Here is a 57,290-nt window from a genome sequence, read left to right as displayed (position 1 = left end):
ATATGTGTTTTTCTTCTGGCGGAATTTCTTCCATTTTTTCCTTGTACACGTCAAGATATGTGCAGCCTACGCTTACAATATCCTTGTGCTTTAGCCCTCTGGCGTCTTCAAGATAGCGGATGTCTTTTTCCTTGTATGAGCCTGTGACAAGCACTGAATCAAAATAATCGATTCCAAAAAGCCTGTACATGGTCGAGTCTCCTGTGGAATGTTCCAAGTGCGCGTAGTGCTTTACATTCTTGCTCCGCTTCATCTGATAGACATCAAGCCCCGGCGTGGTCATCAGAACAATGTCAGCGGAAAGAAGATTCAGCTTGGCAAAGGCTGTGTTCCCTGTGCCTATGTATTCGGGCTTTACAAATTTATATCCTGCGGAAAAAACATTGTCCTCTTTGTATGAGGTGAAATACGTTATTTCCGTGCCGTGTTTTTCAAAGGCATCAAGAACTGGCTTGAATACATTCCAGTACCGCTTGTCCTCATTGTATATCACATACTTGTGGGTTGAAGTGTCCGCCGCACCTTTCTTTCCTGTGAAAAGAAATTTAAGCTTTAGGATGGCCGCCCTCGCAAGAAAGTACAATGTGGCTGTGGCTCCTATAAGAATGGAAAAGAGCATGCTGCCTGTTCCGGGATCTATGTATAGAAGTGATGCTGTCATTTTTCAAATTCCTCCATTTTTGTCTGCTGCCAGTTTTGAGATTCAAATATGTTTCCGCTGACTAAATACCAGTCGTTTGGATCTACTGTAAAAATATTCTTGCTTGAAGAATGATGCGGCATAAAAAGATTGCTTGTTGAAACCAGCGCGCCGTTTTCCTTCATCTTTGAATTTACAGCCTTTCCTGTAAAAGGATTCACAGGGTTTTCGATGATTCCCTCGGTGAGAAGTGCAGGCGTGTCTGCGTTTGTCATGAATTCTTCGCTTGTCTTCAGTTCGCCTGTCTGGTTGAAATCCTTGAACATAAAAATCGGATGATATTTTCCAGGCGATATTGCGCTGAATTTTTCGTCCCAGACAAATGCGTTTTCCCTTGAGGTGCAGCTGTGATCGGACACTATAAGAATTCTTGAATTGTTGTATGCATCATTCTGCTTTAAGTAGTCAAGCCATTCTCCGAGCCTGTGCATTACACCAGCCATTGATGAGTAGGAGCTGTCATTGGCATATTCACTGGTTCCCTTGTTTGTAATATTCATTGAAGGAACATAGTCCGGAGCCTGGAGTTTGAATGATGTGTGGCACGCGTTGTTTGTAAAGCTGAAATATACGTTTTCTGTCTCCGCGGAAAAATCAGTGAGATCCTTCAGGTATTCCATTACAGCATAGTTCGAAATATACTTGTTCATGTCATCGTACTGTGAATTTGTAGACCAGTATCTTCCGTCTTCATAGATAACATGTCTTAGAATCAGCGGCGATGTTTTGAAAAACGAATACCATAAAATATTCCGCTTGAGTGTGTCGCTCGCTATGGTTAAATTTCCTATGTCCTGATGATCCTTGTACCACTGCGCAAGATAGGCGTTTTCAGTTAGAAATGCCTTTATGTTTGGGTAGGGCGAAAATATTGAAATGTCAGGAATCCAGCTGTAGTTTGCCCACGAGGCATCGCTTGAAATTGCAGAAAATCCGGTTCCTTGCTCTGTGAAAATTCTAGGCAGCATAAGAAGCGATTCGTTATGCTTTTCAACCAGTGTTTTTTCAGGGCGATTGTTGATTTCCGCCGGTGTGTATTCATAGCCGCCGTGGACTGGCGGTACTCCGATAAGCGTATGGGAATTATACGAAACTGTATTCTTGTAAAGCGTGAATCCTGTAAACTGCTGCCTTAGCTTTTCAGACTCCTCAAGCATAGGCTCCACAAAATTGTTCTGCGCCCGGTCAAGAAAAATCATTATGACATTTTTTCCGTTCTTTGAAAGATGGAAAATCGGCTTTACCAGTCCGCTGTCCTTTGACTCTGCATTGGCTGAAATTTTAAGATAGTCCCTGTAGCCGGCTTTTATTTTTCCAATCTGAATGCACGAAAGCATGACAAGGGAAATAATTGAAAGCATTGCTATTAGGCATACCGGCTTTGTTAGGTTGAATTTTATAACTGCTATGCAAGCCAGAATCAGGGCGAGCATAAATGCGAGATTGGCAAGTATATGTGTTGCAGGCGACTGTATGCTCGGCACTTCCGTGAAAATAAGCATTCTTGAAAGGTAGCCGTATTTTTCCTGAAAAAGAAATGCATTCACGGTTGAGGCGGCAAGCATAAAAAGAAAGCCCGCGGAAAGCAGTGTCTGAATGCGCTTGCTGAACAGAAAAAAAATCAGAGTAGGCCAGACAAAAAAAAGTCCCATTGCCTGAAAAAAGGTGTTCCTTAAAAAAAACATCGGGTTTGGATAGTTGTCTATTCCAGAAAATTCAATAGGAGAAGAAGCAATCAAAAGAGCAGGAATTACAAGCCCTATCAGAATTGCCGTGCCTGACGAGGACAAAAGAAAAAGAGCAGTTCTGAGGTTGCGTTTTTCATTCAGCGGCGCAAGCGGCTTGTCCGAGATAAAGGCTAAAAATTTTACGATAAACGGCGAAAATATCACAAGAAGACAGAGAAGACTGAAAAATCCTTTCTGCTCCATGTTGAATCTTTTGGTGAGAACCGTGAAAACAAGAGCCGCGGCAAAGATAATCGCCGAAATGATATAAAATGACTTTAACGGATTTTTCAGTTTGTAAAAGATATTTTTTATAAGGGAAAAAACATTGTTCATTGTCCAGTAAATAACAAGACCGGCTGGACTGTTGTAAAGCAGAACAACAAAAACAAGCGCAAGAATGTAAACCTGAAGCTTTTCTCTCAGCGGAAGCCCTTTTGTGTATATCGCCCCGGAAATACAGTTTATCGCTGTCATGATAAGCGGAAGCACATTTATAGTCAGCGGACCGACTGAAAAAAGCGCATCCGGCATGCCAAGGTCAGAGATAAAAAGCAGATGGTGGTTCTGGAGCGCAGCCATGTGCGAAAGGCATGTATACGCCGCTGTAAAAAACGGAATCTGTATAAGAATTCCAAAGGCGGAGCGCAGCGACATTATAGGATGGTAGTGATTCTGCCTGTAATAGGTGGAAAGAATCATGTACTGCTCATCGCCCTTGAAAAATTTTTTTATCCTGTTAACCTGCGGCTTCATCTTTGCCTGGAGGGCGCGTTCAGTTTCCTGCCATTTTTCCGCCACTGCATAAAGCGGAAGTGTAAGAAGGCTAACTGCAAGGCTCACTCCGATCAGTGAAAAGCCCGTATTTTTTAAAAGCTTATAGCTGAATGTAAAAGCCAGTTCTATAATCTGGGTCAGCGGATAGATGACAACTGTAAAAAAAAATGTGCCCATAGCGTTTCCTTTTTTACCATATTGAAATCAAATTATCAATAGATGTTTTCAATGCGGCAGAAAACATTGAAAATAAATTTACAGTCTGCTTCTATTTTTTTCTGCTGAAAATTCTGTAGTTGAGCCATGGAAACAGCGGATTTTTTCTTTCGCACGAAGTGAGCCATTCTGTGCTTACTGTATTGCTTGCCAGCGAGGCAAAAACCTTTGTGAATGAAAGAATCTCATCCTTGAAAAGGCTTTCCACATAATCAAGCATCTGCCCGTCATGAATCATAGCAGGCCAGTTTCCGCTCTGTGCAAGAAGAACCTGCTTTGCCGCCATGTTCAAAAGCCGCTCCTTCAATGATGACTCGGAGGGGAATCGCTCTGCAAGGTCGATTATTCTTTGGGTGGCCTTCCTTGTGTATCGGAGCATCCAGCTGTTTGAGTTGTCCAGAAGGTCTTCGCCGTAGCCCAGGCCGTTTGCCGAACACTGATACGGCTCTATTTTTTTGAGTGAAAACTGATTTTTAAGAAGGTTTCTGCAAAGATCAAATTCAAAGCCGCGCTTGCTTGCCTGACATCGGATTACGTTTTCAAGCCAGGCAACGCCTTCATGCCATTTTTGTCCGAGAAATTCCGCGGGGATTGTGCAGACCAGAACCGCATCCTTTTCGCCCATGCACTCTGAAGCCTGGCTCAGTTTTTCCGCCTTGGAACTGTAGAATGAAAACGCATCCTCGATTATCTGAAGCTCTGCTTTTTGTTCGTTGTATGGAACGGTGTCTCCGTCTTCGCTTTCGTTGCTCCAGTACTTGTAGCCTGTGGGAATTCGTGCGCCGCTTCCTCCAAAGTAGCCGCCCAGGGATTCCTGCGGAAGCTCAAAGCCTATGTCCCTTGTCTGGGAGCGGTAGACTTCGTTCTGGCAGAATCCCTCTTCGCCTGCTATCTGCTGAAAAGTGTCCGGGTCGTTTCCAAAAATAACAAGGGATCTTTTTGTCCTGACTGGGTGGAAAATTCCTTCGTCCGGGCACTGCTCGGAAAACAGTATTGAGCGAGCATCAAGCACCGTGTAGTTTATTCCGTAGGAGCGAAGCGGAATTTCCAGCGCCTTGTCCCAGCCCATGAACGGAAGCCAGAAACCGTCTCCTGTGCTTCCAAAGAAATTTCTCTGCGAATAAAGCCCGGTTTCAACCTGCGCGTTTATTGCCTCTGTAAAGTCGCTGTAGTGCGGAAGATAGGCTGAAGTTGCCGCTGTCGGAATAAGCTCAAGAAAGCCGAGCTTTTCATACCGCCTGATTTGCGCAAGAATATTTTTTCCGTACAGGTCAACAAAATCCGCCTTTGTCTTTTCTATTCTCTCAAGGCATTTTTGAGCCTGTTCGCGGCAGTCCATGGTGGAGCAGCGGCTGATCTCTGATTTTCCAAGCTCTATGAGGGCATCAAGGTATTCCACATACAAATCCTGTATGTGCGGATCTGACAGAAGCGCGCATATCGATGGAGAAACCGCAAGCCCCAGCTTGAACTGAATGTTCTCCTTTTCAAGCCTGGCGAACATATTTAAAAGCGGAATGTATGTTTCTGTTATTGCCGAGAAAATCTGGCTGTTCTGAAACTGAAAGCCTTCCCTGTCTTCTGCCTGGGGAAGATAGCCCTGTGATGCTTCTATTATTAAAACAAGTTTTTTTCCGGACATCCTGTGCTCCCATAAAAAGTCAATAAGGAAATTTGCAACGCAAACTTGTGAATAAAAACTTTTGCGGTGGTTCAGGCAAGGTTTTCATTGCACTCTCCCTTAGTTTGAAAATGACTGCCTGTGGTTCAGGAAGTTGTCATGAAGAATTTTCTTTATTCCTGAAAGCTGCACAAGCGGAGAAAAGTCGATTTTTTTACCGGGCTGCATGTCCTGGATTTTTTTGCTTTCCTCCGGGATTTCAATCATTCTTGTTGAAGCAAGCACTTCGGCTTTTCTGCCGGCAAAGGAGGCTGCCATATCTATCCGCGCGAATTTTTTTCTGCCCGGAATCATTATGTACTGCTCGCCCGGCCCTGCCTGAATTTTCACGTCAAAGAAATCGTAGGGAGTTTCCGATTCGTCATCATCAAAAAACGAAATGCGGAGAAATACGCTTTCAAACGAAGAATCCTGGGTCAGGGAAGAGATGTCGGATTCCTTTATGTCCCAGAATACAAAAAAGCATGCGGGGTTTCTTAAGATAGCATCGATGCAGGTGTTGTTGTATGTTGCAGGAAGCTCGTCAGGAACAGGCTCTTCGCTGTCTGAAATTTGAACTTCCGGCTTATCTTCCGCCGTTTCAAACTCTTCCTCTGCCTCAAGAAGCTCTCCGATTATAAAGTTGCGGTCAAGGCCGCCTGGAATGTCGATTCCATATTTATCAGCAAGGACAAGCAGCTCAGGTGTTGACATGGATTCAAGCTGCTGTCGGAAAACAAATTTCATAGCCTGCTAATAATCGCTAAAAACGAAACTTTTGTCAATTATTGCAGAACGCTGATTTTGCTATGAAAAATCTGCTGTTGAAAACGGAGGATTTTTTTTATAGAATGGCAGAATGATACAAGCTACAGGTTCCAGTATTATTTTAAAGCTTCTTGAAATGCAAGGCGTCAGGTTTGTTGCAGGAATTCCCGGCGGCCAGATTCTTCCTTTGTATGATGAGCTTAACAGGTCTTCTATAAAGCATATATTGGTTCGCCACGAGCAGGCGGCGGGATTTATAGCCCAGGGAATGGCGCGCTCAACAGGAATTCCGGCTGTGTGCATGGCGACTTCCGGGCCGGGCGCAATGAATCTTCTCACCGCCATTGCTGATGCCCGCTGCGATTCTATTCCGATTGTTGCCATTACAGGCCAGGTGAACACTTCGCTTATAGGAACGGATGCCTTTCAGGAGGCGGACACATTCGGGCTTTCTTTTCCGATAACAAAGCACAGCATGATGGTCAAGTCCCCGGAGGAGCTTTTGACTGCGGTGCCGCTTGCGTTTGAGATTGCGTGCGCGGGTCGTCCGGGCCCTGTCCTTATTGATGTTCCGAGGGATGTTCAGACGGGAATTGCAGAGTTTGAAAAATGGCCTGAAATCCGCTCCATGGAAAGCATAAAGAAATCGGTGTTTGCAAAACGCTTTTCCACGCCCGAGGAAAAAATTCCCTGCATTGTTGAAAAAATGTGCCGGGCTCTCATGAATGCCGAGCGGCCTGTCCTTTATATCGGCGGAGGCTGTAATTCCCCGGGGGCTGCTTCTGCCCTGAAGAGCCTGCTTGAAATATATGATGCGGCGGCGGTTACAAGCCTCATGGGCATCGGCTCTGTTCCGGGAAGCCTTAGAAACAACATGGGAATGGTTGGAATGCACGGTTCTTATGCGGCCAACAAGGCGATGCATGATGCGGATGTCGTGCTTGCAATGGGCGTGCGATTTGACGACAGGGCTACGGGAGCGGTCGCGCAGTTTTGTCCGGGAGCAACCGTGCTGCATATTGATATTGACGCTGCGGAAATAAACAAGATTCTTCCTTCGAGCTGTTCGCTTGTGTGCGATGTTGAAACCGCTCTTCCGGTTCTTGTTTCAAATATAAAGAATTCGCCCTGCAATGAGAAAGCTGAAAAGCGCAGGGAATGGCTTGATTCACTTTCTGAAATTTTTGCCAATACTGAAAGCATAGAGCTTGGCAGGGGAAAAAATGCGGCTTCTGTGAATCCACGGAAATTTATAAGCGACCTTCCGTCTGCCGCAGAGAGCGCAGGTCTTTCCCCGGATGACATAATTGTTACTACGGATGTAGGACAGCACCAGATGTGGGCGGCTCAGTATTATCCTGTTGAGCATCCTCGCCAGTTTTTAACCAGCGGCTCGCTTGGCACAATGGGCTTCGGGCTTCCGGCTGCAATAGGAGCTGCACTTGCAAACCCGTCCAAGAAGATTGTATGCATATCAGGAGACGGAAGTATTCTGATGAATCTTCAGGAGCTTGCGACACTCAGCGAGATGGGCTTGAACGTAACAGTCATTGTTCTTGAAAACGGAGTGCTTGGAATGGTTCACCAGCAGCAGGAATATCTTTTTAACAAGAACTACAGCGCAAGTGAATTTATACGCAACCCTGACCTGCTGAAAATCGCCGAGGGCTTTGGAATTGAGCCTGTTGACGTGAACACAGATTCAAAATGGGCTGAAAAAGCCTTTGCGGAAGGTCCGCGCATGGTTCGCCTGAAAATTGAAAGCGACGAAACGGTGCTTCCGTTTGTAAAGGCTGGATGCGCCAACATTGATGCGCTTAGAAACTGATAGTTTATAAATGCTGGTTAACTGAGATTGTTAGCCAGCATTTTTTTTGCGCTCTTACAGTCTTACAGTTCAGATACAGTTTCTGAAAGTTCTTTTCTCAGTGAATGTCGCTCGCTTGGCTCGCTGTCTTCCGCTGGATAGCCTATGTCAAGGAGGCATACAAGCTCAAGGCCGCTTATTTCAGGAAAGGCGTCGTAGATTGTCTGGCTGTCGTAGCCCCTTGCCCACAGTGTTCCAAGCCCAAGGTCAGTGGCTTCCATCATCATTGCAGCTGTGACAATAGCCGCATCTGTTTCTCCGCCGTCATATCCTGGAAAATGCCTGTCCGCATTGTTCTTGTAGCTTGCCTTGCTGTCGTAGCACACCATAAGAACAACCGGAGCGTTGTATGTCATGGGCGTTGCCTTATGAATTCTTTCGAGGGCTTCCCGGCTTTTTATGACGAAGATTTTCTGCGGCTGGCTGTTTTTTGCAGTGGGCGCAAGTCGTCCTGCTTCAAGAACCGATGCGATTTTTTCCGCCTCAACAGGGCGCGCGGAAAATTTCCTCACTGAGTATCTTTTTCGTGAAAGTTCAATAAAATCCATTTTTCCTCCTGGGTATGCATTGAGATTACTAAAAACCGAGGTTTTATTCAATTTTTTCCCGGAAATCTTTTTATTTATGAAAAAAAGTATTACTATATATGTATGGGATTTTCAAGAGAAGATTTGGCGGAAAAATTTCTTAGAACATATTTAAAGCCTTTTACAGCTAAGGAGATGAAAAAAATCTTGAATACCCTTGGTGTCGCAGCTTCAGTGGATGAAACCGAGGATTTTCTTTACTCAAGTCCGAATGTCCTGGAGCTTGCCGACGGAAGGTTTATTACGCATGCCGGCGCTTTTACCGGTGAAATTTTCAGCATTGTTCCGACTGCGGCAGAGGCTGAGCAGGGGGTTTTTGTTCCGGGCGACAGATGCATGCCGTTTGTGGAGTCGGACAGAATTTCTTCCACTCTGCGCTTTTATGTCAAGGGAAAAAAGGTTCCCTCGAAGATCGGAACTTTTGACAGCGACGATGCGATTGATATGTTCATGCTTTACGGCGAAGAGTATGCTCCGCAGTACATAGCGGCTGACCCTGCGAACAGCGGGATGGACATGATTTCTAGCGACTTTGAGCTTTCGAATACCGTCAGGCTTACGGGGCTTGACCTGAATTATCTTTCTGAAAAGCACGGCTACAGAAAGGGCGACAGAATTCTGTGCTGTGTTACTGACTGGAATGCCGGCAAGCTGAACATGATGGTGCTTCACAGCGATGAAACACGGTTCGACAAGGGCGAGGTCGGAGAGCGGCGCATAGAGTGGTTTGCGGAGCTTGAAAAAAAATTCCTTGAGTCCTTTGAGCGGTGCGGTCCCATGACTTCCATAGAGGAGCAGCTGATGACAGTGTTCTTTGAAAACCGGAAGACACTGTGTGTTCCTTACTGCGGCTCAATGGAGGAATTTCTTTTCAGGCACACAAAGAAAATTTCTTTCCAGCATTACGGGGTTGAAACCAGAATATGGCGGAAGGGCGAGGATGTGCCGGCGTTTGGCGCGTGGAACACCGGCCTTGCAGTTTTGAACAATGAGCTCAAGCGGAAAATTTCGTTTGCGAATTATACGCTTGCTTCCATTCCAGAATTTGTGTACGACCAGATACTCCTGAATTCCCTGTACCAGCATAAAACCGATTTCCTTAAATTCACGCTGGATTTTATCTGCCGCGATGATTTTGTGCTTGAGGATTTTGAAGTTCAGGCTCTTGCCTTGTCGCTGAAGGAAAGATATGCTATTCTGCAGAAGGACTATAATTGGTTTGCTGACCAGACTCTTGGAAATGTCCGCAGGAAGGCTCTTGAGCTTTACGGGGCTGTTTCGTCGCTTGTGAGGAAAATCGATTTTCTTGGCGAGCTGATTTTGAATTTTCCAAGCCAGGAAGTTGTGATTCTTGCTCAGCTGCACGGGCATGTTCTGCGGATGATTGAAAGCATTTCTTCAGACCCTGCCGTGGAGGAAAATGCCGATGCGCTTCTTCTTTCGCTTGACGGAATGGAGTGGAATTTTGAGGATATAAAAGGCGTGCTTGAGGCTTCGCTTGAAAAACAGAAACTGAGCCAGTTCAAAGTTATAAAAGCTTCTGCAAAAGGAAGTGCCTTGAAAATACAAAAAGACAGGGAGGTGTGAGATTTATGGAAAATGTCAACATGAAGGCTCTTTTTGAGCGCGGCGAATTTTTGGAGAGCGTGCCGGGAAATTCATATCAGGAAATTTACAAATATATATGCGGCCATATCTGTATGCCCACAGGAGTTGAGGCGGCCGAGCTTGAAAAATTCCTTGTGGACAGGGAGCAGATTCTGAGCACTGCAATCGGAAACGGAATTGCGATTCCCCATCCGAGATGTCCGATTGTAAAAAACAGCTCTGAAAGCAAGATTGTCGTTGTATATCTTCGTGAGCCTGTTGACATGAAGGCACCTGATGTGCGCAAGGTTTTTGCCATGTTTGTGCTTCTTTCTGACTCATCGCTTTTTCATGTAAAGGTTCTTTCAAATCTTGCCTCTTTGTTTAAAAATGAAACGTTTCAAAAGCGGATAAAAACGCTTCCCTCAAAGGCTGAATTTCTGGACATGATTGAAGGGATTTTTCCAGAGCTTTCAGTTTGAGCCTGTTTTTTTGAAATAAGATTTGCTTTCGTGATTGAAAAAACGTCCGCATAGTTGTAAAATGCGTTTTCATAAAGCCGCCGTGAAGCCTCTGTGCTTTGAGACGGCCCCCATGAAAGCGTGAATTCCGCGGGGAATTTTTTATTTTGCCGCCGGTGTTTCCGCAGATTTTCCTTGATTTTGGAGTATAACAACTATGGACACAAAAGCTATTGAAGCTGTCGCTTTGTCAATCAGAAGTCTTTCGATGGACGCTATTCAGAAAGCAAATTCCGGACATCCTGGGCTTCCTCTTGGAGCTGCTGAAGTTGCCGCTGTGCTTTACGGCGAGCTTTTAAAGCATAATCCTGCCGATTCAAAATGGGTGGACAGGGATCGCTTTGTTCTTTCTGCTGGACACGGCTCGATGTTGCTTTACTCTGTTCTTCATCTTGCAGGCTACAAGGTTTCGCTTGACGATATAAAATCATTCCGCCAGATTGGCTCAAAGTGCCCGGGACATCCTGAGTACGGCGAAACTGACGGCGTAGAATGTACTTCAGGACCTTTGGGGCAGGGAATTGCCGCCGCGGTTGGAATGGCTGTTGCGGAAACCATGCTTGCTTCACGCTTCAATACTTCCAAGCATACAATCGTTGACCACTATACTTATGCTCTTGTCGGTGAAGGCTGTCTTGAGGAAGGTGTTTCTTCCGAGGCATCTTCTCTTGCCGGAAACCTGGGGCTTGGAAAGCTTATTGTTTTTTATGATGAAAACAAGATTTCAATAGATGGCTGCACTGAAATAACTTTTACGGATGATATCGAAAAGCGTTATCTTTCCTATGGATGGCAGGTTCTCCGCGGCTCTATGTACAATATCGGAGAAATCGCTGACCTTGTTGAAATTGCAAAGCGCGACAATTCCAAGCCTACTTTGATAATACTGAAATCTGTGATTGGAAAAGGCGCTCCTAAGCAGGGAACAGCTGATGTCCACGGCGCTCCGCTTGGTGAGGAAGGCTGCAAGGCTGCAAAATCTGCGCTCGGAATTCCTTCAGACGGACAGTTCTATGTTGCTCCTGAAGCTTATTCGTATTTTGAGGCAAAGAGAGCTGAATGGGCAAAGGCTGAGGAAAACTGGAACAAGACTTTCAGCGAGTGGGCGAAGGAAAATCCTGAGCTTGCCGAAAAATGGGATGCATACTGGAACTGCAAGCCTACAGGCGAATGTGAGAGCCCTGTGTTCAAGGCAGGAGATAAGCTTGCCACACGCGATGCCAGCGGAAAAACACTTAACTGTATGGCAAAACGCTATGAGTGGCTTGTAGGAGGCTCCGCCGATTTGCAGGGGCCTAATAAGACAAAGGTTGCTGACGATGACGGTGTGTACAGCAAGACAAACAGAAAAGGCCGCACTATAGAATACGGAATCCGTGAATTTGCAATGAGCCAGGTTATGAGCGGAATCAATCTTCATGGCGGCTTGAGGGCATTTGGCGCGACCTTCCTTGTGTTCAGCGATTATCTGCGTCCTTCTTTGCGTGTGGCGGCGCTCAGCAAGCTTCCGAATATTTATATTTTTACACATGATTCCATTTATGTCGGTGAAGACGGCCCGACCCATCAGCCTGTTGAAACAAATGCGGCTCTGCGCTGTATTCCGAATGTGCAGTTCCTTCGTCCCGGAGATGCAGAGGAATCTGTTGCGGCATGGGAAATGGCAATGGAAAGCACAGACCATCCTGTGTGCATGGCTTTTACACGCCAGGGGATTGGAGTTTATGAAAAGTCTGACAAGGACTGGAAAAACACTGTGAAAAAAGGCGCATATATTGTCCAGGACTGCGCTGGTGTTCCTGATATAACAGTGCTTGCTACAGGCTCTGAGGTTGAAATGTCTTTGAACGCTGCCAAGCTTGTTTCTGGAAAGGCAATACGCGTTGTTTCTGTTATGGACAAGAATTTGTTTGAAAAGCAGGATGCGGATTTCCAGAAGAAAATTATCGGCGGCGCGAAGCGTGTTGTTGTCGCGGAGGCTGGCGTGAGCTTCGGCTGGGAAAAATATGTTTCAGACAAAAAGGATCTGTTCACCATTGACCGCTTTGGAGAATCAGGTCCTGCTGCAAAAGTTGCGGAAGACCTTGGATTTACTTCAGCTGATTTGGCAGAGCTTCTGAAAAACTAGGAAATCAGGTGTTAATTTGAATCCTTGAGTTTTGTGATATAAATAAAAAATGCAGAGCCTCTAAAAATTCATTTAAATGTTTTTTTGGAGGCTCATTTTATTTTGCTCGTATATTTTAAGCTGCTCAAGAATTTCTTCACTGGGAATTTCATTGCCTTCATTTATTCCGGGACAGGCTTTTTTTTCATTATCCCAGGATTCTCTGGATTCGAGTATTCTTGTCCAGAATGGGTAGGTTCTGCACTGGACAGGCCGAGCGCTGTATGCCTTGCAGCCGTTTTTTTCATTCCAGAAAATACACTCTCTTTTATTTTTGTCTTTAAGGCACAGATATGTTTTTCCGTCTGCGTTTTCCAGTCTGCGGCAGTAAACCTGTATAAACTGCTCGGGAGAAAGTTCCGCCCATTCTGCAAGCATTTCCAAATCGCTTTGGCTCAACAGCACAACTCCGCCTTCGAGGCAGCAGCAGTTTTTGCATTGCATGCACTTGAATTTTAGATTTCCCGGAAAACTCATTTTTCCTCCGTAAGCAATGAGAAAATTTACAGCGCAAACTGTAAGCTAAAATGAAATTATTTCTTCGTAAACTCTGATTGCGTACTGGTCTGTCATTCCGCTTATATATTCAACAACGCATTTTTCCCAGCTTTCATTGTCGTTCACATCGAACACTTCTTTTGTCTTGCAGTGCATTATCTGCTTTTTTGCAGGGTTGTAGTTTGAGTATTTTGCAAGCCATTCTGAAAATGTTTTTTGAAGCTCCGGTGTGTAGCGGAGCACGCTTTCAGCTCTTCTGTTCTGGGCGTAAACCTGAATTTTCATGAGCGTTCTGTAAATGCACGAAAGAACGTTTTCCGCATACCGCTGGAATTCCAGAAGCCGCCAGTTGCTGTAAATATTCCGCAGGCTGAACTGCTTCAGCTCATGTATGAATTTGAAGTAAGGCTCGCTGAAGCATATTCCCTTTTCTGGAGAGCTTTGGGCGCAAAGGTCTACAATCATGTCGTTTATGAGCACTGTTGTGTTTACGGCTCTGCCTGATCTGAATGCTCCGTTTGTTGTGTGCAGGGAATATTTTTTGTTTGGTCCAAGACCCAGTGTTTCGCCGACAATTTCTCTTAGCTGCCTGTAAGCCGCCATGTCCAAAATATGGTATGCCCTTGCATCTTCTATGTCGCGCCCAAGAAAAGCTATTTTGTCGCTTGTTTTTACAATGCAGCCTTCCCACGTGAAGGGCTGTACAATTCCCGGACGCTTTATTGAATACAAGTCCAGAGCTTCTTCCCTGGGCATAAGACCCTGCTGGTCTATTTCACCGCAGTGGCAGACAAGACCGTCGCGGACTGCATAGGTCAAGTCAAGGTTTTTAGAAGTTCCCTCCGGATCCTGAAGTGTTTCTATAAAATCCGCAAAGAAAAGGCTGTTGCGCTCATGCCAGAATTTTTTTGGCGCATTTTTTCCTTCCTTCTGATTTTTGATAAGAGAATTCAAAATGTCTTCGCCCGTGTGTCCGAACGGAGCATGGCCGATATCGTGGCCGATTGCAATTGCCTCGGTAAGCTCTTCGTTCAGCCCCAGGTATTTTGCGATTGTTGCGCTTACGCTCGCCACATGGTTTACGTGCTCAATTCTGGTGCAGATATGGTCATTCTGGGGCGCGTAGAAAACCTGCGTTTTGTGCTTCAGTCTTCTGTATGCCTCGCAGTGCAAAAGCCTCGTGTAGTCCCGCTCAAATTCAGACCTTATGTCATTTCCACGGTTGTAAAGAGTGTTTTCCCTGTGTATGCATTGCTGCCATTTGGGATTTTTTTCGTCAGTGCGCACGGAAAAAAAAGAATTCTTCATGAAAAAAGTTTATCCTTTATTCGGGCATTTTACAATAAGAAAGCAGGGTTTTAATTCAGCTTTGCGTGGAAAACTGGACTTTTGCAGTAGAACAGGCTACTATCATTTTATGACAAAAGACGAGCTTAGAAAGCAAATGAAAATTTTGACCGGGAACGTGGACAGTGTTTTTAAAAATGAGGCTTCGCAAAAGGCATGCGGATTTTTTCTTGAATTTGAAAAAACAACAGGCTTCGATGTGCTTCTTTCTTATGTTGACATGAAAAATGAAATTTCTGCTGGCGGCATAACTTTTGAATTCATGCGGCGGAATAAAATTGTGGCAGTTCCAAGAACAGTTCCTGGCACACAGGACATGAATTTTTTTATTTTAGACAATAATTCTGAATTTTCTGCTCAGCTTGAAAAAGGAGCGTTTGGAATAAGAGAGCCTTTAGGAAAACAAGAAAGTCTTTTCTGCGCGGAAAATTTTCCAGGCAAAAAAATTTGTGCACTTGTTCCGGGAGTCGCTTTTGGAATGCAGGGACAGCGGCTTGGGCATGGAATGGGCTTTTATGATATTTACCTTTCCAGACTGAAATCAGAGTGCAAAAAAAATAACATCGCGCTTTTTATTGCCGGGCTGTGCTTTGATTTTCAGGTGTGCAAGGATGTTCCCCTTGAAAAAAAAGATGTGCTTATGGACTGCGTTTTTTCAGACAGGGCAGTCTATTCTTGCCTAAAAACCTTTTTTTGAGTCAGCGGAAAATACTTTCATTGGCGGCTCGGGCGGAAAATATTTTTCCAGGGCAGCAAGAAAATCCGCGGGCGAAGAATTTTCAATGCACAGATAGTTTGCAAGATATTCTTCTTTGCGCTTGGACAAGCCTATTATGCGCGCTGTGCCGCTGTTGGTTTGTGTAGGGAGCAATGCCTTTTTCTTCCATCTTATTTTTATTCTTCGGCAGACCCATTCCTGTGTTTCCTCGGATGAAAGGCTTTCCGAAAGTTTTCTTCTTTGCTCTTTGTATGCTTCAAAAAGTGTTCCTGCTTTTTTCAGAGTGTCCGCCTGTATCATTCCAACAGAAATGTCCGGGCTTGAATGTTCCGAGGTGCATTGAATTTTATTTCCGAGCTGCGCCTGAATTTCTTCACAGATTTCATCGAGGAGCGCATTGAAAATTTCTGTTTCCCAGGGACTGTCTTCAGGAGCCTTGAAATAAATCTGCGCGGGGTCTGCGAATTCCTTTGTTGGAACAAGCAGCGGAGATTCCTTCGGCGCGCTTTCGGCTGGCATGTCGCTTGTAAAAATGTGCCTGATTTGAACTTTACGTTCCTTGTTTTTGAATGAAGGGCTTGGCGCGCGGATTTCTTTTCGCTGCGACTGCTCCTTTAAAACGCCGAGTGTCTGCTGGCAGCTTTCGGTTGCTTTGGAAGCTTCAACATCTCCGCAGATTGTTATTGAATACAGCGAAGCATCGAGAAGCTTTGTGTATTCCAAAAGAAGTGTCTGGTATGATGCCGTGTCGCTTTTCTTTTCGTCTATTTTAAAAAGTTTGGCGAATGGTGTTGAGCGATAAAGATATGCAAGCGCGTTTGATTTCAGCTGAAATCCCGGGTCTGAATTTTTTATGCGCCTGTCAAAATCTTCTTCCCTGAAAAGCAAATCGGCCTGCACCGGTGAAACCGTTCCATAAATCAGCGCATTCATAAATTTCATGAGCGCGCTGTCCAACTCTTCGCTTGGAATTTCAAATGCAATGTGTGACTGCGTTTTTTCTGTTTCGCTTGAAATCTGATTTATCCCGGTGTTTTGTGCAAGCGCGGAAACGAGAATTGTCCTGAGATTTTTTTCTGATTCCGGGGAAGCTGCGGTTCCTCCCGAAATGGAAATGAAGACAGCCGCTGTTTTAGAGCCGGGGTTTTCCTTTACAGTGACGGGAATTCCGTTTTTCAGCTCGGCTGTGTGCAGTGAATTTTCGCTGTTGAAATAAAAGTAGTCAGCGGGTCTGATTTCGATTGTAGAGCTTTCGTTTGCCTTTGTCTGCTCAAGGGAAGCAAGCATTTCCTGCTTTGCCTGTTTCTTTAGAATTTCGTTTGTGTACCATGAGGCATTTTTCTTTGTGACAAGCTCATAGCCGTTTTCTTCCAGGGCTTTTTTATTTTTTTTATAAACGCTGCTGTTCAGAAGAAGAAAAACATAAGGCTCTTCGGATGCGGCTTCCTGTATTTTTTGCGGCGTTTCGTCCTGAAGCTGTTTCACTGAATTTTCAAAGCTTTTATAAAAATCTTCAGGGGTCTCAAAGCGGCTCGTTGTCCAGAATTCCGCAAGCTTTGAAATCAGGGCTGTGGAATTTCCTGTGAGCATTGTGTACTGCCTTAAGATTTCATTCTGCGCTGATTTGAATTCGCCTTCATCAAGAAGAAGACAATCTCTTGTTTCCTGTAAAAAAGATTCCGCCTGGTCAGCTGCGTTTTTTCCGGCAGGGGGCTGCTCCATGAGCGCCTGAAGAATAAGCCTTGCGCTTCCGTTTTTTACAGCCGATGCCGCCGCTATGTAATCTGCGCTCCTTATGCTGAGCTCCGGATTTTCAGGAAGACGTTTTTTGTATGCTGAGCTTTCGCTGTTGAAAGAGCAGGCAGTGAGGTCAGCCTGTGCGGACGAAAGAGAAGTGTACTGCACAACAATCTGTGCAAGCTCGGGAGAAAACTCGTCTGCGGCAAGCACAAATTTTTTTCCTGCGGATAATTCAGAAGGCGCTGCTGTTTCCCTTGATTGAATTCCTGCGGCTCTTGGGTTCCAAATTTTGAACGCATCCTGTGAAACTGCCAGCGCTTTTTTTTCTGTTATGTTTCCCGTGATAAAAAGAGAGCAGTTGTACGGTGTGTAAAATTCCCTGGCGACAAAATTGTACAGAATTGCTCTTGCCTGTTTTGCATTGTAGCCTGAAAAAAGAGCTGGATAAATTCCAGAGTCATGCTTCCACGGCTCGCTGTGGAACACCCTTGAGTCAATCGCGCTGTTTATAAATCCGGCTGTGCTTTTTGAGTACGCCAGGCTTTCGGCCTTCATCTGCGCAAGCTCGTTTTCTATGTCCTTGTCGTTGAAATCGGGAAAGGCGGCGCACTGTGCAAGCTGCTCAAGAAAAAGCTGAAGGTCTTCAGGCGGAACATCTGCCTTGAATCTGGAAGCATCGGCAGTACATTCTGCTTCCGGGGAAAATGCGCTGATAATTTCTTCTGCGTTTCCTGACTTGAAAAAAAGTCTTGTATGCAGTGGAAAAAATCCTGCTGTGGATGAAGTCTGGCTTGAAAATCCTGCCCTGCATACAAATTCAACATGCACAAGAGCATTGGTTTTGTCTGGAATCACAAAAAGTGTAAGTCCGTTTTGGAGTGTGGAAACGGCCGGTATATTTCCTGTGCTTTCGTGGGCAGCCTGGGAAAAAGCTGTTTCATAAAATAAAAAAACAAGTGCGCATAAAAAAATCCGTTTTGGCATGGAATTGATTATACCATTCCCGATGTATTTTTCCAATCCTGCTCTTGTCCTTGGCTTTTTGTCCTTATTCGTATATAATTGAATTCATGTTAAAAATAACACCTGCATCTGACTATAATGATTTTAAAAATATAAACTCTGAATTTATAAAGGGAAAAAGAAACCTTACCCCGGAGGAAATTATTGTCCTTGAGCGGAACGGAAATTCCTCGTCTGATCCTAGCTGGAAAAATATTTTTGTAAGCTCAGGCGAAGGAAAATTCAATCCCTTTCAGATACGGCAGAGTGATTTTTCCGGCCTGATTATTTTGGGCGATATTTATGACTGCGATATTTCATTTCATGACTTGAAGCTCCGCACTGGGATTTACAGTTCCATTCTCAGAAATGTGTACGTGGGCGACAACTGCGTGATTCAGAATGTGCGCTATCTTGACAATTACCGCATCGGCTCCCGTGTCATTCTTTTCAATATTATGGAAATGTCCTGCACCAAACATTCAAAATTCGGTGAGGGGCTTTTGAAGCAGGATGAGCCTGAGGAAAACCGAATATGGATTGGAGTCGGAAACGAAAACAACCGCCGCGCTGTTCTTCCTTTTGTGGACATGATTCCTGCTGATGCTTTTCTCTGGTCAAGGTTCCGCGATGACTCTGCTCTTATGCGCCGCTTTGTTGAGCTTACCGAGCATGGCAGAAAAAATTCCCTAGATACGTACGGAATTGTGGAGGATTATGTCGTCATAAAAAATTCAACGCTTTTAAAGGACGTGAAGGTCTGTTCCTGCGCCTATATAAAGGGAGCATTGAAGCTGAAAAATATCACCGTGCTTTCGTCGGAGGATGAGCCGAGCCAGATTGGAGAAGGTGTGGAGATGGTCAACGGCATAATGGGCTACGGAAGCCATGTTTTTTATCAGGCCATTGCAGTCAGGTTTGTTATAGGGCGGAATTGCCAGCTGAAGTACGGAGCGCGTCTTTTGAATTCAGTGCTGGGCGATAATTCAACTGTGTCATGCTGCGAGCTTTTGAACAATCTGATTTTTCCATTCCATGAGCAGCACCACAATTCTTCTTTCCTGATTGCTTCAACCGTGATGGGGCAGAGCAATATTGCTTCGGCTGCTACAATCGGCTCCAATCACAATTCTCGCAGTCCGGATTGCGAGATGATTGCTGGCCGCGGATTCTGGCCGGGACTTTGCACTGATTTCAAGTTTGATTCAAAATTCGCTTCGTTTGTTCTTGTCGCAAAGGGAAGCTATGTGAATGAGCTGAATGTAATCTATCCTTTTTCTTTGCTTGCTCCGAGCAACGATGACTGTACAGTTCATATTATTCCGGCATACTGGTTTCTTTATAATATGTTTGCGATTGTCAGGAACAAGTATAAGTTTCTGGCCAGGGACAAGAGGGCGGTCAAGGTTCAGCACATTGAAACAAATCCTCTTGCACCCGACACTGTACAGGAAATTATAATTGCCACAGAACGCATTGTGGAGCTGACTTCAAGATACCTGAGCCTTCCTTCCGAGGACTGCCGAAAAATGACAAAGGAAAATCCGCAGCCTGAGCTTCTTCAGAAATTCCGTCAGATGGAAAAGTCCGCAAAGGATGCAGAGGAACGCATGAAAATCGCCAGGGAATATCTTGAGCAGAATCCGAATTCAAAATTTCTCCTGACTGATGAGCGGTGCCAGAAAAAATACGGAGCGGTAATCTACAAGCCCGCCCAGGGATATAAGGAATACCGCCGCGTGCTGAAATATTTTGCCGCAGAGTGCCTGATGGACTATGTGTTAAAAAATAAGCGCGAAAGTTTGTGCCGCAGCGACTTTGAAAAAATTGCGCAGATTCCTCTTTATACAAAATGGCTTAATGTCGGCGGCCAGCTGATTCCAGAGGAAAAAATCAATGAGCTTCTCTGCATGATAAAATCCGGTCAGATTTCTTCTTGGCAGGAAGTTCACGGTTTTTATGATGAATGTCAGCGGCTTTATTCAGATTACAAGGCGCGCTATGCTGTGCATACAATGGAATTTTTGTACTCAAGGAAAATTCAGGATTTTTCCGCGCAGGACTTTGAGGATTTCCTTCAGGATGTGGCATTTGTTGCTCTGAATATGCTTGAGTCTTCTCTTGCGATACGCAGCAAGGATTTTACCGATTACTTCCGCTCTATAACTTTCAGAAACGAGGCGGAAAAAGATGCGGTGCTGGGTAATCTGAGCGATGACAGTTTTTTGAAGCAGCTTAAGGCTTCAACAGAAGAATTTACAAATTCTTTGAATAAGCTTTTTTCCAAAATCAGAACAGATTCATAGCATTTTATGGCTATAGGTTTGTCTTTGAAAGAAGTGTCTGAGCGTTCAAGTTAGGCTTCAGATATTTTTTCCAGCAGAATTTTCAAGAAGCCATGGATAAAATTTGCAATCAGTCTTTTTAGTTATGGCGTAATCTTTATGTTTTTTTATGCTGACAAAATTTAAATGATTTACGCCATTTTTCAAATTTTAAAACTCTGAATCGGAAAAAACTCTAAAGAACCTTTGCAAATTCCTTTAGAATCTGTGGGAGAAGTGTTTCTATTTTTCCCTCGGTGCTTGCTCCTGATGCATTTTTATGTCCGCCGCCGCCGAATTTTGCCGCAATTGCGCTTACATCGCATTTGTCCCTTGAGCGAAGTCCGAGCGTGCATGAAAATTCTGTTTCCTGCCGGATAAAAAGAACAGCCTCAACATTTTCGACTTCAAGCATAAGTGTGTAAAAGGCATCGCTGTCGCGTCCTTCCTGACCGAATTTTTTTGTGTCCTCCATTGTTTCAAATGTTGTAACAAGCTTTCCGTTGAAGTGTCTTTCTGCATGCTCAAGCATTATTCCTAGAAGTTTTCTTGTGTTCCACTGTTTTCCGCCTGTGATTTCCTGGTATATTTTGCGAGGATTCGCTCCTGACTCTACAAGTCTGGCTGTTCCCCTGAAAACTTCCGCGCTGTTTTCCGTGAGGTACTTGAAAAATCCAGTGTCTGTGGCCATTCCAAAAAACAAAATGCCGGCCTGTTCTCTGGTAGGTTTTCCCACGATGGCCTCAAAAAGCTGCTGCACAATACATGAGGCTGCCGGTGCGGAAGAATCTATGATGCAGTCAGGGGTTTTTACATCGGCTGTCTTGTGATGGTCTATGATAAATGTGGAAAGTCCCGTCAGGTCGCCGTCAATGTCACCGATTCTGGAAAGTTCCGAGCAGTCTGTAATTATAAGAGCGCATCTGTTCCGGTCGTCCTGTGCCATAAACGGAAGGCTGTTTTTGAACTTCGGCGCGAATTTTTTTATTTCGTTTCTTTTGAATGGACCTGCGTTTAGCATTATATATGGCTTTTTTAGCGCATCCAGAATAAATGAAAGTCCTATGCAGCTTGAAACGCAGTCGCCGTCCGGTTCCTTGTGTCCTGCGATTATAAATGTGTCATGTGAATCCAGAAAACTTCTGAATTTTGAAATCTGTTCCTGTGTGATGAGGTTCATTTTTTCCTGCCTGAAATTAAAAAAAGACCTGTCTCCGGTAAAATCCGGAAGACAAGCCTCCCTTTGTGTTCTTTTTTATTTCCTCAAAAAGCCTGTTGAACTGTCTGTTTGCCCAGACAAACTGAAAAACTATTTGAGGTTCTTTTTTTAGTAATCAAGTGTGAGTGTCTCTGCGTCTGTTCCTTCAATCTGCATTCCGCTTGGAGCGATTGCCCACAGGGAATTATATCTGTTTGTAGGAGCTGTGACCCAGACCTTCAGAAATTCGCCGTTCTGCTTGATTACAGTCATGTAAGGAGCAAGACCTTTAGGCGCAGTCCTGAAATTCAGCTTTCTGGCTCCGTTTTCATTTTTGAACCATTTTTTTGGAAGAACTGCCGTTCCGATATCTATTCCCTGCTTTTCATACAGAACAACATAGGAATCCTTCTGGTCATAAATTTTAAATATCCTCACATTCTGATAAGTAATGGAAGAAATGTTGTCTCCGTGATCCCAGACAGGCTGGGTTGCGCGTTTTTCTTCCTGTGAAAACAACGGTAAAACCATAGCAAGGGCAAGTGCTGCCGCAGCAAAAAATCTTTTCATGAATTCCTCCGAGGTGTTTCCTAAATAAGCGCGAGCATAATGGCTTTTATGGTGTGCTTTCTGTTTTCAGCCTGATCCCAGACTTTGCTTGCACTGCTTTCAAATACTTCCTCTGTTACTTCCTGCTCCTTTACCGCGGGAAGGCAGTGAAGAAATATTGTGCCAGGCTTTCCAGTAGCCTCCATAAGAGCCCTGTTCACTTGGTATGGCTGAAGCAATTTTATGCGTTCCTCTTTTAGCGATTCTTCACCCATGGAAACCCAAACATCAGTATAAAGGCAATCTGCGTTTTTGACAACTGAAATTTTATCTGAAACAGTTATTGCCGCCCCGGATTCCTTTGCGAACGGCTCGCAGATTTCTATAATCCTGCTGTCCGGAAAAAGCTCCTTTGGCGCATAAACGCTGAAGTTGATTCCGAATTTGGAGCAGATGAGCATGAGAGAGCGCGCCATGTTGTTTCGTCCGTCTCCGCAGTAGCACAGAGAAAGCCCTTTCAGATACCCGAAATTTTCCTTGAGTGTCATGATGTCGGCCAGCACTTGGGTAGGGTGAAAGTCGTCCGTGAGTCCGTTTATCACAGGAATTCCTGAGTATTTTGCAAGGTCTTCCACGTGATCCTGCCGGAATCCGCGGAATTCGATTGCGCTGAACATTCTTCCAAGAACACGCGCGGTGTCCTGCACGCTTTCCTTTCCGCCGAGCTGAATGTCATCAGTGGACATAAAAACAGGATGGCCGCCTTCTTCCCCAAACGAGGTTTCAAACGATGAGCGTGTACGGGTGGAGCGTTTTTCAAAGATAAGGGCGATTGTCTTTCCCAGAAATCTCTGATGTACTTCTCCGCGGTGGGCTTCTTTTTTTACCTGAAACGCCCAGTCAAGTATTTTGCTGATTTCCTCGGGCTTCCAGTCAATCCAATTTAAAAGGCTTCTTCCCTTGAACGGGCTTTTGAATTTTTCTGCCTTCATTTTTTATATCTCCCATAAAGGCATCCGTAGAAAACCTGTGCAAATTGATTTTTCATGAATGCCTGCGAATTCCAGCTTTTCCGCTGCTGTCAGAGCTGGAACACCGCATTTTAAAAGAACCCGTAAAAACTTCCGCTCTTGCAGGTTTCCTGAATACGTCGAGTCAAGTCTTGACTTCGCCGTTTTTAGAGTTTAGCGATTATAAACCCCAAATAAAAAAAGCACCTCAGTAAACTGAAGTGCTCCTTTTGGTAGTGGCAATAGGGATCGAACCTATGACACATGGAATATGAGTCCATTGCTCTACCAACTGGGCTATGCCACCACGAATATTCAGACTATAGCATGACTGGAAAAAACTGTCAAGCGGTTATGTTTTTTTTCTGCATTTTTCATAAAGAAAATAAAAGTGAAGTTTTTCAATTTTTTCCTTAAAAAAAAGTGTTTTTCTTCTGGAAAATGACGAAAATATAGAAAACAAGCAGATAGTTTTATTTGATTGTTTTTTTTAATAGGCAAGGTGGAATATGGCTGTAAATGGTATCTCAGGAACTGGAATCACGGGAACTCTGTCAAATGGAAGCGCTGCTCTTGATTCTGCGTCTTTTCAGAAAGATGCTGAAAAATTCTCTTCGCTTGTAAGAAGAATGCAGGATAAGGTCGCTCTTGAAATTTCAGAGGGAAAAACAGTGTCCGGAGTTTCGTCAAGCCAGATTGCCAAAAATCATCGCCTCAACGGAGATTACACCCAGGGCTTTCATGATGTCTTTACTTCAGAGGCGGACAAGACTGCAAAACCAAAGGGATTCGCTGCGGGAACAAAAACTTCTTCAGGAAAAACTCCCGTAATCGATAAAACTTCTGAGCTGTATGCGCAGTCTATGGAAATGGAAAATTATATGGTAAAAATAATGCTTTCCTCCATGCGGAGCACGATTCAGAAAAGCGGTCTTTCGGGAACTGAAAATGAATATGCCCGCCGCCTTTATGATGACATGATGTACGATAATATGGCTGAATCCATTACAAAAAACGCATCCCTCGGTCTTGCCGATCAAATCTATATAGAGCTTTCCGGTCAGAGATAATTCCCAGTTTTTCTTTTTTTTCTCTAAATAAAATTTCTTGTATTCCGATATTTAAACAGAAACTTTCTTTTGGAAGGAAAAGTGTATGGCGGAAGAAAAGGAAATTGAACTGATAAGCGTCCTCAATGAGCAGGAGCGGATTCTTGACTCTATGCTTGATGAGCAGAATAAAATTCATGAGTGCGTTGTAAAGCGCAGCTGGGCGGGGCTTGAGGAATATGTTTTGAATATAAACGAGCTTGGAAATGAATTTTCCAAGGCTGATGAATTCCGAGAGCAGATAGCTTCGGTTTCAGAAAGCATTTATTTTCATCCTGAAGTCAAGGATATTTTTCTCCGCGTAAAATCCAAGCTTTCAAGAAGCAAGGTTGAAAATGACGCGCTTGCAAAATATGTGAGCGCAACAAAGAAATTTATTTCTGAGGTAATGGATCAGTGCGCCTCGCAGCAGAGAAATGAAGTTTATTCTTCCAACGGCACGCTGAGAAAAAACTACGCACAGAGTATTGTGGTCAACAGAAGCATTTAGTGCGGTTCACGGGCGCAGCTTGGACTGTGCCTGGTACTCTTATCTTTTTTGGGAGCAGACAGTTATGGCGAATTCATTTGCGGGAATTGAGATTGGAAAAAGAAGCCTTATGGCTCACTCGACTCAGATACAGACTGCAGGACATAATATTTCTAATGCTGACACAGAAGGCTATTCCAGACAGCGTGTTATTGTAAAGGCGTTTGAGCCGATTTACAGGCCGGACTTGGAGCGCGCAATGGTTCCTGGACAGATAGGACAGGGTTGCGACGTGGAAAGCATTTCCAGAATAAAGGATGAGCTTCTGGAAGGGCGCATAGTTGAACAGCGGAATGTGGAAACATACTGGGAAACAAGAGACAAGTACTATTCAATGATTGAGTCTGTCTACAATGAGCCGAATGATGTTTCTGTGCGCACAAACATGGATAAATTCTGGCAGGGATGGCAGGAGCTTTCCGCGTATCCTGAAAGCGATGCTGCTAGGCTTGCAGTGGTTGTTCGCGGACAGAGTCTTACGAATTCTATACAGCAGCAGTATAAGAGTCTGCGCGGAATCGGAGATCAGATAAACGGAGACATAGAGTCTGTTGTAAAGCAGGTGAATGATCTTTCTCGCCAGATAGCCAGTGTCAACGGAGAAATTGTCAGAAGCAAGGGGCTTGGAGATAATCCGAATGATCTTATGGATCGCCGCGATCTTCTTGTTGAAAAACTTTCCGCGCTCATAAATGTTACGGTAACACAAAAAGATCCTGATGAATTTATGGTTCATACGGACGGCCAGATTATAGTCCAGGGAGATCTTGCAAGACAGATAGAAACTGTGGGGCAGATTGACAATAATGGATACGGAAAGCTTGTATGGTCGGACACAAAAATAGATGCCCAGTTCCACGGCGGAACACTTGGAGCTTTGGTTGAGCTTCGCGACAAGGATATCCGCAAGGAAATTCAGTCATTGAATACAATGGCTCTGAACTTTGCTGATCTTGTCAATGATGTTCACAGAAATGCCATTGGAAAGAATAATGTCACTGGACTTGATTTTTTTGTGCAGCATGATTTTGTTGAGAATGTAAATGGAAACTATGACCGCAACGGAGACGGTGTCGAGGATACTTCATATATTTTTAGAATGACTGGAACGAACACGCTCAAGCCTCAGGAGCAGATCGGTCTTTCCGGTGTGATGACAATAAACGGTCAGAGCGGAAATATAGCGGTTGAATATTTTTCCACTGACACTGTTGAAGATGTTGTCAACAGAATCAACGATTCAAACGGCGAGGTCAAGGCTTATCTTGACAGAAACAGCCGACTTGTTTTGAAGGCTACCGCAGCTGAAGGAATGGAAAACCCTGATTTTGTTATCCGCCATGTTGAAGATTCCGGGCTGTTCCTTGCAGGATATGCTGGAATTCTTCAGGGAAGCGGCGCAGAGAATGCCTATGATTTTAACCGCGCGGATGCTGTTGATGTTCTTGCAGGCGCGCAGTTTGCAGTTTCTCCTGTGCTGAATCCTTCTGCATATATTGAAGTCAACGGGCTTATTCAAAATGATGTTTCAAGTGTGGCCGCAGCTTTCAGTAATTCCAAGGGGTTTGCAGAACCGGGCGACGGAAGGGCTGCTGTTGAAATGGCCGCTGTCAGAAATACAAAGATAATGATTGGAAGCGAGCGCACGTTTGATGACTATTTTGCTGACACTATAACCAACGTTGGGTTAAAGGGCGAGCAGGCGCAGAATCAGCTTGCTACGCAGAATAAAATCATGGGCGACCTCAGGGATCTTCGGGACAGTATATCCGGAGTGAATATAGATGAGGAGCTTGCTGATATAATAAAGTTCCAGCATGGATATAATGTCGCCGCGAAATTTATCTCAGTGCAGGATGAACTTTTAGATACACTTATAAATCGTCTTGGTGTATGATTTTAATGGAAGCGAGGTGAAGTATGCATAGAATCAGCTCTCAGTTTAATAATACCGATACCCAGTATCAGCTTAGAAAACAGGAAGTCCGCCAGGCAGTAAAAAACCGCCAGATTGGAACTCAGAGCAGAATTGGAAATCTCCGCGATGATCCGATTGCGGCAGGACATCTTGTTCGCTACCAGTCATATCTTGGACGTGTGAATCAGTTTGAAAAAAACGCACAGACCATTGCAGATCAGCTCAGCGTAAGGGAAGGCTATGTAAACCAGAATCTTCAGATTATGCAGAGGGTAAGAGAGCTTGCTGTCACTGGTGCGAACGGAACCTATACCGGCGAGGATCTAAAGAATATGGCAGTTGAAGTCAACGAGCTTCTGAAGGAAATGATTCAGAATGCAAACGCTGTCGGTCCTGACGGAAACACTCTTTTTGCCGGAACACGAACAAAGGGAATTGCTTTTGATGTTGTCATGGGAAATGTTCCCGGCTCAAATGAAGCTCTTATTGAAAAGGTCAGCTACAAGGGAAATATCGATGTCAATAAAATTGAAGTTGACGAAAACGCATATCTTCAGATTGACAACAGCGGAAACAAAACTTTCTGGGCAGAACCGCAGCATCTCATCGGACAGCGTGATCTGACTTCATGGCAGGCTCTTGAGGATTCTGTGATAAGCATTGACGGCACAGAAATTTCTGTAAAGTCAGGCGACAATATTTATGCTGTTGTTGCAAAGATAAATGATTCTGGAGCTGCGGTAAAAGCTTCTGTTGATCCTGTTTCGCTGGGGCTTTCCCTTGCCACTACTGACTCGCATCAGGTTTGGCTGGAAGACAAAACAGGAAGCGCGCTGGCCGACATGGGAATGATTCAGGATTCCAGCCAGTTTCCTCCGTATAATATAAATACTTCCGCGGTGAAAGTTTCAGGAGGCTCTCTTTTTGATGCTGTCATTGCTCTTCGCGATTCAATGCTGAAAGGCGATCAGGAAACAATCGGCAGCCGTGTGCTTGGAACTCTGGATTATGGAATAAACAATCTTACAACCCGTCTTGCAAAATCCGGAAGCGACTATGAGCGCGCAATGAATAATGCCGAACGCTCAAGAACAGGCAATGTGAATATAACACAGCTTGTGAGCAGGGAAGGGGACATTGATTTGACAGAGGCCATTACGGATCTGAAAATGATGGAATATGTCAACCAGGCTACAATGAGCAATGCCGGAAAAATGTATTCAAGTACTCTTTTGAATTATATGCGCTGATGTAAAAATAAACTGCCTCTGAAGCCTTGTGGTTTTAGAGGTTCCCCATAATAGGAATTTTTTTATGACTGTGGAAACAAAAACAAAGGGATGTGTTGAAGTTCCTGACGATAGGTTTATTTCCCTTCCGTTCGGGCTTTTTGGATTTGAAGAATATACTGATTTTGCTCTTGTGGACAGTGAGTACGAGCCTCTTGTTTGGCTTCAGTCGCTTCAGGAAAAAAATCTTGCATTTCTTCTGATAGATCCTTTTTTGATTGCCGATGACTATGAAGCTGAAATCGATGATGCCGAACTTCTGAAAATCGGAATAAAGGATCCTTCGGATGTAACGGTGTTTACGATTGTGACTGTTCCGGATGATGGAAGCGCGGTGACTGCAAATTTCCAGGGACCTCTTATCATCAACAGAAAAAATCACCAGTGCATTCAGGCTGTGCTGGACGGCTCAAAATATACAACAAAGCATAATATTCTTGAAGCCTTAAGGCGGAAGGAGGCAAAATAATGCTTATTCTTTCCAGAAAAATAGATCAGAGAATCCGCATCGGCGATGATATTGTGCTTACAATAATTGACGTAAAGGGCGACCAGGTGAAAATCGGAGTGGAGGCACCTGGCAATGTAAAAGTCTACAGACAGGAAGTCTTTGATGCAATCCAGTCTGAAAATAAGGCCGCGGCATCTCAGGTTTCAATGGAGCGCCTTGGAAAGCTTTTGGGCTAACTTCTATTTTTTGCTTCCAGCACTATTTCAGCCTCGCTTTTTCTTACGTAAAGGGGGCCGTCATAATCCTTTAAAGGCTCCTTTTTTTCACTGATCATTTTTTCAGCTATTTCAAAAAGGCTGTTGCAGCAGTCTTCATCCGGTGAAAAGCTGTGCAGGGAATACAGCGGACTTATTTCCGCTGTTCTTTCGCAAAATATTTTTCCCGCAGGACCGCATGCAAGAACAGGACTTTCTGTGTCAAGCTGCTTTAGAATTTCTTCAATTCCAGCATCTTCCTCTGCCCTGAGTTTTTCTCCGCGGATAAAAAAACTGTAAAAGAATTCATCCTCTTTTGCTTCAATCACAGGAAGAACTGTTTCTATTGCTTTTCTGTAGGGCCATGCATAGGCGTCAAGCGAAGGTATTCCATAGAGCGGAATATTGCTTGAAAGTGTAAGTGCCTTGAGCGCGCTTAAACCGAGCCTTAGACCGGTGAATGTTCCGGGACCTGTTGTAACTGCGCTGTAGTCAAGTTCTTTTGCGCAAAGACCTGTTTCTTTCATTACATAATCTATTGCAGGAAGCAGCTTTTCTGACTGCTTTATTCCGATGTCAAGCACAATCTTTGCCGAGATATTTTCGTTTTTTGCGGCCACGGCAAGCCTTGAAACCGCACAGTCTATTGCAAGAGCCTTCATTTTACTTCCCCGTTCAAGTCGATTTTTCCATTGTTCCAGTTTTCAATTTTTATTTCACGCCCGCCGTCTTCCGTCGGCTTTATTTCAACAGAAATTGCTCTCTTGGGAATTTCTGTTTTTACTTTTTCACTCCATTCAATTACACAAACTCCATTGCCGTAAAGCATATCATCAACTCCCAGGTTCGCAAAGTCTTCAGCTCCGTCAAGCCTGTAAACATCCATGTGGTAAAGAGGAAGCCGTCCGCCATTGTATTCGCTCACAAGACAGAAAGTAGGGCTTGTGATATTGTCTGTTATGCCGAGCGCCTTGGCAATGCCTTTTGTTATTGTGGTTTTTCCTGCTGCAAGAGTTCCCGACATTGCGAGAATATCACCGGGCTTTAAAAGAGCGCCGATTTTTTCTCCCAGCAATATTGTTTCATCTGAAGAATGTGTATGGAAAAGCATTTTTTTCACCTGCTGATATTATTCACTGAATATTTTTATTTTCTAGACCTGTGGAAGAGAACCGTCCTGCGCCATCTTGTCTATCTTTAGTTTAAGAGCCTTTGCAATGGGAAGAACAGGATAGTCAATTTTATTTGGAAACGGATCAAGATCAACGGTTCTGATTCCAAGCGGATTTGTTTCCACTGTGAAACTTATCGGAATTGATATAACCGAAGTCAGAACTTCAATTTTTGCGACTGCCTTGTAATGGTGTATGTAGTAAATATATCCGTCTTCTTTTTGTATTGAACCTATCTCTAAAATTTTCATAGCAAATGTTTATTTCCATGTTTAAAGGTAATCATAAATCGCTGCATAAATGTCATTTCTTGCAGTTATATTAATATCGGTAAATTTTATATATAAAACAAATGTTTTTTCATCCATGGATTTCTTTGTCTTTATTATAAGCCCCTGCGCCTGGTGTTCTGTCAGCCCGGGAATTTTAAAATACAGCTGTATGTACTGATCCTTTGTAATAGGAAGCGAGCACGAAACCTTGCATCCGCCTGCGGAAATATCAATGACTCTTCCCGGAAATTTTTTCGGCAGAACCTTGAACTGCGTTTTCCGTCCTGTGCCAATCTGCTTGACAGCGGAAAAAAGGCATTCAAAGTTTGTTCCCTTGCGCTTGGTGGTTCTCTTCTGAATTACTTTCAAAGATGATGAATGTGTGGCAAGAAGCAGCTCCTTTCCGCTTGGAATTATTTCGTAGCGGACAGCGGTGAGCGCGCACTGATAAAGAATTCCTGTGGAAGAAGAAAAGTTGATCATGAATTTTGAAAGCTGCTTGGGCTTTATGTACTGAAGTTCAGGTGTGATTTCCACATAAAGACCTTCCGCCTGGTTCTTTTGAACAGTTGCATCATGAGGCATCCGCTGGCTGTCTATAATCCGGATCTGCTGGCCGGGGCGCAGGGATCTTGTTGATGTTATGGAATGTTTCTTGTTGTAAAGTTTTTCAAGCTTGTATCTGAGTGAAAATAAAAGCGAAGTTTTTTCTTCGTTCCTTATTCCGTTTGAATTCAGCCTGTGAAATTCATTTTTAAACAACGTGTGCATTTCTGCTTCTGAGCGGTATGAAAAAAGAATATTGCGGACTTTATTCCGCCTGCATATATGCCAAAGAAATTTTTTTTCAGAGCTGTCAAGGTTTGCATCCCTGGCTATTTTCCGTATATCTGAAATTCTTGTTTCCCGGTTTTTATTGGCTTCAATCCATTTTATTGAGCTTCTGTGTGATCTGTGCTTTATATAAAAAAGATATATAGCCGCCGAAGCAGCCGCCGCAAGAAAAAAAAGTGCGACAAAAGTATATACGAGTCCGCCTATAATAATTCTTGCTTCGATAGGAGAGCCTGTTTCCATTTTTACCTCTTGATGCCGTCTTCTATTGCCTTGACAATCAGCTCAAGCCGAGGCGCAATTTCATATTCGCATAAATCACCTGATGTCACAGTGTCTTTTGCCTCAAGCGATTGCTCAAAGTCCGCTGCGATCGGCGCAAATTCCTCGAAGAAGTCTGTTATGCTTTTTCCGTCGATTATAATGCTTTCATAGACTTCGGGGAAAAGAGCAGACAAGGCCGCTGTATGGCAGAAATTGTCGATTGCCTCTGCAAGCTGCGCTATCACTGTGTTTGCATCCTTGTCTTTTCCGCTCTGCAGCGCAACAGGAATTTCAGGGAGTTTTGAGGCAAGCTCTGAAAATGACTTTTTTGCTTCCTCAAGCGAATCCAGAACATCAGCCTTGCTTATGACCGTCAATTCAAGCACGGTGTCATCTGAAATCGGAGAGGCTGCCGCTTGCTCGAAATCCTCTGCAAGAATTTTTTTCCTATTGAGATGAATTCCTATTGTTGTGGCTTCGTTTTCTGATGCCTGCTTTTCAAAGGACTTTAAAACTTCGCCCACAGTTTTTTCATCTTCAAGCGTAATGTCTATTTTTTCTTTGTTTACAAAAAGTTCCATTTGATTTGCTCCTTATCTGTTTCTGCTGTTTTGGTTTGAAAAATTCTGCATTGAGGACTGCTGGCTTTCAAGACTGTTCAGCGTGCCTTCCATATTTGCATATTTTCTCTTCAGCTCCGCTTCCTTTCTGTCAAGCTGGGTCTGAAGCCGTGTAATCTTAGAGTTTGAATTCTTTATCTGTGTTTCAAGCGAATTTGTCTTTGCTGATATTATTCCGCCTGACTGAACCCACGAAGTAAGCTGCCTGTCTATCTTATATCCGATTCCATCATCTATAATCAGGTCTCCGTCAGAATCATAGCCAAAGAGATTTTTTATCTCATCAAGATGCGCCTTCAGATTTTCATCAAGCTTTTTCTCGTCAACTTCAAGATAGCCCCTCATCTGCGACGGACTGTAGCCGCGCGCTCCTCCTCCCGCGTTTGTTGAAACTCCAATCTGCGAAAGCATCGTGACTGCCGCATTGTCTGAAAAACGATAGCTCGATGCGACTGTCTGCTGAAGTGATGATTTTCCGTTTGTAAGCGAAAAATCCCCCTGGAACATTCCAAGCCGCTCATAGGCTTTGTCCTGCTCATCAGATGAAAGATAGTCAAGCTCGGAAACAATTTCAGGCTTGTTTATGGAAAGTATGTTCATTTCCGCAATGGCCTGGTTGTATTTTCCTACAAATGTAATAATCGCATCTTTTGCGGATTCTGTATCCGGCTCGATTTTTATATTTGCAGGCCTTTCTGTTTTTTCATGCACATGAATGGTCACGTGCGGAACGATATCGTCAATGTCATTTGTAGGACGGGTGATTGTAATTCCCTCATATTTGAGCTTTGCATCCTGCGCTGTGGAAATGGCATTTCTCGGCTCGAATCCAAGCGACTTTGTTTCATCAAAGCAGACAGGGGCCGTCATTTCTATGGTTTTCCCGGTGTTTGAATTTCTTACAACAAGCGACTGCGCTCCCGGAAAATCAGAGAGGCTCACAGATACTTTTGTTTTTCCGTCCGAATCCTTTGAAAAACTGCCTGTGCCAAGGGGATGCTCTTTTCCGCTGGAATCCTTTATAAAGAAAATCTGATCGTCGGGAATTTCAACTGGAGAAAGGAAAGCCTGCTGTTCCTGCGCCGGCGGAAGGGTGGAGTCGCTCGGATTGTTGAATATGCTGATTCCCTCGTAGGTAACACTGAGCGGAATCGGAAGCTCCAGAGTTTCTTTTGGCGAATCTGCTGCGGACTCTGTTATGTCGCCGGTTTTTTTTCCGCTGAAGGAAAACTGAATTTTCCCTGCGCTGGATGAAGCTATCTCTGATGGAATCTTCTGCTCAAATCCGCCTCTTGGCTCTATTTTTATTATTCCCTTGCTTTCGCTGACTTTGCTTTTTGAAATCGGCGGAAGCTTTTCCTGTGGAATTTTGTCCTTTGTTTCAGGTGTTTCTGCTGAAAAGGCAGAGTATTTCATTACAGTTGTCTCTGCTTTTACAGGCGAAATCATTCCGATTTTCTTTGCAAAGTCCAACGCGCTGTTTTCAAAGACAAGCCTGTTTTCGGCGCCCGTCTTGAGGCTTTCTATAAGGAGGGCTTTTTTCCCTGCGCTCACTCCGATCAGGCTCGCTTTTACAACGGAATTTCCTCTCTTGTTTAATGCTGAAACAAAATCGCTGAGCTTTCCGCCTTTCCAGCTGAATTCTACTTTTTTTTCTCCCGCGGAATATGTGTATGTTCCTGCATCAACCTGCATATTTGCATCAATTTCATCGCTTAAAAATCTGTCTGCTGATGCGGGATTTATAATTTCAATTTTAAACGAGCCAAAATCGGCTTCGCGGCCGGCATCAGCTGTAACTGCATATTCTTCTGATGATGATGATATTCTGTTGCTGAACGGGTTTTCAAATGAATATAATGTCTTTACGCTGTCCTGCAATGACGACATTTTCTGATTTATGCCGCGCCAGGCATCCTGGTGCTTTTTGTATGTCTCTAAATTCGCTTCCTCTCTTTTTAATGGAATGCGTTCCACTTCCATCAAGGATTCAACGAGATCATTTGTTTTGTATTTGTCGCTTACACCTGGTATGTTCAGTCCGTCTGCCATTAAATCATTTCATCAAAAAGCACACCGATAGCTTGTTTCATCCTAGCCTGAAGTTTCTGTATGTCTTTTGACGGTATTTCCCGAATAATTTCATTTGTTGATGCATCCACAACTGTTACCACGACTCTGTTCAGCTCATCATTTACATTGAAATGCAGCTTGTGTCCTGTAACAATATCTGAAAGCCGTTGCAGTTCCTGCACTGAAGCTTCCAAATCAGCTTTGTTTGCCTCAAAATTCTGAAGAACCTCTGAAGCCGAATTTGGCAATGTTCCTTTTGCGGGAACTTTTGATTCTCCTTTTTGCGGAGAGAAAGCGTTGTAGACTTGACGGCCATCCATTGCCATTGTCTGACCATTCATACTTATTGTATTCATGGACATTTCCTCCTGAAATAAAAGAGAGGGGAAGGGGGCGCACCCCTCCTCACTCTTGTGCGTTACTGTCTAAAAGAAGACATCCAGATTTCTCTTATACAGAAAACGCAATTACAACTTTAGCTGTTTCTACTGAAGCAAAGCCAATACATTCTGTGACTGGCTGTTTGCCTGAGCGAGCATTGCTGTACCTGACTGAGTAAGAATAGAATTCTTTGTGTACTCAACCATTTCAGAAGCCATGTCAGTGTCGCGAATTCCTGATTCTGCTCCCTGCATGTTCTCTGCTGCAACAGCGATACCGTTAGAAGCCATCTCAAAGCGGTTCTGGTATGCGCCAAGATCTGCTCTCTGGCGCGAAACTGACTTGAGTGCTGCATCGATAGCTCCGATCGCCATGTTGGCTGTATCAGGAGTTGAAATGCTTATCTGCTCATCAGTTCCCTGTGAGCCTTTAAGTCCAAGAGCCTGTGCTGTCATTGTTCCAATGAAAGCTGTTACTCTCTGATCCATATTAGCTCCAACCTGGAATGTCATTACATTGTTTGTTACAGAATTCTCTGCAAAACGTCCTGTAAGAAGGTTCATTCCATTGAACTGCGCCTGTGATGCAATGCGGTCTACTTCAGCAACAAGCTGTGAAACCTCAACCTGAATCTGCATGCGGTCTTCATCGCTGTAGATTCCGTTTGCAGACTGAACTGAAAGCTCGCGGATTCTCTGAAGAATGTCTGTAGTTTCCTGCAGATAGCCTTCTGTAGCCTGGATAAAAGAAACACCATTCTGAATATTTCTGTTAGCCTGGTTAAGTCCGCGAATCTGGCTGCGCATCTTTTCTGATACTGCAAGTCCTGAAGCATCATCTCCAGCACGGTTGATTCTTTCGCCTGAGCTGAGCCTTTCAATGTTTCCCATCAGCTGGGAATTAGAAACTCCCAATGTGCGGTTTGCAAACATTGAGCTCATGTTGTGATTAATGACCATAATAATGTCCTCCATGAATCTTACATTCTGCATCATGCAGTATGTCTGTCTGTAAAAGCCTTTTCTCCGGTTTTTGCGCCCCCGTCAGATAAGGCTTTGCACAGCAGAAACCGTTGCTTTTATTTTTCCTTGTAAAAAACGAAGCAACCGCCTATGCTGTTACAGACATTCAGGAAGACATAATTTTCAAAGATCAGCTTCTAAAATGAAGCAAAGCGTGGCAAATCGCCACAAAATTTGCGGGAAGAATTATAAAAAAAACAAAGAAGCAGAGTGAATCTAACCTGCAAACGGCAAAGAGCATAGAAAAAAATCCATGCTCTTTGTTTAGTATATCACACTATTGAAGCAAAGACAAGACGCTTTGTGACTGGCTGTTAGCCTGTGCAAGCATCGCTGTTCCCGCCTGTGACAGTACCTGGTTCTTGGTGAATTCCACCATAGCAGAAGCCATGTCAGTATCGCGGATTCTTGACTCGGATGCCTGTGTGTTTTCAGCTGCGATGTCAAGTCCCTTCACTGCATAGTCAAGACGGTTCTGGTATGCGCCCAGATCCGCACGCTGCTTGTTGATGGCTTTGAGAGCTTCATCAAGAGTTCCGATTGCGCGGTTGGCATCACTTGGAGCCGCAATAGACATGATTTCCTCAGTGCCGATTTCCCGGATTCCAAGAGCTGCTGCTGTCATAGTTCCAATGTAAACAGACATACGCTGATCCATGTTTGCGCCGATGTGGAGCCACATAGATGCTGTAGGTGTGTTTTCACCAGTAGGGCGTGCAAATCTTCCTGTAAGCATGTTCATACCATTGAACTGCGCCTGAGATGCAATGCGGTCTACTTCTGCTATGAGCTGGCTTACTTCAACCTGAATCTGCATGCGGTCTTCATCTGAGTAAATTCCGTTTGAAGACTGAACTGCAAGCTCTCTTATGCGCTGAATGATATCTGTAGTTTCCTGCAAGTATCCTTCAGTTGTCTGGATGAAGCTGATTCCGTTTGCTGCATTTCTTGAAGCCTGGTTCAAGCCGCGTATCTGGGATCTCATCTTTTCAGAAACTGCAAGTCCTGAAGCATCATCGCCAGCGCGGTTGATTTTTTCGCCTGAAGAAAGTTTTTCCATGTCCTTCTGGAGTGAATTCTGTGTTACTCCCAAAGAACGATTTGAAAACATTGCGGACATGTTGTGATTGATGACCATAATTTTCCTCCATGGAATAAAAAGACCAAATCCTTTTGGTCTGAAACTGTAAAAGACTACATCTGCATTACAAGGCTACATCTGCAATCTTTTACATTGATCAACCTGGCTGATGTCTTCTACGAAGTTGAACAGCCATAGTTTTTCATTATAATTTTCGGCATGATACAGAGGAAACTTTAATATTTTTTTATTTTTTTGAATTTTTTTTTCAGATGTTTTTTTAGGATTCCATCAGGATTCTTTTTAGTGAATCGGCGGCGTTTTTATATGTGTATTTTTTCAAAACGGCGGCGCTGTCTTCTGTTTTTTCCGCAAGAAGATTTTCAAGGCTACAGTCTGTGCTGTTCCATTCTATGTAGTGCGCGGAATTTCCGTAGATTTCCGGCAGGCTGGCAGAGCGAGAGATTATGATTTTCGCGCCGCATGAAAGGGCTTCAAGAGGGGGAATTCCGAATCCTTCATAGTAGGATGGAAATATAAAAGCCCGGCAGTTTTCCATGAGAGCCTTGACCTGTCCGTCTGTGATATATCCCAGCAGAGTTACATTTGGCAGAAGCTTAAGGGATTCAAGTTCCCTGGGAACCAGCCCTGAGATTGCTTTTCCTGAAACTGCGAATTGCTCCCCGGGATTTTTTTCTGCGTACGAGGCAATCCAGCGCAGGTTTTTCCGCTTTGAAAGGCTTCCCAGTGTAAAGTAAAAGCTGTTTTTTTTCAGCAGGGGAAAGGAATCAAAAATAGAATAATCAGGCGAAACTGAGTCAAAGTGCTCCCAGCCATTCGGTATGACGGCTATTCTTTCAGGCGGAATCTTATAGGCCTTTGCAATTCTTTCCCTGCTGAATTCTGAAACTGTAAGGACTTTTTTTGCGTTTTTTGCAATATTCCAGTAGCTTATCCGGCAGTAGAGCTTTATAAGAATGTCCTTGAATGTCTTGAAATCCCCTGGAAAGTCCTTTGCATAGATGTCATGAAGAAAAGCATAGCCGCACTGTTTTCCCAGGGGAGCCGTATTTGAAAAACTGAGGGCAGTCGCTCCGAGCTTTTTGCAGGCTTTTGGAAAAACAGACATATCCCAGAGCGGAAAGCTTTTTATTTTCTTGCCGGATGCAATGACTCTTATATTTTTGAACTCAGGAATGATGCGGGCGTTTGCGGGGGCATAAAGGGCAATTTCCTGTGCGCCTTCAGGGTTCAGATCCATTTGCCGGCAGATTTCCCATGCAAATCTTTCAATTCCTGTGAGATTCCTGCAAAGAAAATTTCCGTTTATCAAAATCATAGAAAGCCTCCGCATGCAGATTGCTGCTAGTCGCGGGAGAACAAGTCTCTTGTGTAGACTTTTTCTTTTACATCCTTGAGCTCCGGCGCCATTCTGTTTGAGATGATTATATCGCACATTTTCTTGAATTCATCAAGATTTTTTACTACCTTTGAATTGAAAAAATCATCTCCGCTGTATGAAGGCTCGTAGACCACAACAGGAATTCCCTTTGCCTTCACTCTTTTCATTATTCCCTGAATTGAGCTTTGGCGGAAGTTGTCGCTGTTTGCCTTCATTGTAAGCCTGAACACACCGACCAGTTTTGGTTTTTTTGAAATAATCTGGTCTGCGATAAAGTCTTTTCGTGTTGAATTGGATTCGACTATTGCATGTATTAAATTCTGCGGAACATCCTTGTAGTTTGCAAGAAGCTGCTTGGTGTCCTTTGGAAGACAATAGCCGCCGTAGCCGAAAGAAGGATTGTTGTAGAAATCACCAATGCGCGGATCCAGGCAGATTCCTCTGATAATAGAGTTTGTGTCCAGCCCTCTTGCCTCTGCGTAAGTATCAAGCTCATTGAAGTATGCTACACGCAGCGCAAGATATGTGTTTGCAAAAAGTTTTATGGCTTCCGCCTCTGTGCAGTTCGGATAAAGAGTTTCAACATCTTTTTTGATTGCGCCTTCTTTTAAAAGATCTGCAAACTGAACTGCTTTTTCCTTGAGCTCCGGCTGATTTTTGGGAAAACTCACCACAATTCTGGATGGATAAAGGTTATCATAGAGGGCATGACCTTCCCTGAGGAATTCAGGAGAAAACAGAAGGTTTTTTATTTGCATTTCAGCTTTTATTTTTTCAGTGTAGCCAACAGGTATTGTGGATTTTATAACGATTGTTGCATCTGGATTTATCTCTTTTACTGTCTTCAGGACACTTTCTACTGATGTTGTGTCAAAATAGTTTTTGTCCGGATCATAGTTTGTCGGAGTGGAAACAATGATAAAATCAGCGTCTGTGTATGCAAGTTTTGTGTCTGTTGTGGCAGTGAGATTGAGATTTTTCTGTGAAAGGTATTCTTCGATTTCCTTGTCCACAATCGGCGATTTTCTGCTGTTTATTAAATCAACTTTTTCCTGAATTATATCAGTTGCAAATACCTCATTGTGCTGTGAAAGCAATATTGCATTTGAAAGCCCTACGTATCCAGTTCCTGCAACAGCAATTTTCATTTTTTCCTCCTGTTTATAGGCTGATGACGGTTAAGCAAAAAAAAAGACCTTAGAAAATCTAAGGCCTGAAAGCGGCAGAAGGGAGTCGAACCCTCGTCTCCAGCTTGGAAGGCTGGGGTAATAAGCCGTTATACGACTGCCGCATTGCTTATGAAAAATATAATATAGCAGTGAAAAAAAATTGTCAATAGGAAATCCCGAAAAAACAAAAATTTTTCGGGATAACTTATGTTTTTTTACCTGCACGAAAAATTTCAAGTCCAGAAACTGAAAATTCCTGCGGTGAAAAACTTATGCTGCGAATTCCGGCTGGCTGTTATAGCGCGGCCTGGAACATCGCATTTTTTTTAGCTGCCTCTGGATTCAAAGCCTTCCCTTAGTATCTTTTGTCAGCGTAGCCTATCCAGCCTTCATTTTCAACAAGCGCCTTTTCAAAGCCTTCAAGCTTGAATGGATAGCTTTTTGAAAGAGAACCTGCTATGAGCTTTACTTTCCATGTGCCATCTTCTTTCTGCTCTATTTTACATTCGGTGTCCTTGTCGGCGAATGTCCTGAACATATCGTCTATGTCTTTTTTGCTCATGTCGAGCGCAAGAAGTCCGCAGTTATACATATTCTGGCGGAAAATGCGTGCGAAATTCACTGCGATTACACAGTAGATTCCGTTCACTTCCAAAGCCCAAGGCGCATGCTCACGGCTTGAACCGCAGCCGAAATTCTCGCGTGTTATAATAACTCTTTTTCCAAGAACATCTGTCTTTGGATTGAATCCATCGAGCTTTAAATCTTCAAGAAGATACGGCTGAAGCGCCTGCTTGGTATTTTCTGTAAGATACTTTGCAGGAATTATTTCGTCAGTGTTAATATCTGAGCGATCCAAGAATAAAACTTGTCCACCAAACTGTTTCATTTTGTTCCTCGTCTTTGTTTATTTTCAGCCTTTAAAAAAGCTTGAATTAGTGATTGTTCCTGCAATGGCTGTGGCTGCTGCAGTTGCCGGGCTCATAAGATGAACCATTCCGCCTTTTCCCATGCGGCCGTTGAAATTGCGGTTTGTTGTTGAAGCGCATACTTCCCCCTCGGCAAGAACTCCGTTGCTCATTCCAAGGCACGCTCCGCATGTGGGGTTTGTGACACAGAATCCTGAATCCATGAAAATCTTTATAAGACCTTCCTCGAGTGCCATTTTATAAACCAAAGGTGTCGCCGGGCTTACAATTCCACGCACATTTTCTGCGATTCTATGACCCTTTAAAATTGCGGCGGCCACACGCAGGTCGCTGATTCTGCCGTTTGTGCATGAGCCGATATAAACCTGATCTACCTTTGTGCCTTTCATTTCTGAAACTTTTTTTATCTGGTCAGGCTTGTATTCCACTGTGCATACAGGCTCAAGATCTGACAGGTCAAAGGTATATACCTTTTCATATTCAGCGTCCGCATCATCAATCCACTTGCTGTAATCGCTGAGGGCGGCTTCCTTTGAAGAGAATTCATCCTTGATAAATGGCCACAGGTACTCAACTGTTGTCATGTCAGGAAAGCAGATTCCGCTTGTTGCTCCCGCTTCAACAGCCATGTTGCAGACAGTCATTCTTTCTTCCATTGTCATGCTGTCGATAACAGGACCTGTGAATTCCGCAACGCAGTTTGTGGCTCCGTTTACACCAATCTGTCCGATAAGGAAGAGGATTACATCCTTTGCGTATACGCCTTCCTTGAGTTTTCCGTTAAGAATGAATTTTATGGTTTTCGGCTCGCGGAAAGAGCAGACTCCCTTTAAAATTCCGACTTCCAGATCTGTTGTTCCGACTCCAGCTGCAAAGGCTCCGAAAGCTCCGTGTGTGCAGGTGTGGCTGTCTCCCATGATTACAGTGAATCCCGGGCGGACAAAACCTTTTTCCGGGAAAATTGCGTGGCATACACCGTTTTCGCCGATGTCAAAAAAATCCTTTATGCTGTTCCTTCTGGCCCAGTCACGGAGAATTTTTTCCTGCATTGCGCATTTGCTGTCCTTTGCAGGTGTCACATGGTCTATTACAGCCTTTATTTTTGTGCTGTCAAAAACCCTGTCCTTGTTTCTTTCAACAAGATCATTGATTGCAATAGGAGTTGTGATTTCGTGGCAGAAAACTCTGTCAAGTTTAAGAATGTTTGTTCCCTTAAAAGGTGTTTCAAGCAGGTGGGATTCAAAAATTTTTTGAGCGATAGTCTTTCCCATAAATTTTCCTCTCTTAATAAACTTTAGTATAATTAAAGTTTATTAAGCAATGTTAAAATTGTCAATACGGCTTGGAAACAACATTCTGCGGTGCTCCATTGATAAAGCAGCGTATATTTTCAACTACAATATTTAAAAGCCTCTGACGGGTTTCTGTAGCGGCCCAGGCTATGTGCGGAGTTATCAGGCAGTTGGGCGCTCCCAAAAGCGGATTGTCTTTTTTCATAGGCTCTTCGCTTACAACATCAGCTGCATATCCTGCTATTTTCCCCTTGTCAAGAAATTCACGGACATCTGCTTCGTTTACAAGCGGTCCGCGGGCAGTATTTATAAGAAATGATGTTTTTTTCATAAGAGAAAGAGTTGTTCTGTTTACAATATTGCGTGTTTTTTCTGTCAGCGGAGCATGCAGCGATATAAAATCCGACTCATTGAACAGGGTGGACAAATCCACAGGATGCTTTATTTCCGGCTTCTGTGTCCTTGTGCAGACAATAACTTCCATTCCGTAGGCTTCCGCGATTCTTGCAACCCTTGAGCCTATGCTTCCGTAACCGAAAATTCCAAGCTTCTTGCCTTCAAGCTCGATGAGAGGAACTTTCCAGTAGCAGAAATCGGGGCTTCTTGTCCAGTCGCCTGACATAACGCTGTCTGAATGAAGCTGTGTGCGGCAGGCAAATTCGCTTATAAAGGCAAAAACAAGCTGCGCAACTCCGGCTGTGCTGTAGGAAGGAACATTTGTTACTGTGACATGATGCTTTCTGCATGCCTCCAGATCTATGACATTGTAGCCAGTTGCCTGAACTCCAATGTATTTCAGATTGGGACACTTGCTGAGTATTTCTTCTGTGATATTTATTTTATTTAAAAGAACCGCATCACTGTCTCCGATTCTTTCAGCAACAAGAGAATCCTCTGTTCTTGGAAAAACATTAACCTGCCCGAACTGCTCAAGCACAGACCATGAAAGATCTCCGGGGTTCAGGGCATTTCCGTCAAGAATCGTAATCTTCATATAGAAAAATCAGCCGATAGCTATTACACCAGTTGAATTGATGGCTGCGTTTATTGCATCTTCTATACCGGCAGCACTTTCATCAAAATCAACACAGACCTGGCACTTTGCTGCTGAAGAGACCACATTTGTAACGCCTGAGACTGCCTTTACCGCGGCATCAACTTTTGCGGCAGCTGCGTCATCATCCATTCCAGTGACATAAATCTTTTTCTGCATATTCCGTCTCCTAGCAATATTTTAAATCTAAAGTATTATAATATCGATTGATAATTTTTTCAAGCAAATTCACTGCTGCCGCACGAAGCTGAACGCCCCAGCTGACCGCAGGCTCCGCCGATTTTTGCTCCCCTGCGAACTCTTAGGTTCACTTTCAGTTTTGCATTTTCAAGAATTTTCAGGAACGACTCACATTCTTCCCTTGACGGTGTTTTGAATGGAAGGTTCTGCACGGGATTCCACGGAATGAGGTTTATGTAGGCATCGATTCCTGATGCGAATTCCACCATGCGGCTTGCGCTTTCTTTTCCTGTGTTTTTTCCTGAAAGCAGGGCGGCTTCCAGGGTTACTCTTTTTCCTGTTTTCTGCGAGTAGTGCATTATGGCTTTTTTCAGCTCAGGCAGCGGATTTGCTTTTGCGGTCGGCATGAGCTGTTCCCGTAAAACCGGGTCTGCTGTGGTAAGTGAAACCGCAAGCCTCACAAATGGGCCTTTTTCCGCAAGCTCATAAATTCCCTTGACAAGGCCGCAGGTGCTCAGGGTGATTCTTCGAGGGCTGAGAGACCTTCCTTTTTTATCCGTCAGGACTGCCACAGCTTTTCTTATTGCATCCAGATTTTGCAGCGGCTCTCCCATTCCCATAAAGACAATGTTGTCAAGCGTTCCGGCTTCCTTTTCAAGAAAAAGAAATTCCTCTGTTATTTCACCTGCCGTAAGATTTCTTCCAAGTCCCAGCTGACCGGTCTGGCAGAAAGCGCATCCCATTGCACATCCGGCCTGGCAGCTTACACAGGCGGTTTTGCGCCCCTCTTTGTCTGTGAGGAGAACTGTTTCTATCGCCCTGCCGTCGCTTAGTGTAATCTGGAGCTTTATAGTTCCATCGGGGTCTTTTAAAACTTGTGTTACTTTTGAAGACCTGAGGACTGCGTTTTCCTCCAGGAAATTCCGCGTGGATTTGCTGATGTTTGTCATCTGGCTGAATGAATCTGCTCCTTTTGAAATCCATTCGTAAATCTGGCGCGCGCGGAATGAAGGCGACAAGCTGAGCTTTTCTTCAATTTCCTCAGGGAAAAGTCCTGAAAGCGGTATTTTCTGTTCCATTTTTTTCACAAATTTTTTCAGCCGGCCTGAATTTGTTCGGCAAAGTCGTTTACCGCCTGGTTTTTTATTCCCAGCCTCTGGAATGACTGGAGAGTTTCCAGGGCTTCCTTCTTTTTTCCCATTTTAAGGTAGCAGTCCGCAAGGTCTATATAAAGCCTGTAGTTCTTTGGATCTCCGTTTACAAGCTGCTGAAGCCTGTCCGCGGCTTCTTTGAATTTGCCTTCACCCTTGCATATCAGAGCAAGTCCGAGCGCTGCATAGATGTCAAAGTCTATGTCCATGGCGCGGTTGTAGTATTCCGCAGCTGTGGCGTAATCCCCGGTATTGCGGTAGGCATCTCCTGTGCGTGTGAGAATGACTTTGTTTTTGGGGTCAAGCTCAAGAATTCTGTTCCAGTAGTCGATGGAGCGGAACTGCTGGTTCATTCCCCTGTAGCAGTCTGCGATTCCAAAGAGAGCATAAAAATTATTGGGGTCAAACTCAAGGGCTTTTTCAAAATAGGGGAGGCCTTTTTCAAAAGTCTTTATTTTTCTGTGGCAGTTTCCTATTGAAGTTAGAACGCGTATGTCCACGTGCAGAGGATTCATTTCCAGCATGCGAGTCCAGTAAAAAAGCGCATCCTTGTATTCCTTGAAATCATAGTGGAGATGTCCAAGCCCTATGAGCGCATAGGCATTGTTTTCTTCCATGTCAAGAACTTTCAGGTACAGGCTTTTTGATTTTCTGAAGTCCCTGATTTTTCTGTAGGCATCAGCTACTCTTGTCAGGACTGTTATGTTTGTGTCATCATGGACAAGATACTGCTCCCATATTTCTATTGCCTTGTGGTACTGGTTTATTGCCTTGTAGCAGTCTGCCAGACCGAACAGGGCATAGTTGTTTCCGGGGTGGCATGAAAGGCATTTTGAATAGTAGTCTATGGCTTCCTTGTAGTGTCCCTGCTTGCGCTCGCTGTCGCCAAGCCCCACAAGCGCATAGTTGTTGTCTTCCTCGATAAGCAGAATTTGCCTGAATGCCTCTATTGCTTTCTTTATATTATTATCCTTTAAATACAGATAGCCTTTCTTTGATAGATCGCTGATTGCAGTTGTGTCCGCGGAAAAATTCTGGCTATAGTCATGGGCTTGGGAAAAATTGAATTCGTCTGGTTTGAGTTCTTCGGACATTTTTTTACCTCTCTAGCTTTTGAGCATAACAGATACGGTCTGGGATATTTTTTCTATAATCGGCTCTGTTTTCCTTTTATTGTGTGCAAGCAGATACATTTTCAGAGCTTCCAGATAGTTGTTTTCCTTTATATAGCTGTCGCCAATCCTTGTAAGCCCGTCAGAGTATCCTGTTGTTATAAAAATCCGCTTTGCCATTTCAACATTGCCCTCGTTAAGCAGCGCATTTGCCTTTCTATTCAGAGCGACTTTCTGAGGATCTGAAAGTCCGTCAAGAGGCATATCGGATGTTTTTATAAACTTCAGCTCATTGGGAATTGAGGAGTCCTTGTTTTTTAAATTATCTGTCATCGGCTTTCACCTTCATATAAAATGCCACTTTAATTTTAACTTGTTATTTTGATTTGTCAAGCAATGGTTTTTATGGAACCGTTGTATAATCCGTGTCCGTCTGCAAGAAAAATTTATTTTGCTTCCGGCGCGGCGGACTCTTCGTACTTGTAGAAATTCACTGTCGAACGGCCGTATATGCGCTTGTCAGAAAGCACAAGATTTCCTATTCGGTCGGGAAGGGGGCTTTCTGCCGGATAATGAATCAGAAGCTGTCCGTTTTCTGTAAGAAGCTTTCTTTCGCCTGCTGTTTTTACAAGCTCCTCCCTGAATTTGTATGGAAACGGAGGATCCAGGAATATAAAGTCGAATTTTTCCTTGCAGCGTTTCAGAAAAAGCTCCACTGACAGAAAATGGCAGCTGATGCGTACTCCGATTTCCTCTGCCATCTTGACGTTTTTAAGGACGGTTCTTGCCTTTGATTTGTCCATTTCGCAGAGTGATACATTTGCGGCTCCGTGTGAAACAGCTTCGATTGCGATTGTGCCTGAGCCGCTGAATAAATCAAGGAAAGACTTTCCTTTAAGGGAATCTCCTATTATATTGAAGACAGATTCCCTCATCTTGTCCATGGCAGGGCGGATTTCCATTTTGCCGTAGGGAGTTTCCGTAATGCGGCCTTTTAGCTTTCCTCCTGTAATCCTCATTGTTATTCAGCTCCGTTGAGCGACCAGAATATATCATCGTGCTCAAGCCGTTTATTTGTCTTTGCATAGTCAAAGGCTGTTTTTCCGTTTTCATCCTGGAATGTCGGGTTTGCGCCTGCATCCATGAGCAACTTTAAAACTGAAGTGGAGCTACAGTGCTGGGCTGCATACATCAGCGGCGACTGGCCTTTCCAAAGACGGTTCAGGGGAATTCCCATGTCAAGGAAGATTTGTATTTTTGCCGCGCGGATATGCTCGGAATTTGAATTTCCTGTTATGGCAAAGATAAACGCCCTGAAAACTTCGTCCTCGGTGACACTTCTGTTTTTGAGGAGAATGGAAATTATTTCGGGATTCTGGGAATAGTCCGCCGCCATAAGAAGAGGCGTGGCATTGAATTTGTTTCTGACCCTGATGTAGGCTCCGTTTTCTATGAGCATGTTTATTATGCTGGTGCTGTTCTGGTAGCGGGCGGCATACATAAGGGCTGTCCAGTCATCCTTGTCGCGGAGATTCACATCTGCACCGCTTTTTAGAAGAAGCCCTGCATCCCAGTCGTTTCCAGCTTTGGCGGCTTTCATTAAAAGAGTGACGCCGTTTTTGTCAGCCTCGTTCGGGTTTTCTATAATCTCAGCCTTTTTTACAGGCTGCTCATTTGCGGCTTCTGTGTCTTCTGAATAGTCCAGGAGAAATACGCTTGCATATTGCTGAATCTCTGTTTTTTTCGCGCTTTCAGAATTCTGCATCTCTGTGTTCTGGGCTTGGTCTGCTTCTTCCTGTGAAGCTTCGCTCTGGTTTGCTGTTTCTGGAACATACAGTCCTGCCGGATCTTCCGTGTACTCAAGGAGTTTTTTGTAGATGCTGTAGTCCGGATTCATCCTTGCATAGGAAAACGAGTTCATTCCGCTCTTGTCCTTCTGCAGAATCCTTGAGTCCCTGCTGCGCTTGAGAATTGTTCCGCTCTGAATAAGAAGTTCTATAATCTCCGTGCTGCTGGAGTACTGCGCGGCGAACATAAGCGGTGTCTTTCCGCTTTTTGTTTTTGCGGCGGGGTTTGACTCCCTGTCAAGGCAAAGCTTTATTATGGCTGGATCCCTGTTGTTCTTGAGGGCGAGCATAAGGAAAGTTTCCCTGTCTTTTCCAAATACCTGGGAGGCAAGGTTTCTGTTTTCCTTGAATGCCTGGGTGATTTCGTCTTCAGTTCCCTGCGCCGCAAGAAGCTCGTAGTCTTCCGCGGTGTCTTTTGCCTGTAGTGCGGCTGGAATAAGGAGCGCTAAAAAAAACACAAATGCAAATTTTTTCATACATAAATTATATTCAACTGCGCTGAAAAAAACAAGGAAGTCTTGAAAAAGTTCTGTTTGTATCTAGTGAAAGAAATCACTGGATTAGCCCGCCGTGGAAATATAATTCGTAAATTTTTCTGTCAGAATAAAAAATGTCCTCGTAGCCCTGATACCATTCAAAGCTGCCTTCTGCCTTGCAGTGATAGACGTAATCGCCGTTCTGGTAAAGTTCCGGGCCGCGATAGCACATTTGGGCGGGAACGTTGTAGAGCGCTTCTTTCAGGAAATCGCCTGAAAAATGTTCGCCTGTTACCCTTCCGCAGTAGTTCATTGCCCAGACAGGGATTCCGTTCTGCCACAGAGCTTCTTCGCCTGCAAATTTTTCGCCGCCGATGTAAGTATCTATATAAAGCAGGTTGTTTTCTGCGTATTTTAAATCGTGCGATTTAGGGCGGCTCGGCTCGACTTCTGCGCCGTGTCCTGCATAGCAGTTTCGCTTTGCGCGAATTAGAAACGAAATCCAGTCTGCCGTGTTTCCCTCCGGGGCAGGCGAAAGCTTTAAATTGCAGTCATCGTCATTTTTTACGATTCTGTCAATCGGAATTCCGTAAAGCCGGCTCAAAGAAATAAGTCCGTCAAGTTCCGGGATTGCAAGGCCTGTTTCCCATTTGCTTACAGTCTGGCGCGCAATTTTGAGTTTTTCTGCGAGCTGTTCCTGCGAAAGTCCGTTCTGTTTGCGAAGCATCGCAAGTTTTTCACTTAATACCATATTTTACCTCGTGGAATTGTATTGATGATACATTACTTTGAGTTGAACTTATTGTACACCATTTTTCGTTTGCAAAAATGCAATCTCCCTGTGGAATTCTAAGAAAACGCGGGATTTGCCGGTGTCTTCCGTCTAAAAATCCCTTTGACTTTTGATATACAGCATGGTAAAATTTGCTGAAATTTTTGCTTCCAATTTGGCGGCAGGAATTTTAGATTAACTAAAAGAAGGAAAAGTTATGAAATTTGGACACTATGATGACGTGAACAGAGAATACGTCATTGAAACTCCGCAGACACCCTATCCGTGGATTAACTACCTTGGAAACGAGAAGTTTTTTTCTCTTATTTCCAATACAGCCGGTGGTTATGCATTTTACACGGATGCGCGCCTGCGCCGACTGACCCGTTACCGCTACAATGATATTCCTCTTGACTCTAACGGCCGCTATTTCTATATAAAAGATGGAGATACTGTCTGGAATCCGGCATGGCAGCCAACACAGACTCCTCTTGACAGCTATGAGTGTCGCCATGGCTTTGGATACACAAAATTTGCTTCCAGAAAAAATGACGTTTCCGCTGAGGTTCTTTGCATGGTTCCCAACGGCGTCAACTGCGAAGTTGAAATGGTGACACTCCGCAATGAGGGAAGCTCTGGGAAGAATCTTTCTCTTGTTTCGTTTATTGAATGGTGTCTTTACAATGCTTCCGACGACTGCCAGAATTTCCAGAGAAACTTTTCAACCGGAGAAGTTGAGATTGAAGGCAGCGTTATTTATCATAAGACAGAGTACCGTGAGAGGCGCAATCATTTTACTTTCTATTCTGTGAATGCTCCTGTTGACGGCTTTGATACTGACCGTGAAACATGGCTGGGACTTTACAACCCGCTTTCAGCCCCGAAAACCGTTATGGAAGGAAAGAGCGGAAATTCTGTGGCTGACGGATGGAGTCCGATTGCTTCACACCGCCTGAATGTGTCTTTGAAGGCAGGCGAGGAAAAGACATTTGTGTTTGTTCTAGGCTATGTTGAAAATGACCAGGACAAGAAGTGGACTTCGCAGACAAAAGGCGAGCTTCTCCGCACAAATACAGCCAGCGGAATCATCAACAAGCAGAAGGCCTATGAGATTCAGGAGCGTTTCAGCACAAGGGAAAAGGTTGAAAAGGAATTCGCAGTCCTCAAGGAATTCTGGAATGAGATTCTTTCACACTTTACGCTCAAGACAGGTGACGAAAAGCTTGACCGCATGGCGCTGTGGAACCAGTATCAGTGTGTTGTTACATACAACTTTGCCCGCTCTGCTTCATATTTTGAAAGCGGAATCGGGCGTGGAATGGGCTTCCGCGATACTTCCCAGGATATGCTTGGAGCAGCGCACCAGCTTCCAAACTCAAGAATCCGCGAGCGCCTTTTTGATGTTGCCGCTACACAGTTTGAGGACGGCTCTGCTTACCATCAGTTCCAGCCTCTCACAAAGCGCGGAAATGCTGACATCGGCTCTAATTTCAACGATGATCCGCTCTGGCTTGTGCTTGGCGTGGGCCGCTATATCTGCGAAACCGGCGACAAGGACTTCCTCAACGAGATGGTTCCGTTTGACAACAGCGAGACAAACAAGGCGACAATGTACGAGCATCTCAAGCGCTCATACCGCTACATAACTACGCACATGGGACCCCACGGACTTCCTCTTATCGGACGCGCTGACTGGAACGACTGCCTGAACCTCAACTGTTTCAGCATGAATCCGAACGATTCTTTCCAGACCTGCACAAACAAGGAAGGCAAGAACGCGGAATCTGTCATGATTGCCGAAATGTTCGTATACGTTACTCCCGACTATGCCGCGATGTGCCGTCTTCAGGGAGATGAAGAGGAAGCCCGCTTTGCAGAGGAAGCCGCCAAAAAAATGGAGGAGGCAATCTGCACAGCCGGATGGGACGGAGAATGGTATGTCCGCGCCTATGATGACGCCGGAAACAAAATCGGTTCCAAGGAATGTAAGGACGGAAAAATCTTCATTGAGTCCCAGGGATTCGGAACAATGGCACAGGTTGGAAAGTCAAAGGGCTATCCTGAAAAATCCCTTGACAGCGTAAAGAAATACCTTGACTCCAAGTACGGAATTGTAATCTGCTGGCCTGCATACCAGGATTACCATGTTGAACTTGGCGAGGTTTCATCATATCCGCCTGGATACAAGGAAAACGGAGGAATTTTCTGCCACAATAATCCGTGGGTGATTATCGGCGAAGTTGTGAACGGCCGTCCTCAGGATGCTTTTGAGCACTATAAGAAGATTGCTCCTGCATACGTGGAGGAATTCTCAGAAATCCACCGCACAGAGCCTTATGTCTACAGCCAGATGGTTGCAGGAAAAGAAGCCCGCCGCGAAGGAGAGGCAAAGAATTCCTGGCTCACTGGAACTGCTGCATGGAACTTTGTTGCGCTGAGCCAGTATCTTTGCGGTCTGCGCCCGAGCTACGAAGGTCTTGTTGTGGAGCCTCGTCTTCCGTCGCATGTTAAGACAGCTGAAATGACACGCAAATTCCGCGGTGTTGAATACAAGATCACTGTCAAGAACAACAGGAATGACGGAGATGTAAAAGTTGAAGTTGTTTCAGGCGGAAAGGCTAATGGAACTACTGTTGTTGCGGACAGCGGAGCAAAAGTTGTTTCTGTGTCTGTCGTGGTAGGCTAGTCCTGAACTGAGACGGCAGATAAATCAGCCCCGGAAGGCAAAGCTTTCCGGGGCTTTTTTTTCAGCGCAGGGATTGATAGTCTCCGGCGTTTTCCCTGAAAATTATGTCTATCGGAACAGGAATTTTTTCAGGGATCCTTTTCATCAGAATTCTGCTCTTGAAAAGCTCATGGAGGCTTGTGTAGCCCTGGTATTCCGGCCGCTGCGAGATTATGCAGTCTATGTTTCCTTCCATAAGCCCCTGCCTGTTTTCCTTCTGCATGTCGTAGCTTATGAGGGCAACTTTTTCTTTTCTGTTGGTATAGCTCAGGTACTGCCCGATGACAAAGCCTTCAGTGTGCGTTGCGAAAATTCCGCTTATGTCAGGCTCTGTCCTGAAAAGATTGTCCATAAAGTCGAAGATTTCAGTGTTTGTTTTTCCCTGGCACACAGACTCCACAACCCTGCATCCTGCCTTGTTCTTGAAGTACTCTGAAAATCCCCTGTGCCTTTCCCTGAGGTTGTAAGCATCCTGGTAACACCTTACAGATGAAAAAACTCCGTTTCCCTTCAGCAGCTTCATTATCTTTGCCGCGCACAGTCCGGCCTGAAAGGGATTCTGCGCTATTGTTGTGAGCGGAGAAGCCTTGGGCAGCGGCGAGTCAATGAACACGTAGGGAATTTCCAGGGTCTTCGAAAGCTCCTCTGTTTCCTGCGGCATGATGGGCGGAACCACAAGCGCCTGGATTCGCTTTGAGGCTATGAGGTCTTCCACGGCTTTTTTCATGCTTCCTGCCTTCATTCTGTCAAAGTGCGCGAATTCAACTTTTATGCAGAACGGGGACAGGGCGGATTCAGCGTTTTTTATTCCGTCGGCGACCATTGTCCAGTAGCCGCTTCCTGAGCCGGGAGGGGGAATCGCAACGCCTATGGTAAACTCCTTGTTCTGCTTTAGTGTCCGGGCAAGCGGATTTGGCGTGTAGCCGTACTCCTGTATGACTGCCTCAACTGCCTGCCTTGCCTTGCTTGAAACATTCCCCCGGTTGTGGAGAACCCTGTCTACTGTTCCTATTGAGACTCCTGCTTTTTCTGCAATACCTGATATTGTCATTCCGCAGCCTCTTTTTTGAACCTTCAAAAAGTCTTGCCTTAGGAGGTTCGTTTACTTTTTCAAACTGTTTACGTACACATTCTAGCACTGTTTGTTTTTTTCTGCAAATATTTTGCGCGCTCCAAAATATAATGCGGATTTTGTTTTATTTTTTGGGAAGATTGTTTTGAAAATTCTGGAAGGCAGGAAATTTTTCCCGCGCTGATTGCCGTTTTTTCTTTATTTTTGCAGGGTTTTGAAAATAAAATTTGACAGCATGCAAAAACAGAAGTATAAATAATATGTTAACGAACACAAATTTGTGTTTCAGTAAGTATTTTTTGGAGGAAAAAATATGAAAAGAACAGTTTATTCTGTGCTCGGCGTAGCTATGCTTTGCAGCGCAGTTTTTACAGGATGCTCAAAGGCCGGCGGAAATGTTGTAATGAACAAGGACAAGCCTCTGGTATTCTTCAACAGACAGCCTTCTGATCCTACAACAGGCGAAATTGATAATGCTTCCATGAACTGGAATGACAAGACCTATTATGTTGGCTTTGATGCTGCCGGCGGCGGTGCTGTTCAGGGCAAGCTTATTGTTGACTTCCTTGCTTCTGCCGATCCTGCTGTTATTGACCGCAACGGAGACGGAGTAATAGGATATGTTCTCTGCATCGGAGATGTCGGACACAATGACTCCAAGGCCCGCACAGAGGGAATCCGCAAGGCTCTTGGAACTTGGGACGGCTCCAGCGACCCTGGAAAAGTAAAGGAAGGCACTGTCAATGTGGGCGGACGTGACTTAAAGGTTGTGGAGCTTGAAGGCAAGGCTATGACCGGAACTGACGGCTCTACATGGAATGCAAATGCCGCAACAGAAGCTATGGGCGGATGGGCTACAAAGTTCGGAAACCAGCTCGACATGGTTGTTTCAAACAATGACGGAATGGCAATGGGCTGTCTCCAGGCTTCAAACTATCCTGCCGGAGTTCCAGTGTTCGGCTATGATGCCAATGCGGATGCTATTGAAGCTATCGGCGCAGGAAAACTCACAGGAACTGTTTCTCAGAACGTTGATGCCCAGGCTACAGCAACTCTCCAGGTTCTCCGCAATCTTCTTGACGGACTTGAAGGCGAGGCTGTTTATACAAAGGGAATTTCAGAGCCTGACGCTTACGGCAATAAGATTTCAGCTCCTGTTCAGTATGTTTCAGGCACAAAGGCTCTCCTTGCTGAGAACTCAGGCGTAAACACAGAAAACTGGCAGCAGTACACAGCAGGAAACCGTGATTCAGGAATCAGCAAGACACAGGCGCCTTCAAAGAAAGTTCTTCTTACAATCTACAATTCTGCTGACAACTTCCTTTCTTCTTCATATCTTCCGGCTTTGCAGTATTATGCTCCTCTTTTGAACATTGACCTTACAGTTGTTCAGGGAGACGGACAGAATGAATCAAGCTGCCTTGACCGCTTTACAAACCTCAACAATTATGATGCTTTTGCTGTGAATATGGTTAAGACAAATTCTGGAAGAGACTACACTGACAAGCTCAAGTACTAAAATGTACCTCCGCCGGCTGGTTCGGCGGGCTTTGTCAGTCTGCATCGGGAATTTTATTGAGATTCCTGTAAGCGGGGAGCTGTCTTTGCTTGGCTGCGTATGCGGAAAATTTTTTCAGCGCGCAGTTCTTCTTGGGCGGCTCCTGTTTTTTACCACGAAATAGGGGCGCGTTATGGACGATATAGTTCTGGAAATAAAGAACCTTTCAAAATCATTTGCAAAGAACAAGGTCCTTGACGGTATAAATCTTACTGTGAAAAAAGGCACTGTTCTGGGACTTATGGGAGAGAACGGAGCCGGAAAGTCCACTATGATGAAATGCCTTTTCGGCATATATGCAAAGGACGAGGGGACTATCAGCCTTGCCGGGAAGCCTGTGAATTTCAAGAACCCAAAGGAGGCTCTTGAAAACGGAGTTGCCATGGTGCACCAGGAGCTCAACCAGTGCCTTGACCGCACTGTCACAGACAACCTGTTCCTGGGCCGCTATCCAACGCGGGCTGGAATTGTAGACGAGGCAAAAATGCTCAAGGAAGCCGGCAATCTGTTTTCTTCCCTGAGCATGAATGTGAATCCAAAGACTGTTATGCGCACAATGTCAGTGTCGCAGAGGCAGATGGTGGAAATAGCAAAGGCTGTTTCCTATGATGCAAAGATAATAGTTCTGGATGAGCCGACATCTTCCCTTACAGAGCGCGAAGTGAGAAAGCTTTTCTCCATAGTGGACGATCTTAGAAAAAAAGGAGTCTCGTTTGTCTATATTTCACACAAGATGGATGAGATTTTCCAGATCTGCAATGAAATCGCAGTTCTCAGAGACGGCAAGATGATTCTTTCAAAGCCTGTGGAGCAGACCGGCATGGATGAGCTTATTTCCGCCATGGTAGGCCGCTCCCTGGACAAGCGTTTTCCCGACGTGGACAATGTTCCCGGTGAAAATTTCCTTGAGGTGCGCGGGCTTACCACAAAATATGAGCCTGTTCTGGAGGATATTTCTTTTACAGTCAGAAAGGGCGAAATTTTCGGGCTGTACGGTCTTGTCGGGGCAGGGCGGAGCGAGCTTCTGGAGTCTCTTTTTGGCATAAGGACTATAGCCTCCGGTGAAATCATTTTGAACGGCAGAAAGCTTCGGTTCAGAAACAGCCGGGAAGCCATGGACTACAGCTTTGCGCTTGTAACCGAGGAGCGGAAGCTGAACGGAATGTTCGCAAAGGATACAATCGAATTCAACACGACGATAACCAATCTGGGCAGCTATAAAACGCTGGGCGTTCTTTCCAGACGCAAGATGCAGGAAGCCGCAAACCGCGAGATAAGAACAATGCATACAAAATGTGTTTCCGCGGATGAGCTTATAAGCTCCCTCAGCGGAGGCAACCAGCAGAAGGTTATAATCGGAAAATGGCTTGAGCGGCAGCCCCAGGTTCTTCTTCTTGATGAGCCTACACGTGGAATTGACGTTGGCGCAAAGTACGAGATTTACCAGCTGATTATACGCATGGCAAAGGAAGGAAAGACAATAATTGTTGTTTCAAGCGAGATGCCGGAAATTCTTGGAATTACAAACAGAATCGCCGTCATGTCAAACCATCGTCTTGCGGGAATTGTGGACACAAAGGCAACAGATCAGGAGGCCTTGCTCAGGCTTTCTGCAATGTACCTGTGACACAGGATAAAAACACTGACTTTTTACGGGAGTATTAATATGAACAATAGCAACGATGCTTCAGAAATACAGTCTCTGGATGAGGACAAAAAGCTTAGGGAATATTCAGACGCGCTTCTTGCCCTCAGAAAGGACGGATTGAACAGAATCGCGGAGCTTCACCAGGAAATGCTTTCCATACGGAAGGACAAGATGCTTTATTCCGCAGAAAGGCAGAAGAGGCTTGCGGAGTGCAGAGGCAAGATTGAAGAAGCCCGCCTGACTGCTCAGAAAAACCGCGATGAAGAGAGCCGCCTGGAAAAAGAAGCGGTTGCCTATGCTGACTCGCTTTCCAGGGAATATATAAGCCGTGTTGCGCAGACTGAAAATGCCGCAATCGCAGAGCAGAAGCAGAACTTTGCGCAGGAAATTCAGAAAATCCGCCTTGACTTTGCCAGCCGCGAAGCTTCTATCAGGGCATCTGGAATTTCTTCGGCGGAAATGAAGGAAGAGATTGCTGCTGCACGGTACGAAAAAAAATCCGCTGTGTACGATGCAAAAAGCCGGCTCGCCTCTGCGGTGGAGCGGTGCAAGGGCGCAAAGAACCAGGCGTTTGTTGACCATGTTCAGAAGAACAGGAGCCTGCGCAACGGAAAAAGCAAGTTCACTGAAGACTTTATGCTGAGCCTGAATGACTACATATACAAATTCAAGCTTTCAAAGTTCTTCCTTGACAACGGACTTTACCTTGCGATTCTTGTGTTCTTTATTGTCTGCATTATTCTTGCGCCTCTTTCAGGAAACGGAAATCTTCTTTCGCTGCCGAATATCTTTACAATTCTTGAGCAGTCCTCAACCAGAATGTTCTATGCGCTCGGCGTAGCAGGGCTTATTCTTCTTGCAGGAACCGACCTCAGTGTTGGGCGCATGGTTGCTCTTGGTGCAGTTGTTACAGGCCTTGTGCTTCATCCGGGGCAGAATATCGTAACTTTCTTTGGAATGGGGCCGTGGGATTTTTCTGCAATTCCAATGGCAGTCCGCGTGCTAATGGCGCTTTTTTCTTCCGTGTTCCTGTGCGTTCTGTTCAGCGCCTTTGCAGGTGTCTTTTCTGCGCGCCTGAAAATTCATCCGTTTATTTCAACGCTTGCAACACAGCTTATTATCTACGGTCTTTTGTTCTTTGGAACAAGCGGAACTCCTGTTGGCTCGATTGACAGCGGAATAAAGGATCTGCTCGGCGGAAGATGGGTTCTGGGCGTTATAAACGGAGAGCTTGTGACATTCCCCAAGCTGATAATACCGGCAGCTGTTGCAATTACAGTCGCATGGTTTATCTGGAACAAGACAACATTCGGAAAAAACATGTACGCTGTAGGCGGAAACTCCGAGGCTGCCAGTGTGAGCGGAATCAGCGTGTTCAAGGTTACACTGGGCGTGTTTGTAATGGCTGGAATTTTCTACGGATTCGGCGCATTCTTTGAGGCGTTTAAAGCGAATGCAAGCGCAGGAACAGGGCAGGGCTATGAGCTTGATGCGATTGCAGCCTGTGTTGTCGGAGGTATTTCGTTCAACGGCGGAATAGGAAAAATAGGCGGCGCTGTTCTGGGCGTTATAATCTTTACAAGCCTTACATACTGCCTTACCTTCCTCGGAATAGACACAAACCTTCAGTTTGTATTCAAGGGATTTATCATCATAGCCGCTGTTGCGCTTGACAGCATAAAGTATCTTAAGCGCAAGTAGCCTCTTGGATTTTCTTATGAGAGCGGCATATCTTGATTCGCACATCAAGGTGTGCCGCTTTTTTTGTTTCTTGAAATTATACGCAGTTAAATGTGTTTTTTTGATTTAGTAGAAATCCGGCTGAAATACTTTAAAATAAAAAAAGACACTAAACAAGTTAGTGCCTGAACTGGGGAGTGAAGGATTCGAACCTACGAAGGAAAACCAACAGATTTACAGTCTGCCCCCTTTGACCACTCGGGAAACTCCCCGGAAAGCTGCTTGTAGGACTTGGACCCACGACCCCGAGATTACAAATCACGTGCTCTACCAACTGAGCTAAAGCAGCAGATAATCAACTGGCGGTTAACCAAGCTGATGTAAGAAATATATACGATATAATAAGTTGTGTCAATAACTGAAGACCGCTTTTTGCAATTTTTTTTTCAAAAAAACAATAGTGCTTAGACAAAACTGAGTTTTTGAAATGTGTTTTTTCTATATTGCCAAAGCCATTTTTTCAGAAACTACAGCTCCGCCACCTGCTCCAGGAAAAGACCGGTACATTCGTCAATGACATCATCAGGAATATTTTTTGTTTTCATTTTCCTTGCATTTTTTCTTCGTTCCGTCCTTTACGTAAACGTCAAAGCGCACGCCTTTTGAAAGGAAGTCCACGTCGATTGTCTTTTCTGCCTGCGAAAGTTCCAGCCGCTCAATCTGGATGTTCAGGAGCATTTCAAGAAAATCTTTGCATAAGCAAATTTTCGCTCATCACGCGGCAGAAGATAAAGTTGTTCGAAAGCGATGCGTTTTTCCACTGCGCTTCCAGCGATTTTTGTAGGTAGTAGTTCAATCTGTTCTCCATGTAAGTTTTTGGGGTTTACTTATATATTGCTGAAATTTTTTAAAAACTGTCCGTTCCGCAAACTTTACACTGTCATTCCGAACTCCTATGATATTTGTCAATACCATGAAGTTCCTGATTCCA

The 57,290-nt window shown here is 44.5% G+C and carries 50 protein-coding genes and 4 tRNA genes (1 of these 54 running past the window's edge); 16 read left to right on the top strand and 38 right to left on the bottom strand.

Translation table 11 applies throughout. The annotated features are described in order from the left end of the window. The 4 genes from ACI4L0_RS04235 to ACI4L0_RS04220 form a co-directional block, all read right to left on the bottom strand. Window positions 1-661 carry the 5' portion of a CDP-glycerol glycerophosphotransferase family protein gene (locus ACI4L0_RS04235; RefSeq protein ID WP_439798922.1) on the bottom strand. It extends 611 nt beyond the left edge of the window, so 661 of the gene's 1,272 nt are visible here — the first part of the coding sequence; the start codon lies at window positions 659-661; the stop codon falls past the left edge of the window. Beyond that, entirely contained in the window at window positions 658-3,381 is a 2,724-nt protein-coding gene (locus ACI4L0_RS04230) for a YidC/Oxa1 family membrane protein insertase (protein WP_439798921.1), read from the bottom strand. The genes ACI4L0_RS04235 and ACI4L0_RS04230 overlap by 4 nt, the downstream gene beginning before the upstream one ends. Window positions 3,382-3,472: 91 nt before the next feature. Continuing rightward, window positions 3,473-5,062: a 1,4-alpha-glucan branching protein domain-containing protein gene (locus tag ACI4L0_RS04225; RefSeq protein WP_439798920.1), complete on the bottom strand. Its 1,590-nt coding sequence runs from the start codon at window positions 5,060-5,062 to the stop codon at window positions 3,473-3,475. 99 nt (window positions 5,063-5,161) lie between these two features. Next, window positions 5,162-5,827 (bottom strand): DUF4912 domain-containing protein, encoded by a 666-nt coding sequence (locus ACI4L0_RS04220; protein WP_439798919.1) that lies wholly within the window; start codon window positions 5,825-5,827, stop codon window positions 5,162-5,164. A 112-nt stretch (window positions 5,828-5,939) separates the two neighbouring features. Between ACI4L0_RS04220 and ilvB the strand changes: the two genes are divergently transcribed. Beyond that, entirely contained in the window at window positions 5,940-7,676 is a 1,737-nt protein-coding gene (gene ilvB, locus ACI4L0_RS04215) for a biosynthetic-type acetolactate synthase large subunit (protein WP_439798918.1), read from the top strand. 62 nt (window positions 7,677-7,738) lie between these two features. On the opposite strand, the gene ACI4L0_RS04210 is transcribed toward ilvB, so the two are convergent. Further along, entirely contained in the window at window positions 7,739-8,263 is a 525-nt protein-coding gene (locus tag ACI4L0_RS04210) for a nitroreductase family protein (RefSeq protein WP_439798917.1), read from the bottom strand. Between the two features lie 102 nt (window positions 8,264-8,365). On the opposite strand from ACI4L0_RS04210, the gene ACI4L0_RS04205 reads away from it, so the two are divergent. The 3 genes from ACI4L0_RS04205 (at window position 8,366) to tkt (ending at window position 12,538) form a co-directional block, all read left to right on the top strand. After that, complete coding sequence (locus tag ACI4L0_RS04205; RefSeq protein ID WP_439798916.1) at window positions 8,366-9,889, top strand: hypothetical protein; 1,524 nt, start codon at window positions 8,366-8,368, stop codon at window positions 9,887-9,889. A gap of 5 nt (window positions 9,890-9,894) precedes the next feature. Beyond that, window positions 9,895-10,371 (top strand): PTS sugar transporter subunit IIA, encoded by a 477-nt coding sequence (locus ACI4L0_RS04200; protein WP_439798915.1) that lies wholly within the window; start codon window positions 9,895-9,897, stop codon window positions 10,369-10,371. Window positions 10,372-10,567: 196 nt separating this feature from the next. Beyond that, window positions 10,568-12,538, top strand: a complete 1,971-nt coding sequence (gene tkt, locus ACI4L0_RS04195; protein WP_439798914.1) for a transketolase — start codon at window positions 10,568-10,570, stop codon at window positions 12,536-12,538. Between the two features lie 72 nt (window positions 12,539-12,610). Here tkt and ACI4L0_RS04190 read toward each other — a convergent pair whose 3' ends face one another. Together ACI4L0_RS04190 and ACI4L0_RS04185 are read right to left on the bottom strand one after the other, a co-directional pair. Continuing rightward, window positions 12,611-13,054, bottom strand: coding sequence for a YkgJ family cysteine cluster protein (locus ACI4L0_RS04190; RefSeq protein WP_439798913.1), 444 nt, complete (start codon window positions 13,052-13,054; stop codon window positions 12,611-12,613). 45 nt (window positions 13,055-13,099) lie between these two features. Then, entirely contained in the window at window positions 13,100-14,383 is a 1,284-nt protein-coding gene (locus ACI4L0_RS04185) for a deoxyguanosinetriphosphate triphosphohydrolase family protein (RefSeq protein WP_439798912.1), read from the bottom strand. Here ACI4L0_RS04185 and ACI4L0_RS04180 point away from each other — a divergent pair. Further along, window positions 14,382-15,119 (top strand): 5-formyltetrahydrofolate cyclo-ligase, encoded by a 738-nt coding sequence (locus ACI4L0_RS04180; protein WP_439798911.1) that lies wholly within the window; start codon window positions 14,382-14,384, stop codon window positions 15,117-15,119. The two genes, ACI4L0_RS04185 and ACI4L0_RS04180, sit on opposite strands and share 2 nt — an antisense overlap. Here the strand turns inward: ACI4L0_RS04180 and ACI4L0_RS04175 are convergent. Further along, window positions 15,102-17,864 (bottom strand): insulinase family protein, encoded by a 2,763-nt coding sequence (locus tag ACI4L0_RS04175; RefSeq protein WP_439798910.1) that lies wholly within the window; start codon window positions 17,862-17,864, stop codon window positions 15,102-15,104. The genes ACI4L0_RS04180 and ACI4L0_RS04175 overlap by 18 nt on opposite strands. A gap of 86 nt (window positions 17,865-17,950) precedes the next feature. Between ACI4L0_RS04175 and ACI4L0_RS04170 the strand changes: the two genes are divergently transcribed. Continuing rightward, window positions 17,951-20,188: a DUF4954 family protein gene (locus ACI4L0_RS04170; RefSeq protein ID WP_439798909.1), complete on the top strand. Its 2,238-nt coding sequence runs from the start codon at window positions 17,951-17,953 to the stop codon at window positions 20,186-20,188. Between the two features lie 214 nt (window positions 20,189-20,402). Here ACI4L0_RS04170 and ACI4L0_RS04165 read toward each other — a convergent pair whose 3' ends face one another. The 4 genes from ACI4L0_RS04165 to ACI4L0_RS04150 form a co-directional block, all read right to left on the bottom strand. Next, the gene (locus ACI4L0_RS04165) at window positions 20,403-21,386 is read right to left on the bottom strand and encodes a DHH family phosphoesterase (RefSeq protein WP_439798908.1); all 984 of its coding nucleotides are present in this window, start codon (window positions 21,384-21,386) and stop codon (window positions 20,403-20,405) included. Window positions 21,387-21,533: 147 nt separating this feature from the next. Next, on the bottom strand, window positions 21,534-21,974 hold the full coding sequence (locus ACI4L0_RS04160; RefSeq protein WP_439798907.1) for a hypothetical protein: 441 nt from the start codon (window positions 21,972-21,974) through the stop codon (window positions 21,534-21,536). Between the two features lie 20 nt (window positions 21,975-21,994). Next, window positions 21,995-22,945, bottom strand: coding sequence for an ornithine carbamoyltransferase (argF, locus tag ACI4L0_RS04155; protein WP_439798906.1), 951 nt, complete (start codon window positions 22,943-22,945; stop codon window positions 21,995-21,997). Between the two features lie 249 nt (window positions 22,946-23,194). Further along, window positions 23,195-23,270: transfer RNA gene (locus ACI4L0_RS04150), tRNA-Met, on the bottom strand. A gap of 202 nt (window positions 23,271-23,472) precedes the next feature. On the opposite strand from ACI4L0_RS04150, the gene ACI4L0_RS04145 reads away from it, so the two are divergent. The 6 genes from ACI4L0_RS04145 to csrA all read left to right on the top strand — a co-directional run bounded on the left by ACI4L0_RS04145 (window position 23,473) and on the right by csrA (window position 28,495). Continuing rightward, on the top strand, window positions 23,473-24,033 hold the full coding sequence (locus ACI4L0_RS04145; protein ID WP_439798905.1) for a rod-binding protein: 561 nt from the start codon (window positions 23,473-23,475) through the stop codon (window positions 24,031-24,033). A gap of 85 nt (window positions 24,034-24,118) precedes the next feature. Next, window positions 24,119-24,562 (top strand): hypothetical protein, encoded by a 444-nt coding sequence (locus tag ACI4L0_RS04140; protein ID WP_439798904.1) that lies wholly within the window; start codon window positions 24,119-24,121, stop codon window positions 24,560-24,562. Window positions 24,563-24,626: 64 nt separating this feature from the next. Further along, window positions 24,627-26,498: a flagellar hook-associated protein FlgK gene (gene flgK / locus ACI4L0_RS04135; RefSeq protein ID WP_439798903.1), complete on the top strand. Its 1,872-nt coding sequence runs from the start codon at window positions 24,627-24,629 to the stop codon at window positions 26,496-26,498. Window positions 26,499-26,521: 23 nt separating this feature from the next. Continuing rightward, window positions 26,522-27,769, top strand: coding sequence for a flagellar hook-associated protein 3 (locus ACI4L0_RS04130; protein ID WP_439798902.1), 1,248 nt, complete (start codon window positions 26,522-26,524; stop codon window positions 27,767-27,769). Window positions 27,770-27,833: 64 nt separating this feature from the next. Next, entirely contained in the window at window positions 27,834-28,277 is a 444-nt protein-coding gene (locus ACI4L0_RS04125; protein ID WP_439798901.1) for a flagellar assembly protein FliW, read from the top strand. Next, the gene (csrA, locus tag ACI4L0_RS04120) at window positions 28,277-28,495 is read left to right on the top strand and encodes a carbon storage regulator CsrA (RefSeq protein WP_439798900.1); all 219 of its coding nucleotides are present in this window, start codon (window positions 28,277-28,279) and stop codon (window positions 28,493-28,495) included. The genes ACI4L0_RS04125 and csrA overlap by 1 nt, the downstream gene beginning before the upstream one ends. Here the strand turns inward: csrA and tsaB are convergent. From tsaB to ACI4L0_RS04010, 22 genes are all read right to left on the bottom strand, one after another. After that, on the bottom strand, window positions 28,492-29,175 hold the full coding sequence (gene tsaB / locus ACI4L0_RS04115; protein WP_439798899.1) for a tRNA (adenosine(37)-N6)-threonylcarbamoyltransferase complex dimerization subunit type 1 TsaB: 684 nt from the start codon (window positions 29,173-29,175) through the stop codon (window positions 28,492-28,494). The genes csrA and tsaB overlap by 4 nt on opposite strands. Next, window positions 29,172-29,624, bottom strand: coding sequence for a tRNA (adenosine(37)-N6)-threonylcarbamoyltransferase complex ATPase subunit type 1 TsaE (tsaE, locus tag ACI4L0_RS04110; RefSeq protein WP_439798933.1), 453 nt, complete (start codon window positions 29,622-29,624; stop codon window positions 29,172-29,174). Before tsaE ends, tsaB begins: the two co-directional genes overlap by 4 nt. Before the next feature lie 42 nt (window positions 29,625-29,666). Then, window positions 29,667-29,936, bottom strand: a complete 270-nt coding sequence (locus tag ACI4L0_RS04105; protein WP_439798898.1) for a hypothetical protein — start codon at window positions 29,934-29,936, stop codon at window positions 29,667-29,669. A 21-nt stretch (window positions 29,937-29,957) separates the two neighbouring features. Further along, on the bottom strand, window positions 29,958-31,034 hold the full coding sequence (locus ACI4L0_RS04100; RefSeq protein ID WP_439798897.1) for a PilZ domain-containing protein: 1,077 nt from the start codon (window positions 31,032-31,034) through the stop codon (window positions 29,958-29,960). A gap of 2 nt (window positions 31,035-31,036) precedes the next feature. Continuing rightward, entirely contained in the window at window positions 31,037-31,636 is a 600-nt protein-coding gene (locus tag ACI4L0_RS04095) for a hypothetical protein (protein ID WP_439798896.1), read from the bottom strand. Between the two features lie 12 nt (window positions 31,637-31,648). Further along, on the bottom strand, window positions 31,649-33,727 hold the full coding sequence (gene fliD, locus ACI4L0_RS04090) for a flagellar filament capping protein FliD (RefSeq protein WP_439798895.1): 2,079 nt from the start codon (window positions 33,725-33,727) through the stop codon (window positions 31,649-31,651). Then, a complete protein-coding gene (locus tag ACI4L0_RS04085) occupies window positions 33,727-34,104 on the bottom strand; it encodes a flagellar protein FlaG (RefSeq protein WP_439798894.1) in 378 nt (125 codons plus the stop codon). The genes fliD and ACI4L0_RS04085 overlap by 1 nt, the downstream gene beginning before the upstream one ends. 129 nt (window positions 34,105-34,233) lie before the next feature. Then, the gene (locus ACI4L0_RS04080) at window positions 34,234-35,088 is read right to left on the bottom strand and encodes a flagellin N-terminal helical domain-containing protein (protein WP_439798893.1); all 855 of its coding nucleotides are present in this window, start codon (window positions 35,086-35,088) and stop codon (window positions 34,234-34,236) included. A gap of 340 nt (window positions 35,089-35,428) precedes the next feature. Further along, window positions 35,429-36,289 carry a flagellin N-terminal helical domain-containing protein gene (locus tag ACI4L0_RS04075; protein ID WP_439798892.1) on the bottom strand — a complete coding sequence of 287 codons (861 nt, stop codon included), beginning with the start codon at window positions 36,287-36,289 and terminating at the stop codon, window positions 35,429-35,431. Window positions 36,290-36,512: 223 nt separating this feature from the next. Continuing rightward, a complete protein-coding gene (locus tag ACI4L0_RS04070; RefSeq protein WP_439798891.1) occupies window positions 36,513-37,571 on the bottom strand; it encodes a glycosyltransferase family 4 protein in 1,059 nt (352 codons plus the stop codon). A 26-nt stretch (window positions 37,572-37,597) separates the two neighbouring features. After that, on the bottom strand, window positions 37,598-38,782 hold the full coding sequence (locus ACI4L0_RS04065) for a nucleotide sugar dehydrogenase (RefSeq protein WP_439798890.1): 1,185 nt from the start codon (window positions 38,780-38,782) through the stop codon (window positions 37,598-37,600). Between the two features lie 70 nt (window positions 38,783-38,852). Next, a tRNA-Gly gene (locus ACI4L0_RS04060) sits at window positions 38,853-38,925 on the bottom strand. Between the two features lie 233 nt (window positions 38,926-39,158). Further along, window positions 39,159-39,692: a 3-isopropylmalate dehydratase small subunit gene (locus ACI4L0_RS04055; protein WP_439798889.1), complete on the bottom strand. Its 534-nt coding sequence runs from the start codon at window positions 39,690-39,692 to the stop codon at window positions 39,159-39,161. A gap of 24 nt (window positions 39,693-39,716) precedes the next feature. Continuing rightward, window positions 39,717-41,003, bottom strand: a complete 1,287-nt coding sequence (locus tag ACI4L0_RS04050; RefSeq protein ID WP_439798888.1) for a 3-isopropylmalate dehydratase large subunit — start codon at window positions 41,001-41,003, stop codon at window positions 39,717-39,719. A gap of 61 nt (window positions 41,004-41,064) precedes the next feature. After that, complete coding sequence (locus ACI4L0_RS04045) at window positions 41,065-42,018, bottom strand: D-2-hydroxyacid dehydrogenase (protein WP_439798887.1); 954 nt, start codon at window positions 42,016-42,018, stop codon at window positions 41,065-41,067. A gap of 9 nt (window positions 42,019-42,027) precedes the next feature. Continuing rightward, window positions 42,028-42,237: a cation transporter gene (locus ACI4L0_RS04040; RefSeq protein ID WP_439798886.1), complete on the bottom strand. Its 210-nt coding sequence runs from the start codon at window positions 42,235-42,237 to the stop codon at window positions 42,028-42,030. Window positions 42,238-42,296: 59 nt separating this feature from the next. Beyond that, window positions 42,297-43,337, bottom strand: a complete 1,041-nt coding sequence (gene rlmN / locus ACI4L0_RS04035) for a 23S rRNA (adenine(2503)-C(2))-methyltransferase RlmN (protein WP_439798885.1) — start codon at window positions 43,335-43,337, stop codon at window positions 42,297-42,299. Between the two features lie 17 nt (window positions 43,338-43,354). Further along, a complete protein-coding gene (locus tag ACI4L0_RS04030; RefSeq protein WP_439798884.1) occupies window positions 43,355-44,503 on the bottom strand; it encodes a tetratricopeptide repeat protein in 1,149 nt (382 codons plus the stop codon). Between the two features lie 12 nt (window positions 44,504-44,515). Further along, on the bottom strand, window positions 44,516-44,854 hold the full coding sequence (locus ACI4L0_RS04025; RefSeq protein WP_439798883.1) for a hypothetical protein: 339 nt from the start codon (window positions 44,852-44,854) through the stop codon (window positions 44,516-44,518). Between the two features lie 113 nt (window positions 44,855-44,967). Next, on the bottom strand, window positions 44,968-45,540 hold the full coding sequence (gene rsmD, locus ACI4L0_RS04020; RefSeq protein ID WP_439798882.1) for a 16S rRNA (guanine(966)-N(2))-methyltransferase RsmD: 573 nt from the start codon (window positions 45,538-45,540) through the stop codon (window positions 44,968-44,970). Between the two features lie 2 nt (window positions 45,541-45,542). Next, window positions 45,543-46,844, bottom strand: a complete 1,302-nt coding sequence (locus tag ACI4L0_RS04015; protein WP_439798881.1) for an ankyrin repeat domain-containing protein — start codon at window positions 46,842-46,844, stop codon at window positions 45,543-45,545. Between the two features lie 76 nt (window positions 46,845-46,920). Then, complete coding sequence (locus ACI4L0_RS04010; protein WP_439798880.1) at window positions 46,921-47,595, bottom strand: DUF5680 domain-containing protein; 675 nt, start codon at window positions 47,593-47,595, stop codon at window positions 46,921-46,923. A 238-nt stretch (window positions 47,596-47,833) separates the two neighbouring features. On the opposite strand from ACI4L0_RS04010, the gene ACI4L0_RS04005 reads away from it, so the two are divergent. Further along, entirely contained in the window at window positions 47,834-50,302 is a 2,469-nt protein-coding gene (locus ACI4L0_RS04005; RefSeq protein ID WP_439798879.1) for a GH36-type glycosyl hydrolase domain-containing protein, read from the top strand. A 61-nt stretch (window positions 50,303-50,363) separates the two neighbouring features. Here the strand turns inward: ACI4L0_RS04005 and ACI4L0_RS04000 are convergent, their stop codons facing one another. Further along, entirely contained in the window at window positions 50,364-51,392 is a 1,029-nt protein-coding gene (locus ACI4L0_RS04000) for a substrate-binding domain-containing protein (protein WP_439798878.1), read from the bottom strand. A gap of 334 nt (window positions 51,393-51,726) precedes the next feature. On the opposite strand from ACI4L0_RS04000, the gene ACI4L0_RS03995 reads away from it, so the two are divergent. From ACI4L0_RS03995 to ACI4L0_RS03985, 3 genes are all read left to right on the top strand, one after another. Then, window positions 51,727-52,932 (top strand): substrate-binding domain-containing protein, encoded by a 1,206-nt coding sequence (locus ACI4L0_RS03995; protein WP_439798877.1) that lies wholly within the window; start codon window positions 51,727-51,729, stop codon window positions 52,930-52,932. A 172-nt stretch (window positions 52,933-53,104) separates the two neighbouring features. Further along, the gene (locus ACI4L0_RS03990; RefSeq protein ID WP_439798876.1) at window positions 53,105-54,598 is read left to right on the top strand and encodes a sugar ABC transporter ATP-binding protein; all 1,494 of its coding nucleotides are present in this window, start codon (window positions 53,105-53,107) and stop codon (window positions 54,596-54,598) included. A gap of 39 nt (window positions 54,599-54,637) precedes the next feature. Continuing rightward, window positions 54,638-56,320, top strand: coding sequence for an ABC transporter permease subunit (locus ACI4L0_RS03985; protein WP_439798875.1), 1,683 nt, complete (start codon window positions 54,638-54,640; stop codon window positions 56,318-56,320). 170 nt (window positions 56,321-56,490) lie between these two features. Here ACI4L0_RS03985 and ACI4L0_RS03980 read toward each other — a convergent pair. The 3 genes from ACI4L0_RS03980 to ACI4L0_RS03970 all read right to left on the bottom strand — a co-directional run bounded on the left by ACI4L0_RS03980 (window position 56,491) and on the right by ACI4L0_RS03970 (window position 57,037). Then, a tRNA-Tyr gene (locus ACI4L0_RS03980) sits at window positions 56,491-56,571 on the bottom strand. Between the two features lie 4 nt (window positions 56,572-56,575). After that, window positions 56,576-56,648 (bottom strand) — tRNA-Thr (locus ACI4L0_RS03975). A gap of 233 nt (window positions 56,649-56,881) precedes the next feature. Beyond that, window positions 56,882-57,037, bottom strand: coding sequence for a hypothetical protein (locus ACI4L0_RS03970; RefSeq protein WP_439798874.1), 156 nt, complete (start codon window positions 57,035-57,037; stop codon window positions 56,882-56,884). Between the last annotated feature and the right edge of the window lie 253 nt (window positions 57,038-57,290).

This window comes from Treponema sp. (assembly GCF_051883275.1).
Taxonomy (GTDB): domain Bacteria; phylum Spirochaetota; class Spirochaetia; order Treponematales; family Treponemataceae; genus Treponema_D.
This window is presented reverse-complemented; position numbering and strand designations above follow the sequence as displayed.

Bases quoted from the DNA above. Each gene is read 5' to 3' on its own strand.
- ACI4L0_RS04230 (WP_439798921.1), bottom strand. From the start codon at position 3,381: ATGGGCACATTTTTTTTTACAGTTGTCATCTATCCGCTGACCCAGATT.
- ACI4L0_RS04225 (WP_439798920.1), bottom strand. From the start codon at position 5,062: ATGTCCGGAAAAAAACTTGTTTTAATAATAGAAGCATCACAGGGCTAT.
- ACI4L0_RS04220 (WP_439798919.1), bottom strand. From the start codon at position 5,827: ATGAAATTTGTTTTCCGACAGCAGCTTGAATCCATGTCAACACCTGAG.
- ilvB (WP_439798918.1), top strand. From the start codon at position 5,940: ATGATACAAGCTACAGGTTCCAGTATTATTTTAAAGCTTCTTGAAATG.
- ACI4L0_RS04210 (WP_439798917.1), bottom strand. From the start codon at position 8,263: ATGGATTTTATTGAACTTTCACGAAAAAGATACTCAGTGAGGAAATTT.
- ACI4L0_RS04205 (WP_439798916.1), top strand. From the start codon at position 8,366: ATGGGATTTTCAAGAGAAGATTTGGCGGAAAAATTTCTTAGAACATAT.
- ACI4L0_RS04200 (WP_439798915.1), top strand. From the start codon at position 9,895: ATGGAAAATGTCAACATGAAGGCTCTTTTTGAGCGCGGCGAATTTTTG.
- tkt (WP_439798914.1), top strand. From the start codon at position 10,568: ATGGACACAAAAGCTATTGAAGCTGTCGCTTTGTCAATCAGAAGTCTT.
- ACI4L0_RS04190 (WP_439798913.1), bottom strand. From the start codon at position 13,054: ATGAGTTTTCCGGGAAATCTAAAATTCAAGTGCATGCAATGCAAAAAC.
- ACI4L0_RS04180 (WP_439798911.1), top strand. From the start codon at position 14,382: ATGAAAAAAGTTTATCCTTTATTCGGGCATTTTACAATAAGAAAGCAG.
- ACI4L0_RS04185 (WP_439798912.1), bottom strand. From the start codon at position 14,383: ATGAAGAATTCTTTTTTTTCCGTGCGCACTGACGAAAAAAATCCCAAA.
- ACI4L0_RS04175 (WP_439798910.1), bottom strand. From the start codon at position 17,864: ATGCCAAAACGGATTTTTTTATGCGCACTTGTTTTTTTATTTTATGAA.
- ACI4L0_RS04170 (WP_439798909.1), top strand. From the start codon at position 17,951: ATGTTAAAAATAACACCTGCATCTGACTATAATGATTTTAAAAATATA.
- ACI4L0_RS04165 (WP_439798908.1), bottom strand. From the start codon at position 21,386: ATGAACCTCATCACACAGGAACAGATTTCAAAATTCAGAAGTTTTCTG.
- ACI4L0_RS04160 (WP_439798907.1), bottom strand. From the start codon at position 21,974: ATGAAAAGATTTTTTGCTGCGGCAGCACTTGCCCTTGCTATGGTTTTA.
- argF (WP_439798906.1), bottom strand. From the start codon at position 22,945: ATGAAGGCAGAAAAATTCAAAAGCCCGTTCAAGGGAAGAAGCCTTTTA.
- ACI4L0_RS04145 (WP_439798905.1), top strand. From the start codon at position 23,473: ATGGCTGTAAATGGTATCTCAGGAACTGGAATCACGGGAACTCTGTCA.
- ACI4L0_RS04140 (WP_439798904.1), top strand. From the start codon at position 24,119: ATGGCGGAAGAAAAGGAAATTGAACTGATAAGCGTCCTCAATGAGCAG.
- flgK (WP_439798903.1), top strand. From the start codon at position 24,627: ATGGCGAATTCATTTGCGGGAATTGAGATTGGAAAAAGAAGCCTTATG.
- ACI4L0_RS04130 (WP_439798902.1), top strand. From the start codon at position 26,522: ATGCATAGAATCAGCTCTCAGTTTAATAATACCGATACCCAGTATCAG.
- ACI4L0_RS04125 (WP_439798901.1), top strand. From the start codon at position 27,834: ATGACTGTGGAAACAAAAACAAAGGGATGTGTTGAAGTTCCTGACGAT.
- csrA (WP_439798900.1), top strand. From the start codon at position 28,277: ATGCTTATTCTTTCCAGAAAAATAGATCAGAGAATCCGCATCGGCGAT.
- tsaB (WP_439798899.1), bottom strand. From the start codon at position 29,175: ATGAAGGCTCTTGCAATAGACTGTGCGGTTTCAAGGCTTGCCGTGGCC.
- tsaE (WP_439798933.1), bottom strand. From the start codon at position 29,624: ATGCTTTTCCATACACATTCTTCAGATGAAACAATATTGCTGGGAGAA.
- ACI4L0_RS04105 (WP_439798898.1), bottom strand. From the start codon at position 29,936: ATGAAAATTTTAGAGATAGGTTCAATACAAAAAGAAGACGGATATATT.
- ACI4L0_RS04100 (WP_439798897.1), bottom strand. From the start codon at position 31,034: ATGGAAACAGGCTCTCCTATCGAAGCAAGAATTATTATAGGCGGACTC.
- ACI4L0_RS04095 (WP_439798896.1), bottom strand. From the start codon at position 31,636: ATGGAACTTTTTGTAAACAAAGAAAAAATAGACATTACGCTTGAAGAT.
- fliD (WP_439798895.1), bottom strand. From the start codon at position 33,727: ATGGCAGACGGACTGAACATACCAGGTGTAAGCGACAAATACAAAACA.
- ACI4L0_RS04085 (WP_439798894.1), bottom strand. From the start codon at position 34,104: ATGAATACAATAAGTATGAATGGTCAGACAATGGCAATGGATGGCCGT.
- ACI4L0_RS04080 (WP_439798893.1), bottom strand. From the start codon at position 35,088: ATGGTCATTAATCACAACATGAGCTCAATGTTTGCAAACCGCACATTG.
- ACI4L0_RS04075 (WP_439798892.1), bottom strand. From the start codon at position 36,289: ATGGTCATCAATCACAACATGTCCGCAATGTTTTCAAATCGTTCTTTG.
- ACI4L0_RS04070 (WP_439798891.1), bottom strand. From the start codon at position 37,571: ATGATTTTGATAAACGGAAATTTTCTTTGCAGGAATCTCACAGGAATT.
- ACI4L0_RS04065 (WP_439798890.1), bottom strand. From the start codon at position 38,782: ATGAAAATTGCTGTTGCAGGAACTGGATACGTAGGGCTTTCAAATGCA.
- ACI4L0_RS04055 (WP_439798889.1), bottom strand. From the start codon at position 39,692: ATGAAACAGTTTGGTGGACAAGTTTTATTCTTGGATCGCTCAGATATT.
- ACI4L0_RS04050 (WP_439798888.1), bottom strand. From the start codon at position 41,003: ATGGGAAAGACTATCGCTCAAAAAATTTTTGAATCCCACCTGCTTGAA.
- ACI4L0_RS04045 (WP_439798887.1), bottom strand. From the start codon at position 42,018: ATGAAGATTACGATTCTTGACGGAAATGCCCTGAACCCCGGAGATCTT.
- ACI4L0_RS04040 (WP_439798886.1), bottom strand. From the start codon at position 42,237: ATGCAGAAAAAGATTTATGTCACTGGAATGGATGATGACGCAGCTGCC.
- rlmN (WP_439798885.1), bottom strand. From the start codon at position 43,337: ATGGAACAGAAAATACCGCTTTCAGGACTTTTCCCTGAGGAAATTGAA.
- ACI4L0_RS04030 (WP_439798884.1), bottom strand. From the start codon at position 44,503: ATGTCCGAAGAACTCAAACCAGACGAATTCAATTTTTCCCAAGCCCAT.
- ACI4L0_RS04025 (WP_439798883.1), bottom strand. From the start codon at position 44,854: ATGACAGATAATTTAAAAAACAAGGACTCCTCAATTCCCAATGAGCTG.
- rsmD (WP_439798882.1), bottom strand. From the start codon at position 45,540: ATGAGGATTACAGGAGGAAAGCTAAAAGGCCGCATTACGGAAACTCCC.
- ACI4L0_RS04015 (WP_439798881.1), bottom strand. From the start codon at position 46,844: ATGAAAAAATTTGCATTTGTGTTTTTTTTAGCGCTCCTTATTCCAGCC.
- ACI4L0_RS04010 (WP_439798880.1), bottom strand. From the start codon at position 47,595: ATGGTATTAAGTGAAAAACTTGCGATGCTTCGCAAACAGAACGGACTT.
- ACI4L0_RS04005 (WP_439798879.1), top strand. From the start codon at position 47,834: ATGAAATTTGGACACTATGATGACGTGAACAGAGAATACGTCATTGAA.
- ACI4L0_RS04000 (WP_439798878.1), bottom strand. From the start codon at position 51,392: ATGACAATATCAGGTATTGCAGAAAAAGCAGGAGTCTCAATAGGAACA.
- ACI4L0_RS03995 (WP_439798877.1), top strand. From the start codon at position 51,727: ATGAAAAGAACAGTTTATTCTGTGCTCGGCGTAGCTATGCTTTGCAGC.
- ACI4L0_RS03990 (WP_439798876.1), top strand. From the start codon at position 53,105: ATGGACGATATAGTTCTGGAAATAAAGAACCTTTCAAAATCATTTGCA.
- ACI4L0_RS03985 (WP_439798875.1), top strand. From the start codon at position 54,638: ATGAACAATAGCAACGATGCTTCAGAAATACAGTCTCTGGATGAGGAC.
- ACI4L0_RS03970 (WP_439798874.1), bottom strand. From the start codon at position 57,037: ATGCTCCTGAACATCCAGATTGAGCGGCTGGAACTTTCGCAGGCAGAA.